At 39.4% G+C, this 53,610-nt stretch carries 53 protein-coding genes (1 of these 53 cut by a window edge); 50 read left to right on the top strand and 3 right to left on the bottom strand.

Annotated features, from left to right (window positions below; genetic code table 11):
- Positions 1 to 359 precede the first annotated feature (359 nt).
- Positions 360 to 1,010, top strand: a complete 651-nt coding sequence (locus LQ50_RS12580) for a class I SAM-dependent methyltransferase (RefSeq protein WP_034629760.1) — start codon at positions 360 to 362, stop codon at positions 1,008 to 1,010.
- 61 nt (positions 1,011 to 1,071) lie between these two features.
- Here LQ50_RS12580 and LQ50_RS12575 read toward each other — a convergent pair whose 3' ends face one another.
- A complete protein-coding gene (locus tag LQ50_RS12575; RefSeq protein WP_034629758.1) occupies positions 1,072 to 2,784 on the bottom strand; it encodes an Rqc2 family fibronectin-binding protein in 1,713 nt (570 codons plus the stop codon).
- Positions 2,785 to 2,966: 182 nt separating this feature from the next.
- Between LQ50_RS12575 and LQ50_RS12570 the strand changes: the two genes are divergently transcribed.
- The 16 genes from LQ50_RS12570 (at position 2,967) to spoVM (ending at position 20,144) form a co-directional block, all read left to right on the top strand.
- Positions 2,967 to 5,672, top strand: a complete 2,706-nt coding sequence (locus tag LQ50_RS12570; protein ID WP_034629756.1) for a calcium-translocating P-type ATPase, SERCA-type — start codon at positions 2,967 to 2,969, stop codon at positions 5,670 to 5,672.
- A 129-nt stretch (positions 5,673 to 5,801) separates the two neighbouring features.
- On the top strand, positions 5,802 to 6,683 hold the full coding sequence (locus tag LQ50_RS12565; protein WP_052144726.1) for a YicC/YloC family endoribonuclease: 882 nt from the start codon (positions 5,802 to 5,804) through the stop codon (positions 6,681 to 6,683).
- Positions 6,684 to 6,779: 96 nt separating this feature from the next.
- Complete coding sequence (gene remA, locus LQ50_RS12560) at positions 6,780 to 7,040, top strand: extracellular matrix/biofilm regulator RemA (protein WP_034629754.1); 261 nt, start codon at positions 6,780 to 6,782, stop codon at positions 7,038 to 7,040.
- A gap of 57 nt (positions 7,041 to 7,097) precedes the next feature.
- Positions 7,098 to 7,712 carry a guanylate kinase gene (gene gmk / locus LQ50_RS12555; protein ID WP_034629752.1) on the top strand — a complete coding sequence of 205 codons (615 nt, stop codon included), beginning with the start codon at positions 7,098 to 7,100 and terminating at the stop codon, positions 7,710 to 7,712.
- Positions 7,712 to 7,933, top strand: a complete 222-nt coding sequence (gene rpoZ, locus LQ50_RS12550) for a DNA-directed RNA polymerase subunit omega (protein ID WP_034629750.1) — start codon at positions 7,712 to 7,714, stop codon at positions 7,931 to 7,933. Before gmk ends, rpoZ begins: the two co-directional genes overlap by 1 nt.
- A 134-nt stretch (positions 7,934 to 8,067) precedes the next feature.
- The gene (gene coaBC, locus LQ50_RS12545; protein WP_034629778.1) at positions 8,068 to 9,279 is read left to right on the top strand and encodes a bifunctional phosphopantothenoylcysteine decarboxylase/phosphopantothenate--cysteine ligase CoaBC; all 1,212 of its coding nucleotides are present in this window, start codon (positions 8,068 to 8,070) and stop codon (positions 9,277 to 9,279) included.
- The gene (gene priA / locus LQ50_RS12540) at positions 9,276 to 11,678 is read left to right on the top strand and encodes a primosomal protein N' (protein ID WP_034629747.1); all 2,403 of its coding nucleotides are present in this window, start codon (positions 9,276 to 9,278) and stop codon (positions 11,676 to 11,678) included. The genes coaBC and priA overlap by 4 nt, the downstream gene beginning before the upstream one ends.
- 222 nt (positions 11,679 to 11,900) lie before the next feature.
- Entirely contained in the window at positions 11,901 to 12,851 is a 951-nt protein-coding gene (fmt, locus tag LQ50_RS12535; RefSeq protein WP_034629745.1) for a methionyl-tRNA formyltransferase, read from the top strand.
- The gene (rsmB, locus tag LQ50_RS12530; protein ID WP_034629743.1) at positions 12,844 to 14,181 is read left to right on the top strand and encodes a 16S rRNA (cytosine(967)-C(5))-methyltransferase RsmB; all 1,338 of its coding nucleotides are present in this window, start codon (positions 12,844 to 12,846) and stop codon (positions 14,179 to 14,181) included. Before fmt ends, rsmB begins: the two co-directional genes overlap by 8 nt.
- Positions 14,182 to 14,204: 23 nt before the next feature.
- A complete protein-coding gene (gene rlmN, locus LQ50_RS12525; protein WP_034629741.1) occupies positions 14,205 to 15,293 on the top strand; it encodes a dual-specificity RNA methyltransferase RlmN in 1,089 nt (362 codons plus the stop codon).
- A gap of 9 nt (positions 15,294 to 15,302) precedes the next feature.
- Complete coding sequence (locus tag LQ50_RS12520) at positions 15,303 to 16,061, top strand: Stp1/IreP family PP2C-type Ser/Thr phosphatase (RefSeq protein WP_034629739.1); 759 nt, start codon at positions 15,303 to 15,305, stop codon at positions 16,059 to 16,061.
- Complete coding sequence (gene pknB, locus LQ50_RS26020) at positions 16,058 to 17,164, top strand: Stk1 family PASTA domain-containing Ser/Thr kinase (protein ID WP_237563703.1); 1,107 nt, start codon at positions 16,058 to 16,060, stop codon at positions 17,162 to 17,164. Before LQ50_RS12520 ends, pknB begins: the two co-directional genes overlap by 4 nt.
- Positions 17,100 to 18,056 carry a PASTA domain-containing protein gene (locus LQ50_RS26015; protein WP_237563702.1) on the top strand — a complete coding sequence of 319 codons (957 nt, stop codon included), beginning with the start codon at positions 17,100 to 17,102 and terminating at the stop codon, positions 18,054 to 18,056. Before pknB ends, LQ50_RS26015 begins: the two co-directional genes overlap by 65 nt.
- A gap of 61 nt (positions 18,057 to 18,117) precedes the next feature.
- Complete coding sequence (gene rsgA / locus LQ50_RS12510) at positions 18,118 to 19,002, top strand: ribosome small subunit-dependent GTPase A (protein WP_034629737.1); 885 nt, start codon at positions 18,118 to 18,120, stop codon at positions 19,000 to 19,002.
- Complete coding sequence (gene rpe, locus LQ50_RS12505; protein ID WP_034629736.1) at positions 19,002 to 19,646, top strand: ribulose-phosphate 3-epimerase; 645 nt, start codon at positions 19,002 to 19,004, stop codon at positions 19,644 to 19,646. Before rsgA ends, rpe begins: the two co-directional genes overlap by 1 nt.
- A gap of 417 nt (positions 19,647 to 20,063) precedes the next feature.
- Positions 20,064 to 20,144 carry a stage V sporulation protein SpoVM gene (gene spoVM / locus LQ50_RS12500; RefSeq protein WP_034629734.1) on the top strand — a complete coding sequence of 27 codons (81 nt, stop codon included), beginning with the start codon at positions 20,064 to 20,066 and terminating at the stop codon, positions 20,142 to 20,144.
- Between the two features lie 84 nt (positions 20,145 to 20,228).
- On the opposite strand, the gene rpmB is transcribed toward spoVM, so the two are convergent.
- A complete protein-coding gene (gene rpmB, locus LQ50_RS12495; RefSeq protein ID WP_034629733.1) occupies positions 20,229 to 20,417 on the bottom strand; it encodes a 50S ribosomal protein L28 in 189 nt (62 codons plus the stop codon).
- A gap of 221 nt (positions 20,418 to 20,638) precedes the next feature.
- Between rpmB and LQ50_RS12490 the strand changes: the two genes are divergently transcribed.
- The 12 genes from LQ50_RS12490 to rnc all read left to right on the top strand — a co-directional run bounded on the left by LQ50_RS12490 (position 20,639) and on the right by rnc (position 32,205).
- The gene (locus LQ50_RS12490; protein ID WP_034629730.1) at positions 20,639 to 21,001 is read left to right on the top strand and encodes an Asp23/Gls24 family envelope stress response protein; all 363 of its coding nucleotides are present in this window, start codon (positions 20,639 to 20,641) and stop codon (positions 20,999 to 21,001) included.
- Positions 21,002 to 21,062: 61 nt separating this feature from the next.
- Positions 21,063 to 22,721 carry a DAK2 domain-containing protein gene (gene fakA / locus LQ50_RS12485; protein WP_052144728.1) on the top strand — a complete coding sequence of 553 codons (1,659 nt, stop codon included), beginning with the start codon at positions 21,063 to 21,065 and terminating at the stop codon, positions 22,719 to 22,721.
- 24 nt (positions 22,722 to 22,745) lie between these two features.
- On the top strand, positions 22,746 to 23,600 hold the full coding sequence (gene fakB, locus LQ50_RS12480) for a DegV family protein (RefSeq protein ID WP_034629727.1): 855 nt from the start codon (positions 22,746 to 22,748) through the stop codon (positions 23,598 to 23,600).
- 180 nt (positions 23,601 to 23,780) lie between these two features.
- Positions 23,781 to 24,443, top strand: coding sequence for an L-serine ammonia-lyase, iron-sulfur-dependent subunit beta (sdaAB, locus tag LQ50_RS12475; protein ID WP_034629725.1), 663 nt, complete (start codon positions 23,781 to 23,783; stop codon positions 24,441 to 24,443).
- 32 nt (positions 24,444 to 24,475) lie between these two features.
- Positions 24,476 to 25,363: an L-serine ammonia-lyase, iron-sulfur-dependent, subunit alpha gene (sdaAA, locus tag LQ50_RS12470; RefSeq protein WP_034629724.1), complete on the top strand. Its 888-nt coding sequence runs from the start codon at positions 24,476 to 24,478 to the stop codon at positions 25,361 to 25,363.
- Complete coding sequence (recG, locus tag LQ50_RS12465; RefSeq protein ID WP_034629722.1) at positions 25,360 to 27,408, top strand: ATP-dependent DNA helicase RecG; 2,049 nt, start codon at positions 25,360 to 25,362, stop codon at positions 27,406 to 27,408. The genes sdaAA and recG overlap by 4 nt, the downstream gene beginning before the upstream one ends.
- An 81-nt stretch (positions 27,409 to 27,489) precedes the next feature.
- Positions 27,490 to 28,068 carry a transcription factor FapR gene (gene fapR, locus LQ50_RS12460; RefSeq protein WP_034629720.1) on the top strand — a complete coding sequence of 193 codons (579 nt, stop codon included), beginning with the start codon at positions 27,490 to 27,492 and terminating at the stop codon, positions 28,066 to 28,068.
- A complete protein-coding gene (gene plsX / locus LQ50_RS12455; protein ID WP_034629719.1) occupies positions 28,068 to 29,063 on the top strand; it encodes a phosphate acyltransferase PlsX in 996 nt (331 codons plus the stop codon). The genes fapR and plsX overlap by 1 nt, the downstream gene beginning before the upstream one ends.
- Positions 29,064 to 29,077: 14 nt before the next feature.
- On the top strand, positions 29,078 to 30,028 hold the full coding sequence (gene fabD, locus LQ50_RS12450) for an ACP S-malonyltransferase (RefSeq protein ID WP_034629717.1): 951 nt from the start codon (positions 29,078 to 29,080) through the stop codon (positions 30,026 to 30,028).
- On the top strand, positions 30,028 to 30,768 hold the full coding sequence (gene fabG / locus LQ50_RS12445) for a 3-oxoacyl-[acyl-carrier-protein] reductase (protein ID WP_034629776.1): 741 nt from the start codon (positions 30,028 to 30,030) through the stop codon (positions 30,766 to 30,768). Before fabD ends, fabG begins: the two co-directional genes overlap by 1 nt.
- A gap of 289 nt (positions 30,769 to 31,057) precedes the next feature.
- On the top strand, positions 31,058 to 31,291 hold the full coding sequence (acpP, locus tag LQ50_RS12440; RefSeq protein ID WP_034629715.1) for an acyl carrier protein: 234 nt from the start codon (positions 31,058 to 31,060) through the stop codon (positions 31,289 to 31,291).
- A gap of 191 nt (positions 31,292 to 31,482) precedes the next feature.
- A complete protein-coding gene (gene rnc, locus LQ50_RS12435; protein WP_034629714.1) occupies positions 31,483 to 32,205 on the top strand; it encodes a ribonuclease III in 723 nt (240 codons plus the stop codon).
- A gap of 57 nt (positions 32,206 to 32,262) precedes the next feature.
- Here rnc and LQ50_RS12430 read toward each other — a convergent pair whose 3' ends face one another.
- On the bottom strand, positions 32,263 to 32,484 hold the full coding sequence (locus tag LQ50_RS12430) for a DUF1128 domain-containing protein (RefSeq protein WP_034629709.1): 222 nt from the start codon (positions 32,482 to 32,484) through the stop codon (positions 32,263 to 32,265).
- Positions 32,485 to 32,620: 136 nt separating this feature from the next.
- On the opposite strand from LQ50_RS12430, the gene smc reads away from it, so the two are divergent.
- From smc to trmFO, 21 genes are all read left to right on the top strand, one after another.
- A complete protein-coding gene (gene smc / locus LQ50_RS12425; RefSeq protein ID WP_034629707.1) occupies positions 32,621 to 36,190 on the top strand; it encodes a chromosome segregation protein SMC in 3,570 nt (1,189 codons plus the stop codon).
- Between the two features lie 60 nt (positions 36,191 to 36,250).
- On the top strand, positions 36,251 to 37,243 hold the full coding sequence (gene ftsY / locus LQ50_RS12420; RefSeq protein WP_034629705.1) for a signal recognition particle-docking protein FtsY: 993 nt from the start codon (positions 36,251 to 36,253) through the stop codon (positions 37,241 to 37,243).
- 234 nt (positions 37,244 to 37,477) lie between these two features.
- Positions 37,478 to 37,786, top strand: coding sequence for a putative DNA-binding protein (locus tag LQ50_RS12415; protein WP_373279203.1), 309 nt, complete (start codon positions 37,478 to 37,480; stop codon positions 37,784 to 37,786).
- An 11-nt stretch (positions 37,787 to 37,797) separates the two neighbouring features.
- Positions 37,798 to 39,153 carry a signal recognition particle protein gene (ffh, locus tag LQ50_RS12410; protein ID WP_034629699.1) on the top strand — a complete coding sequence of 452 codons (1,356 nt, stop codon included), beginning with the start codon at positions 37,798 to 37,800 and terminating at the stop codon, positions 39,151 to 39,153.
- 88 nt (positions 39,154 to 39,241) lie between these two features.
- Positions 39,242 to 39,514 (top strand): 30S ribosomal protein S16, encoded by a 273-nt coding sequence (rpsP, locus tag LQ50_RS12405; RefSeq protein ID WP_034629696.1) that lies wholly within the window; start codon positions 39,242 to 39,244, stop codon positions 39,512 to 39,514.
- Positions 39,515 to 39,651: 137 nt separating this feature from the next.
- On the top strand, positions 39,652 to 39,876 hold the full coding sequence (locus LQ50_RS12400) for a KH domain-containing protein (protein ID WP_034629694.1): 225 nt from the start codon (positions 39,652 to 39,654) through the stop codon (positions 39,874 to 39,876).
- Positions 39,877 to 40,007: 131 nt separating this feature from the next.
- The gene (locus LQ50_RS12395; RefSeq protein WP_034629693.1) at positions 40,008 to 40,421 is read left to right on the top strand and encodes a YlqD family protein; all 414 of its coding nucleotides are present in this window, start codon (positions 40,008 to 40,010) and stop codon (positions 40,419 to 40,421) included.
- Positions 40,414 to 40,932: a ribosome maturation factor RimM gene (rimM, locus tag LQ50_RS12390; RefSeq protein WP_034629690.1), complete on the top strand. Its 519-nt coding sequence runs from the start codon at positions 40,414 to 40,416 to the stop codon at positions 40,930 to 40,932. Before LQ50_RS12395 ends, rimM begins: the two co-directional genes overlap by 8 nt.
- Positions 40,929 to 41,663, top strand: a complete 735-nt coding sequence (trmD, locus tag LQ50_RS12385; protein ID WP_034629688.1) for a tRNA (guanosine(37)-N1)-methyltransferase TrmD — start codon at positions 40,929 to 40,931, stop codon at positions 41,661 to 41,663. The genes rimM and trmD overlap by 4 nt, the downstream gene beginning before the upstream one ends.
- Before the next feature lie 123 nt (positions 41,664 to 41,786).
- Positions 41,787 to 42,131, top strand: coding sequence for a 50S ribosomal protein L19 (gene rplS, locus LQ50_RS12380; protein WP_034629686.1), 345 nt, complete (start codon positions 41,787 to 41,789; stop codon positions 42,129 to 42,131).
- 170 nt (positions 42,132 to 42,301) lie between these two features.
- Positions 42,302 to 42,835, top strand: a complete 534-nt coding sequence (gene lepB / locus LQ50_RS12375; RefSeq protein WP_034629684.1) for a signal peptidase I — start codon at positions 42,302 to 42,304, stop codon at positions 42,833 to 42,835.
- Between the two features lie 13 nt (positions 42,836 to 42,848).
- Positions 42,849 to 43,700 carry a ribosome biogenesis GTPase YlqF gene (gene ylqF, locus LQ50_RS12370; RefSeq protein ID WP_034629682.1) on the top strand — a complete coding sequence of 284 codons (852 nt, stop codon included), beginning with the start codon at positions 42,849 to 42,851 and terminating at the stop codon, positions 43,698 to 43,700.
- 130 nt (positions 43,701 to 43,830) lie between these two features.
- Positions 43,831 to 44,604, top strand: coding sequence for a ribonuclease HII (gene rnhB / locus LQ50_RS12365; RefSeq protein ID WP_034629680.1), 774 nt, complete (start codon positions 43,831 to 43,833; stop codon positions 44,602 to 44,604).
- Between the two features lie 14 nt (positions 44,605 to 44,618).
- On the top strand, positions 44,619 to 46,301 hold the full coding sequence (locus LQ50_RS12360; protein ID WP_034629678.1) for a hypothetical protein: 1,683 nt from the start codon (positions 44,619 to 44,621) through the stop codon (positions 46,299 to 46,301).
- Complete coding sequence (locus LQ50_RS12355; protein ID WP_034629676.1) at positions 46,298 to 46,576, top strand: EscU/YscU/HrcU family type III secretion system export apparatus switch protein; 279 nt, start codon at positions 46,298 to 46,300, stop codon at positions 46,574 to 46,576. Before LQ50_RS12360 ends, LQ50_RS12355 begins: the two co-directional genes overlap by 4 nt.
- 82 nt (positions 46,577 to 46,658) lie before the next feature.
- On the top strand, positions 46,659 to 46,862 hold the full coding sequence (locus LQ50_RS12350; protein ID WP_034629674.1) for a hypothetical protein: 204 nt from the start codon (positions 46,659 to 46,661) through the stop codon (positions 46,860 to 46,862).
- A gap of 222 nt (positions 46,863 to 47,084) precedes the next feature.
- Positions 47,085 to 48,245 carry an ADP-forming succinate--CoA ligase subunit beta gene (gene sucC, locus LQ50_RS12345; RefSeq protein ID WP_034629672.1) on the top strand — a complete coding sequence of 387 codons (1,161 nt, stop codon included), beginning with the start codon at positions 47,085 to 47,087 and terminating at the stop codon, positions 48,243 to 48,245.
- Positions 48,246 to 48,261: 16 nt separating this feature from the next.
- The gene (gene sucD, locus LQ50_RS12340) at positions 48,262 to 49,176 is read left to right on the top strand and encodes a succinate--CoA ligase subunit alpha (RefSeq protein ID WP_034629669.1); all 915 of its coding nucleotides are present in this window, start codon (positions 48,262 to 48,264) and stop codon (positions 49,174 to 49,176) included.
- Between the two features lie 66 nt (positions 49,177 to 49,242).
- Positions 49,243 to 50,115, top strand: coding sequence for a DNA-processing protein DprA (gene dprA / locus LQ50_RS12335; RefSeq protein WP_034629667.1), 873 nt, complete (start codon positions 49,243 to 49,245; stop codon positions 50,113 to 50,115).
- A 143-nt stretch (positions 50,116 to 50,258) separates the two neighbouring features.
- Complete coding sequence (topA, locus tag LQ50_RS12330) at positions 50,259 to 52,334, top strand: type I DNA topoisomerase (RefSeq protein ID WP_034629666.1); 2,076 nt, start codon at positions 50,259 to 50,261, stop codon at positions 52,332 to 52,334.
- A gap of 178 nt (positions 52,335 to 52,512) precedes the next feature.
- Positions 52,513 to 53,610, top strand: partial view of an FADH(2)-oxidizing methylenetetrahydrofolate--tRNA-(uracil(54)-C(5))-methyltransferase TrmFO gene (gene trmFO, locus LQ50_RS12325; RefSeq protein ID WP_034629665.1) — the 5' portion only. It continues 210 nt past the right edge of the window; 1,098 of the gene's 1,308 nt are visible here — the first part of the coding sequence; it begins with the start codon at positions 52,513 to 52,515; its stop codon lies beyond the right edge, outside the window.

Here is a 53,610-nt window from a genome sequence, read left to right as displayed (position 1 = left end):
CAGTTCCTTCTTTGCGATGAGTGAAGCCGCCGTAATGTTTCAAGCTTTTTGAGCGAACTTCGCAGGAAAGCGCACGGCGAGTGAAGCCATCGCAACTTTGACCCAAAAAGGGCGAACTATCCCTTTTTCAGTTCCTTCTTTGCGATGAGTGAAGCCGCCGTAATGTTTCAAGCTTTTTGAGCGAACTTCGCAGGAAAGCGCACGGCGAGTGAAGCCATCGCAACTTCTATGTACACAACATCACTCATAAGGGAGAGGATCGAGCTCATTAAGTTTTATGAAGCGTTTTCTCTATAGAAGCAAACCCCTCATAATAACTTTTTTGTGTGCTAAGATAAGGAAAAGAAAGGGTGACGATAATGAGGAAAATGAGAGGAACAGAATTTGATGACCTTGTTGATTTTTTTGATAAGATGGCGCAAACGAACTGGCTTTGTACGATTCATAATCAATTAAAAGAACTTTCGGGAAGGTGGAGTAATAAAACAATACTCGATATTGGCTGTGGAACAGGAAGATTGCTAGAACGTGGGAAAGAAGAGGCAAGGGAATTAGTAGGCATTGATCTATCACAAGAGATGGTCGAGAAAAGCCGTTCGGTACTAGAGGGGGGAAAAGCCAAAACAAGATTACTTGTTGGTGATGCATATTCGCTACCTCTTAGAGAGAATCAAGTAGATGTTGCTGTCTCAACATGTGTAATGTTCCTTCTCCCTGAGCCACAAAAAGGCCTAAGTGAAATGGTACGTGTCATAAAACCAGCCGGCGTTGTTGCGATGTTAAACCCCTCACCGAAGATGTCACCAAATGAAGCGGCTAGTTATGCTAATCTTGTAAAAATGAGCGGGTTTGAACGGGAGTCTCTTCTTGCGTGGTCTAACGTTTCGACGAAAAGACATCGTTACTCTGATGAAGAGCTTAATGGACTAATGTTGGAGCTTGGTTTGAAAAACATCCGTCATACTCATGTTTTAGATGGTTTAGCAACAATTACAGTTGCCGAAAAATAGATTTAAAAATTAAAAGAGTATGGGGAAAAGCGAGGGTGCTCGGGCAACCTCGCTTACTTTTTTATTTTCTTAATGAACGAACTTTATCCTCATTAGGAGTAACATAAATGGTTGTTTGATTATCGTAAATAACGTAGCCTGGCTTAGATCCATTTGGTTTTTTTACATGACGAATTTTTGTGTAATCTACCGGAACAGAGCTCGATTGTTTAGCCTTGCTATAAAAAGCGGCGACCGTAGCAGCTTCAAGCAGTGTGGCATCATCAGGGTCAGTACTTCTAATAACAACATGGGACCCAGGTATGTCTTTTGTATGCAGCCAAACTTCATCTTGCCGTGCAAATTTATTCGTAACATAGTCGTTTTGTTTATTATTCTTACCAACAAAGAATTCAATTCCACTTGTCGAAATGTACTGCTCAAGTTGTGGCTTCGTGTCTTTCTTTTTCTTTTGCTGCTTCACTCGTCTTCTAATATAGCCTTCTTCCACTAATTCCTCGCGAATTTCTTCAAGGTCTCTCGGAGCTGCACTTTCCATTTGTTGAATAAGCTGATCAAAATATTGAACTTCTTCTTTCGCTTTTTGGATTTGTTCTTCTACAACTGCGACTGAGTTTTTTGCTTTGTTGTACTTTTTGAAATAGGCTTGTGCATTATCAGATGGGTGTTTTTGTGGATCAAGTTTAATAAGGGCTGTGCCACCTTCTTCATCATAATAATCAATGACTTCTACTTGTGTATCTCCACGTTTTACCATATGTAGATTGGCTGTTAAAAGCTCGCCAAGTTTCTGGTATTCCTTAGCTCGCTCGGCTTGAAGTAACGTCTGTTCTAATTTCTTAATTTTCTTTTTGTTCTTTTGCCATTCGTTTCTTAAAAATCGCTCTAAATCATGTGCTTGTTGCTTAACTCGATCTCGTTCAGCTTTACCATAATAAAAGCGATCAAGCAATTCACTGATAGAGTCAAAAGATTTTCGTTCACCTTTTAGATGTTCTAGTGGAATAATTGAGAACGTTTCTTTTCCATCAGCAGAAAAAAGCATTTCAGGCTGATAATTGTGTTCTTTTAAACGATTTATTATTCCTAAATAAGCAGGTGGTAATGTGTTTCTATTAACAAAAGAGCCTGATTGAAACGTCATCTCATTCGCTAGTTGCGGAGAGAGACCTGCAATTTGGCTAACTAATTGTCGGTCAATCTTCCCTGCATTGAAATCAATCAATTTTAATAATCCATCAGCATCTAATTCAAACGGATTTGCTTTATTTTGTTCGGGTGGTAGTTTGTAAACTTGTCCAGGCATAACCGTGCGATAACTGCTTTGAGCTGGGCTAATATGCTTAATGCTATCGAGGATTATTCCTGTTTTTTTGTCAACCAAACTAATATTACTATGACGTCCCATGATCTCAACATAAAGCTTTTTGAATGTTTCATCACCAAGTTCGTCTTTATTTTTAATATGAAAGATAATCACGCGTTCCATATCAAGTTGTTCAATTTTTTCAATAATACTTCCTTCTAAATGCTTTCTGAGTAGCATACAGAACATCGGGGGTGTAGAAGGATTATCGTATTTTTCTTTTGTGATATGAATTCGAGCAAAACTAGCATTTGCCGAGAGAAGCAACTGGTGATTCTTTCCTTTTGCGCGAATGGTAAATACTAGTTCTGTTTTATATGGTTGATAAATTTTTGAGATCCTTCCCGTTGTTAACAACTGTTCAAGCTCGTGCGTCATCGCTCTTGTCATAAATCCATCAAATGACATGGCTCGCTCATTCCTTTCTTTCATACCGTACTTGCAGTATATAGCAGTCATTTATTTTTTTGAATGCTCTTATGAGTATAGCATGTTTTCCGACTTCACTGAATAAGATGGCTTGTATAAACAATTGGATAAGCCTTAAGCCAATCTAGATGAAAAGAGAATATCATGTGGGGTGTGTCGAGATGAAATGGTACAAGTTAGAGGAGCAGGAAGTAACCTCATCTGTAGGAACGGATCTAAAGACGGGATTAACGGAAAAAGAAGTAGAAAAACGTTTGAAAAAATATGGACCGAATAAACTTGATGAGGGTAAAAGGCCATCTGCATTATTTGTATTTCTAGGACAATTTAAAGATTTTATGGTTCTCGTCCTTTTAGCGGCTACTTTTATTTCTGGAGTTCTTGGAGAATACATTGATGCAATAACCATTATGATCATTGTTTTATTAAATGGAATATTAGGGTTTGTTCAAGAGCGGAAGGCTGAGAAATCACTTGATGCATTAAAAGAGTTGTCAGCGCCACAAATGCAGGTGCTTAGAAAGGGGACCTGGAAAAAGGTCTTATCTGCGCAAGTTGTCCCAGGTGATATTGTTAAGATTTCAAGTGGTGATCGTATCGGTGCTGATCTACGTTTATTACAGTCAAATGGATTACGAATTGAAGAGTCCTCTTTAACAGGGGAGTCCGTTCCGGTTTTGAAGCAGCATCATTCAATAGCAGGTGCCGATATTGAAATTGGTGATCAGTCTAATATGGCTTTCATGGGAACACTCGTTACGCAAGGGAGTGGCATCGGGGTTGTCGTTGGGACAGGAATGAAGACCGAAATGGGGAAAATTGCCCATTTACTGCAATCAACAACAACATTGATTACACCTCTTCAACGTCGACTAGAGCAACTAGGGAAAATATTAATTGCAGTGGCCCTTGTGTTAACAGCTCTTGTGGTGATTATCGGTGTTCTGCAAGGGCATGACGTTTATACAATGATCTTATCAGGAGTCTCCTTGGCTGTAGCTGCTATACCAGAAGGTCTCCCTGCGATCGTTACAGTCGCATTAGCACTTGGAGTTCAACGAATGATCAAGAGAAAAGCCATTGTCAGAAAGCTTCCAGCTGTGGAAACATTGGGATGTGCGTCGGTTATTTGTTCAGATAAGACAGGAACACTTACTCAAAATAAAATGACGGTTACTCATGCATGGAGTGAAGGGAAACTTTGGCAAATTTCAGGTGGAGGGTATGACCCGAATGGAACGTTTAGTCAAAATGGGAAGAAAATTGATCCAAGCAAAGAAAGGAAGCTGCAACAACTATTAAGCTATGGATGGTTATGCAATAATGCTAATTTATTAGAGAAAACGACGAAGCAAGGGATGCTTAGAAAACAAGTAACAGAGTATGTAATGGATGGGGATCCAACTGAAGGGGCCCTTGTCGTTGCTGCTATGAAAGCGGGTTATACAAAAGGTGGATTAGAAAAGCATTTTTCAAGAGTTCTAGAATTTCCGTTTGATTCAGCAAGAAAAATGATGTCTGTCGTTGTCAAGGATGCCAAAGGTCGATCTTTTGTGATAACAAAGGGTGCCCCAGATGTTGTCCTTGGGCAATGTACAAAAATCGCTTATGGGTCTAATGAGGAAGCTCTTACTTCAAAGAGAAGAAAAGAGGTAGAAGTTGCTGTTGAACAACTGGCTGGAAATGCGCTTCGAACGATTGCGATTGCTTATCGTCCATTAGGAACAAAGGAATCGTGTAAGCAGCCATTTGAAGCGGAACGAGGACTAACATTTATTGGTTTACAAGGGATGATTGATCCCCCAAGGCCAGAGGTAAAAGACTCCATCTCAGAATGTCGTCAAGCGGGAATTAAAACCGTTATGATTACCGGCGATCATAAAGTAACGGCATCAGCAATCGCAGCTCAATTAGGGATCTTAACACAAAAAGGAAAAGTTCTAGATGGTCAAATGCTTTCAAAACTTAGTGTGGCTGAACTAGAAGAGATCGTTGATGATGTTGATGTGTACGCACGGGTTTCGCCTGAACATAAATTGAAAATTGTGAAAGCACTGCAAGCAAAAGGGCATATTGTTGCGATGACGGGAGATGGTGTAAATGATGCACCGGCTATTAAAGCGGCTAATATTGGAATAGCTATGGGAATTACCGGAACGGATGTCGCAAAAGAGGCTTCTTCGTTAATATTAAGTGACGATAACTTTGCGACAATTAAAGCAGCCATTAAAGAAGGACGTAATATTTATGAAAACATTCGAAAATTTATTCGTTATATGATGGCCTCAAATGTCGGGGAAATTTTAGTGATGTTGTTTGCCATGATGTTAGGCATGCCGCTTCCGCTTGTGGCGATTCAAATTCTTTGGATTAACCTTGTTACAGATGGCCTTCCAGCTATGGCCTTAGGGATGGATCAAGCGGAAGGGGATGTCATGAAACGGGCTCCTAGAAATCCAAATGAAGGTGTATTTGCACGAGGATTGACATGGAAGATTTTAAGTCGTGGTTTTATGATTGGTGTCGTAACACTTGTTGCATTTTGGGTTACGTTACAAGCTGACCCTAGCGATTTAACGAGAGCGCAAACTGTTGCATTTGTTACATTAGTTATGGCACAACTGATTCACGTATTCGATTGTCGTAGCGAGTACTCGGTTTACCACCGTAACCCATTTGAAAATCGTTACTTAGTTGGTGCGGTTATTATCTCTACTTTATTGATGCTAGCAGTTATTTATTATCCGCCACTACAAACGGTCTTTCATACTGTCGCCTTATCAGGGCATGAGTGGTTATTAATTCTTGGTATGGCATCGATTCCGACGGTTGTACTTGGAGGATTTCAACTAGTGAAACGAAAATAAAGATGTGTGGGGTTGACGAAAGTAAGAGAGTTGGACTAGATCCAATTTGCTTCTTCGTTAACCTCTCTTTTTGGTTTTACTTGTTGCACCTAGCGTTTTTCTGTAAAATATAAAATGGATGTGATAATAATGCGAAGTATGACTGGATATGGTTCATCGATTGTAAAATGTGGCAATGGTGAAGTGACGATTGAAGTGAAAGCTGTTAATCACCGATTTTTAGAGTTGCAAGTAAAGTTGCCTCATGCTCTTTTATTTGTCGAGAATGCCATTCGAAAGCAAGTAAGAGATATCGTACAACGTGGGAAAATGGATGTTTCTCTCTATTTAGAAGAAGCAACGACTACAAAGCGAGTATTAACTTTAGATGAGCAGCTGTTAGACCAATATAAACAAGCTGCAGATGTCATAAAAGAAAAGCTCGGAAATGATTCACCACTTGATATAAATGCGATTTTATTAGATGGTCACATTACTCAAGTGGAAGAAGTCAGCAGTGTGAATTGGACTGACGAAGAGGAATCCATTCAACAAGGTATAAAAGAAGCGCTTTCATCGTTTGATTCGATGAGAGAAACAGAGGGTCAATATTTACAGAAAGATATGAGAATATGGCTGCAAAAAATATTGGAATGTTGTAATGATATTGAAAAGGTAGCACCGAAATTAATTGATCGTTACCGAGAAAAAATAGAAGGGAGAATGAGGACGTATACAAAAGGGCAATTAGATATGGATGAATCAAGGATCCTAACAGAAATTGCTATACTTACTGAGAAAATGGATATTGGCGAAGAGCTTGTGCGAATGAGGGCACATGTTAGTCAGTATGAACATTATTTAAAACAGGATGAAGCTATTGGACGAAGGCTTGACTTTCTGTTACAGGAAATGAATCGCGAGGTAAATACAATAGGGTCAAAGGCAGCGGATTCATTCATTAGGCAACATGTAGTGGAGATGAAAGGATTCTTAGAAAAATTAAAAGAACAAGTACAAAATGTTGAATAGGAGCTAGAATTCACAAAGAGTTTCGTATATAGTTAGATTAGTTTGGATAACAATGTTGAGAGTGGATGCGGCTCTCCTAAAGTGGGGGTAAAAGAAATGAACATTAAATTAATTAACATCGGTTTTGGAAATATTGTTTCAGCTAATCGAATTATTTCCATCGTAAGTCCAGAGTCAGCACCAATAAAACGAATTATTCAAGACGCAAGAGATCGTAATATGTTAATTGATGCAACATATGGTCGCAGAACGCGAGCTGTTATTATTGCTGATAGTGATCACGTGATCTTAAGTGCGGTTCAACCTGAGACAGTTGCACAAAGGTTGACTAGCAAAGACGATACAGGTGAAGACTAAGCAAGAATATGTTAGGATACATAAGCATGAAATGCATGAAGCGTGTAGGAGGTTTCCATGAAGAAAGAGAAAGGTCTATTACTTGTATTATCGGGGCCAGCCGGTGTTGGTAAAGGGACAGTTTGTTCGGCATTACGTCAAGAAAATACGTCCGTACAGTACTCAGTCTCTGCTACAACTCGTTCTCCGAGAGAGGGAGAGCAAGATGGAGTCAATTATTTTTTTAAAACAAGAGAGCAATTTGAAAATATGATTGAACAAGATCAATTGTTAGAATGGGCAGAATACGTAGGGAATTATTACGGAACCCCGATTGAATATGTGAGAGAAACGATAAATAATGGGCAAGATATTATTCTTGAAATTGAAGTACAAGGTGCTCTTAAGGTGAGAGAACGTTTTCCAGAAGGTGTATTCATTTTCTTAATGCCACCAAGCTTAGCAGAGCTCAGAAGTCGTATTGTTGGACGCGGTACGGAAACAGAGGATATTATTAACAAACGGATGACCGTTGCAAAAGAAGAGATTGACATGATGAAAAAATATGATTATGTTGTAGAAAATGATCAAGTTCACTTAGCAGTTGATCGTATCAAATCAATTGTAACTGCCGAGCATTGTAAACGTGAACGCTTAATAGAAAAATATAAAGAACTTGTGGAGGTTGACTAATGCTATATCCTTCGATTGATTCGCTTTTAACAAAACTAGATTCAAAGTACACACTCGTTACGGTATCGGCGAAACGAGCACGTGAAATTCGTGAAGATCTATCACGTGGTCCTATGGTGGGTCGACCTGTTTCTCACAAACCGGTTGGGGTTGCACTCGAAGAAATTATCGATGATCACTTGCATTTTAAACGTATTAATCCGTTAGACGATGAGGAATAAAAAAAGCTAGAGGCTGACTCAATTCATTAGCTTCAAACCCCAACGAAGCATGTAGGATTCTTTTTTTGGGTTTGAACTTTTGAGTCAGCCTTTTTTCTATGAATGGATAATTAGAAGAGGTAGTGGGTGAAAACATGTTAAAAGGTAAAAATATCATCCTTGGAGTATGCGGAGGAATTGCAGCATTTAAAGCTGCAGCTCTAACAAGCAAACTAGTACAAGCAGGAGCCAATGTGAAAGTAATCATGACAGAATCAGCAAAGGAGTTTGTCACTCCTTTAACATTCCAAGCGCTTTCACGTCAAGTGGTTTATGATCAAACATTTATTGAACCTGATCCAACAAAAATCGCTCATATTGATGTGGCTGATTGGGCAGACGTTGTTTTGGTTGCCCCTACAACAGCGAATGTGCTAGCTAAGCTCGCTAATGGATTAGCCGATGATATGTTGACAACAACATTGCTTGCTACAACTGCTCCTGTTTATCTTGCACCTGCAATGAATGTCAATATGTATAACAAAGCTTCTGTCAAACGTAATGTATCGACGTTATCACAAGATGGATACCATTTCATAGATGGATCACAAGGTTATCTTGCTTGTGGATGGACTGGAAAGGGGAGGATGGCTGAACCAGAAGACCTTCTTGCCGTTCTTGAACGTCACTTTGTAACCGGTGCTGGACAACTTAAGGGGAAGACGGTTGTCATAACAGCTGGACCAACTCAAGAGAGGATTGATCCGGTACGTTATTTCACTAATCACTCGTCAGGAAAAATGGGCTATGCGATTGCTGAGGCAGCTTATGGACAAGGAGCTAGAGTCGTCTTAATTTCGGGGCCAACACATATTGATCCGCCAAAAGGGGTAGAGATCATTAATGTGGTTTCGGCGAAAGAAATGTTTGAGGCAGCGATGAGCTATTATGAAAAAGCAGATATTGTTGTTAAGTCTGCAGCCGTGGCAGATTACCGACCGAAAGATACATTTGAACAAAAACGAAAAAAACAGCCAGGTAAGTGGTCTATTGAAATGGAGAGAACGACGGATATATTACAGACTATGGGTGATCAAAAAGTGGAGCAGATTCTTGTAGGGTTTGCTGCAGAGTCTGAACATGTTGAAGAATACGCTATGAAAAAACTACATTCTAAAAATCTGGATTTAATCGTAGCAAATAATATTTTACAAGAAGGGGCTGGCTTTAAAGGAGATACGAATATTATTACTACCTTTACAAAGGACGGGGAGAAAAAAGAATATCCAGTCCTTGCGAAAAAAGAGGCTGCTCAATTCATTATCTCAGATATCATTTCCTATATGGAAAGGCATCTTCGTTTATGATAGCGAAAGTGATTGTCGATGTTCCAACATCCCAAACCGATCGCCTGTTTGATTATGCAGTTCCAAAAGAATGGGAAAATGTTATACAGCCAGGAATTAGGGTAGTTGTCCCGTTTGGACCAAGAAAGATTCAAGGGTTTGTGATCGACTTAGAGAAAGAATCGACCCTAAACAAAATTAAGCCAATTGAGGATGTTCTTGATGTTGTTCCTGTTTTAACGCAGGAGTTACTTGAGTTAGGTGAATGGTTATCTGAACAAACGCTGAGCTTTAAGTTATCGGCCTATCAACTCATGATTCCTGCTGCTATGCGGACTAAGGTAAAAAAAGAAATCGTCTTGCTTACAGAACGTCAAAACTTACCTGCTTCTTTGCAAAATTACTTTGAACCTGGGAAGAAAACGTTATGGTCTGATGTGATTTTAGATCAAAAAGCAAATTTGAAATTGGTACAGGAGTTAGTTAGAGAAGGGCTCCTTGAAGTACGTTATCAAGTGGAAGAAAAAGGGCATAAGAAAACAGCACGTTATATCAAACTAGCGGATCCTAACGTACAACTGGAAGAAATTCCGACGCGCGCTGCGAAGCAAAGAGAAATTGTGGACTTCTTAAAAGAGAGTATTGAACCTATCTCTGTACAAGACTTATTAAAAAAGTTGCAAACTACTAGGCAAGTTATCACGGCATTAGTGAAAAAAGGTTACATTCATGAGTTTGAAAAAGAGGTTTATCGAGACCCGTTAGCTGGAGTTCAGTTTGAACAAACAACCCCACTCCCCCTTACTGAGCAGCAACAACAAGTGATTGAACCGATCTTGGACTCCCTTGTGACAAAACAACATGATACGTTTTTGCTACACGGCGTAACCGGGAGTGGGAAAACGGAAGTTTATTTACAAGCCATTGATAAGGCTCTTCAATTGGGCAGAGAAGCGATTGTTCTTGTTCCTGAAATTTCATTAACCCCACAAATGGTTCAACGATTTAAAGGAAGATTTGGTTCGAAAGTAGCTGTGCTTCATTCAGGCCTATCCATGGGTGAGAAGTACGATGAATGGAGAAAGATCTTAAGAAAAGAAGTTGAGGTTGTTGTAGGTGCTCGGTCAGCGATTTTCGCCCCTTTTACAAATGTAGGCATCATTATTATTGATGAAGAGCATGAAACAAGTTACAAGCAAGAAGAAAACCCAAAGTACCATGCAAGAGATGTCGCCATTTTTCGAGGAAGCTATCATCAGTGCCCGGTTATCTTAGGGAGTGCTACGCCTTCACTTGAATCTTATGCACGGGCGAAGAAACAAGTCTATCAATTGCTGCCATTAACGACTAGAGTAAATCAGCGGGCAATGCCAGCAGTAGAAGTAGTTGATATGCGTGAAGAATTACGAAATGGGAATCGTTCTATGTTTTCCTATACACTATTGGAAATGTTAAAAGATAGGATAGAAAAAGGGGAACAGTCTGTCCTTTTTTTAAACCGAAGAGGGTATTCAACATTTGTAATGTGTCGAGACTGCGGATATGTAGCTACCTGTGAACATTGTGACATCTCGCTTACCTATCACCGTACGCAACATTCTTTAAAATGTCATTATTGTGGTCATGAAGAAAAGATGCCAAACACATGTGAATCTTGTGGGAGTGATCATATTCGCTTTTTCGGTTCGGGAACGCAAAAGGTAGAAGAAGAACTGACTCGTGTGTTACCGACAGCAAGAGTGATTCGTATGGATATTGATACAACTAGAAGAAAAGGATCTCATGAAAGGCTATTGTCTGCATTTGGACGTGGGGAAGCAGATATTTTACTTGGAACACAAATGATTGCAAAAGGTCTTGATTTCCCTAAAATTACGCTTGTTGGTGTGCTAGCAGCTGACTCGATGCTCCATATCCCAGACTTTAGATCCGCAGAGCGTACGTTTCAGTTAATGGAACAAGTAAGTGGGCGAGCAGGTAGACACGACCTTGAGGGCAAGGTGATTATCCAATCGTATACACCAGATCATTATAGTATCGAGCTTGTAAAAAGTCATGATTATGAACATTTCTTTAAAATGGAAATGTCGCAGCGCAAGGTTGCATTATATCCACCCTATGTGTTTATGGTATTAATTAATATTTCTCATCCTGAATTAACGAAAGTGATCACAGTTTCTGAAAAAATTGCTTCATTCCTTAAGAGAGAGATGCAAGAATCAACAACAACGATATTAGGACCAGTCGCATCTCCACTAGCGCGTATAAAAGATAGATATCGATATCAATGCATGATAAAATACAGAAACGAACCGAGACTACTCGAAACATTACGTGAAATACAACAACATTTCATCCGTGATATGAACCAAGGACAATTACAAGTTTCAATAGACATGCATCCTTATATGTTTACATAAGAGTATACACCAAAAGGGCGCTTTCCCCTTTTGGTGTATACTCGAAGCGATGAGCGGAGCCGCCGTAATCTTTTAAGCCTATAGGAGTTTGAACGAAATCTTGTATGCGAAAACAGACTTATAATAAAAACCTATAAGGGCACTGCCCACTTTAATACATAACTACGCAAGCAGGTACTATCAATGTCTAGTATAGTGACTGCATGAAAGGCGGTCGAATAAATGAAAATTGTTTTTATGGGAACACCGGATTTTTCCGTTCCTGTGTTGAGTAGCTTAATAACGGAAGGGTATGAGATTGCTGCGGTTGTGACACAACCAGATCGTCCAGTTGGGAGAAAGCGTATCTTAACCCCGCCTCCAGTAAAGGTAGAAGCAAAGAAGCACGGGATCGAAGTGTTGCAACCAGAAAAAATCCGTGAAAAAAGTGAGTTAGAGAAATTATTTTCATATGAACCGGATTTAATCGTTACAGCAGCTTTTGGACAGATCTTGCCAAAAGAGTTGTTAGATTATCCAAAACATGGGTGTATTAATGTTCATGCTTCACTTCTTCCAAAATACCGTGGTGGTGCTCCGATTCATCAAGCAATTATCGATGGTCAAAAAGAATCCGGTATAACGATAATGTATATGGTTGAGAAATTAGACGCGGGTGATATGATTTCACAAGTGAGCGTCCCTATCGAAGAAACAGATCATGTCGGTACTATGCATGATAAGTTAAGTGTTGCAGGTGCAAAGCTATTAATTAGTACCATTCCACAATTAATAAATGGCAATTTGAAGGCCCAAACACAAAATGAGGAAAAAGTCTCTTTTGCTAGAAATATTTCTCGAGAGATGGAGTTGCTTAATTGGAGTCGTTCAGGGGAAGACTTGTATAATCAAATTAGAGGCCTACACCCTTGGCCAGTAGCCTATACAACTTTAGAAGGCAAGCCATTAAAAGTATGGTGGGGAGAGAAGGTCGAGTCGGGTCAATCAGTTGCACCTGGTGTGATTGAGCGTATTGATCAAGACGGAATCATTGTTGCAACAGGGTCAAGCACGGCCATCAAAATTACAGAACTTCAACCTTCAGGTAAAAAGAAAATGGATGCGACCTCGTTTATTCGAGGTGCAGGTGCCCATTTAGAGACAGGAATGAAGCTAGGAGAATCAAATGAGTAAACCAGTTCGTGAAGTAGCATTAGAAATTTTGCTTCAAATTGAGAAGAATCAAGCATATAGCAACCTCCTTTTAAATCAAACGGTAAATCGAACAAAATTGGATCCAAGAGATGTCGGTTTATTAACAGAAATTGTTTATGGGACCATTCAGCGCAGAGATACGCTAGACTATTATTTACAGTCGTTTGTAAAAAAAGGAGTTTCTTCCCTGCAAGATTGGGTAAAGGTTTTATTGCGTTTATCCGTGTACCAAATAGCTTATCTAGATCGTGTCCCGGAGAGAGCTGTCATTCATGAGGCTGTGGCCATTGCCAAAAAACGTGGGCATAAAGGAATAAGCGGAATGGTAAACGGTGTCCTTCGCTCCATCCAAAGAGAAGGTTTACCTTCGCATACTAATATAAAAGACGAAGTAGAAAAGGTTGCCCTAGAGTATAGTTACCCAGTTTGGTTAGTAAAGCGTTGGGCTGATCAATACGGACTAGATGAAACAAAGGCAATGTGTCAAGCTAGCTTAGAGCCACCAAATGTTACGGTTCGTGTAAATCAGGTGAAAGCATCGCTGGGAGAAGCATTGTCTCTTCTAGAGGAAGAAGGTTTGCAAGTGAAACGTGGTGACTTATCACCTGATGCAATCATTGTGGAGAAAGGAAACGTCTTTCAAACGAATACGTATAAACAAGGTTATGTGACAGTACAAGATGAAAGCTCGATGTTAGTAGGACGAGCTGTAGGGGCTAAACCTGGTATGGCGGTGGCAGATACGTGTGCTGCCCCTGGAGGGAAGTCGACTCACATCGCTGAACAAATGGATGATATGGGAACCGTATTATCATTTGACTTACATGATCATAAGGTGAAGCTGATCCACGATCAAACGAGAAGACTTGGGCTATCATGTATTAAAGCTGAAGCAATGGATGCAAGAAAAATCCATGAAAAGGTGAAAGAACCATTTGACCGTGTCTTAGTCGATGCCCCTTGTAGTGGCTTTGGAGTAATTAGAAGAAAGCCGGATATTAAATGGTCGAAAAGCGAACAAGATATAAAGGCAATAAAAAATATTCAACAAGAGATTTTAGATGCTGTAGCACCGTTTGTTAAGCAAGGTGGAACACTTATTTATAGTACATGTACGGTGGATAAAGATGAGAATGAAGAAAGTGTCGCGAATTTTTTAGCGAGGCACCAAGACTTTCAACTAGATAAAACGTTAAAAGATAGGCTGCCTGAAAAAGCGCTTGGTCGGTATGAGGAAGGAATGGTTACTATCCTTCCACAAGATTTCCAAACAGACGGCTTTTTTATTGCAAGTCTTATCAAACAATAAAGGAACGCGAAAGGTGTGCGACGATGGAAGAATTAAAAAAGACAGTGAAAGTACCTGAAAGCGAGCAGCTTCAGTCGGTGTATTCACTTAAATTTGAAGATTTACAAGACTGGCTAAAAGAACAAGGTGAACCAAAATTTCGTGCTACACAAATTTTTGAGTGGTTATATCAAAAGCGTGTGACGAGTTTTGAGCAAATGTCGAACTTGTCAAAGGATTTACGTGAGAAATTAGCGAATTCTTTTACGATTACGACGTTGAAAATTGTAACTAGACAAGTATCATCAGATGGAACAGTAAAGTTCTTATTTGAATTGCACGATGGCTATTCCATTGAAACAGTTGTTATGAGACATGACTATGGAAATAGTGTTTGTGTAACTACTCAAGTGGGATGTAGACTAGGTTGTACATTCTGTGCATCGACTCTTGGTGGGTTAAAGAGGAATTTGGAAGCAGGAGAAATCGTTGCGCAAGTGCTAGAATCTCAAAGAGCAATGGACGAAGTGGAAGAGAGAGTAAGTTCAGTTGTTGTTATGGGTATAGGGGAACCATTTGATAACTACGATGAACTTGTTCCGTTTTTAAAAACGATTAACCATGAAAAAGGGTTGAATATTGGTGCACGCCACATCACCGTGTCAACAAGTGGTGTTGTTCCAAAAATCTATAAATTTGCTGATGAGAAAATGCAAATAAACTTTGCGATTTCATTACATGCACCAACAACAGAAATTCGTAGCAAACTTATGCCGGTTAATCGAGCTTGGCCACTTGAAAAGCTAATGGATTCCATTCGGTACTATATAGAAACAACAGGTAGACGTGTCACGTTTGAGTATGGTTTATTTGGAGGCGTAAATGACCAAGAAGAGCATGCAGAACTTTTAGCGGATTTAATAAAAGGGGTTAAATGTCATGTGAATTTGATTCCTGTAAACTACGTACTAGAACGCGATTATGTTCGTACACCAAGAGAACAAATCTTTGCGTTTGAAAAAGTATTGAAAAATCGCGGTGTCAATGTAACAATCAGACGAGAGCAAGGGCATGATATCGATGCAGCCTGTGGTCAGCTTCGAGCAAAGGAGCGAAAAGAGGAGACGAGGTGAATCTAGGAGATGGAGTTTACTTTTCGAACAGATGTAGGTAAAGTACGTGCGCATAATGAGGATAGCGGTGGAGTGTTTAAAAACGAACTAGGTATCCTTGCTGTAGTGGCTGATGGAATGGGAGGACATCGTGCAGGAGATGTAGCTAGCACGATGACTACAAGTTATTTGCGTGATGTTTGGGGCGAAGTAAAGGAAATAGCTACGGTTGTAGATGCAGAAAAATGGCTATTAGAACAGTTTGAACGCATTAATGAGCAACTATATGTCCACGCAGAGCAACACCCAGAATGTCGCGGGATGGGGACAACTCTTGTTGTGGCGTTATGTACAGAAGAGTTTATTTCAATCGCTCATATAGGTGATAGTCGTGCCTATGTATATAATGAATTTGGATTTCAATTAAAAACGTCAGACCACTCTCTTGTTCAAGAGCTTGTTCGAAATGGACAAATTTCAGAAGAAGAAGCAGAACATCACCCACGAAGAAATGTCCTGCTCCGGGCACTTGGAACTGAAAGTGAGATAAAAATTGATGTAACAACTTTGCAAGTAGAGGAAGAACAACAGCTATTATTATGTTCAGATGGGTTAACGAATAAAGTGAGTAATGATGAATTGAAGGCGTCCCTTGAAGGATCCGAGGAATTGCCATTAAAAGCAGACAAGTTAATAAACCTTGCAAACGAGCGCGGTGGGGAAGATAACATTACAGTGGCAATGATCAATTATACTAACCAAACGAACGAGCGGAGTAAAGAGCAATGATCGGACAGCGCATAAGTGGTCGCTATCAAATTCTCGAGACTATTGGTGGCGGAGGGATGGCAAATGTTTATAAAGCGCTCGATGTCATTCTTGACCGCCATGTTGCTGTAAAGGTATTGCAACCTCAATTTTCTGATGATGAGCAGTTCATTCAGCGCTTTAGACGTGAGGCGCAATCGGCTACCAGTCTAGCACATCCTAATATTGTAAATATTTATGATGTTGGAGAGGAAGGCAATACGTATTACATAGTTATGGAATATGTGGAAGGTCAAACGTTAAAGGAATTAATTCAAACAGGCGGACCGATACCTGTGGAAGAAGCAGTTGATTATATGGAACAAATGCTCTCAGCCCTTGAGCATTCCCATGCAAATCATCTTATTCACCGTGACATCAAACCACATAATATTTTAATTAGTCATGACGGTGTTTTAAAAGTAACTGATTTTGGTATTGCTCGTGCCATTTCAGCTGCAACCATCACCCATACGAATTCAGTTATGGGATCTGTACATTATCTTTCACCAGAACAAGCTCGTGGAGGACATGTCACATATAAGTCAGATATTTATTCACTTGGAATTGTTTTATATGAGATGATAACAGGAGAGCTCCCCTTCCAAGGAGATACTGCCGTTTCTGTTGCCATTAAACATTTACAAAATGATGTTCCTTCGGCAAAGGAAAAAGTTCCGTCGCTTCCACAAAGCATTGAAAATGTCATTCGTAAAGCAACAGTTAAAGATCCTCTAAAGAGGTATGCGACGGTTCAAGAAATGGAAGAAGATGTCCTGACCGCATTAACCCCTGAACGAGTGAATGAATCAGTTTTCGTCGTTAAAGATGAAGATGAGGAAGCCACAAAAGCTATACCAGTTATTCGTGATCATGAAGTCACGGATCTTGATAAAACGGTTGAGGTACCTTCAGCGAAAGCGCAAAGCAAGCCTGTCGAAAAAGTTGATACGAAACCTGAAACGGAACCGAAAAAAAGAAAAAGGAAAAAAATGGTTAGTTATTTTAGTGATTATCGCCTTGCTTATACTTGGTGGAGCAATTGCGGCCTTTGCAGTCTTTCCAACTATTTTTCAAGTCGGTGAAGTTGAGGTGCCAAGTGTGGTAGATCGTTCTTTTGAAGAAGCGGAAGAAGAGTTAACTTCCTTAAAACTTGTTGTCGTTCGTGAGGAAATAGAAGATAGTGAGATTTCTGAAAATCATGTCGTTAGACAAAATCCTCGGCCAGGCTCTATGGTGAAGGAAGGCTCTACTGTACGGCTTTTTGTTAGTCAGGGCAAGGAAGAGGTTGAACTAGATGATGTCGTCGGTATGCATATTGATCGTGCAGCGAGTCATTTAAGAGGACAAGGGTATAAGGTTGAAACAACCGAGCAAGAAACAGACGAAGAGTCTCCAGACTATGTTATTTTACAAGAGCCTGAACCAGGGACAATGGTGATTGTTGATGAAACAACGATTCATCTAACATATAGTGTTGCCCCGTCTATTCGCTTACGTGATCTTGAAAATGTAAGAGAGTCTGAAGCAATTAGCTATTTAGATGACATTGAGCTTACTCATAACCTTAGCTATGAACATTCAGATACGATTGAATCTGGAAGAGTTCTTAGACAATCCCCCTCTCCCAATACTGAGGTCGAAAAAGGTCAATCAGTTAGCCTGACGATTTCAAGAGGACCAGAGCCTGAACCAGAACCTGAGCCTGAGCCTGTTTATAATTATGAAGTAAGGCAAGAGATTCAAATGTCTACAGAGGAACGCGAAGCTGGGCAGTCATTTGATATCCGAATTGTTTATCGAGATCATACAACTGGAGGACAAGAAGAGGTATATGAAGATGAAACGATTACTGATACCAAACTTTACTCCATTCCATTAGTAACGTCTCCTTCACAGAATGGTTATATTAAGATCTTTATTGATGGAGAACTTGAAAAGGATTTAGGTCCGTATGAGTTTAGACAGCGAAATTAACAAGTGACAAAAGGCAGTAATATTCCTGCCTTTTGTCATTGTATTACATTAGGAGGTTTGCATGGCAACTGGAATGATAGTTAAAGCGTTAAGTGGTTTTTATTATGTTCAATCTGAAGACGGTGTTATTCAATGTCGCGGAAGGGGAAATTTTCGTAAACGTCAGATTAAACCTTTAGTCGGAGATCAAGTGGAATTTGAAGCAGAGAATGTTACAGATGGGTACATTCTTCATGTATTCGAGCGAAAAAATGAACTTATTCGCCCTCCTATTGCCAATGTGGATCAAGCGTTGCTTGTTTTTTCTGCATTAGAACCAGACTTTAGTCCGTTACTACTTGACCGTTTTCTTGTACATATCGAAGCAAACAATTTAATTCCAGTTATCATTATTAGTAAGGTAGATCTCCTTGATGATACATCATTATTAAAAATTGAATCATACAAAAAAGAGTATGAGACAATTGGCTATACCGTATTATTGACATCTACATTGCAGAACAATGGAATTGACAAAATTCTGCCATATCTTGATGGTCGGGTAAGTGTGGTTGCAGGTCAATCAGGTGTGGGGAAATCCTCGCTATTAAACAGTTTAAAACCAGGATTAAATATTGAGACGAATGAAATTTCTTCCCATCTAGGTAGAGGAAAGCATACGACAAGACATGTTGAGTTGCTCTCAATAGGTACTGGACTTGTTGCTGATACGCCGGGATTTAGTTCGCTTGATTTTATCGATCTAGAAGCGGAGGATTTATCAGGTTGCTTCCCGGAAATGGATGAACTCTCAGCAAATTGTAAATTCAGAGGCTGTACTCATACATCTGAACCGAAATGTGCTGTCAAAGAGGCATACGACCTAGGGGAGATCAGTTCAACGAGAATGAAACATTATTTGCAATTTTTAGATGAAATTAAAAGCCAAAAAAGGAGATATGACTGATGATTAAGATTGCGCCTTCAATCTTATCAGCTAATTTTGCTAACTTAGCTGAAGATATAAAGGATGTCGAACAAGCAGGGGCTGATTATATTCATGTTGATGTTATGGATGGACATTTTGTTCCTAACATCACAATTGGTCCACTTGTAGTTGAGGCGATACGTCCTATTACTAATTTGCCGTTAGATGTTCACTTAATGATAGAAAACCCAGATGCCTATATCCCGCAGTTTGTACAAGCGGGTGCAGATATAATTTCTGTTCATGTTGAGGTAACCCCACATTTGCATAGAACGATTCATTTAATAAAAGAACAGGGTGTGAAAGCCGGGGTGGTTTTAAACCCTGCCACCCCTGTAGAATTAATTGAGCCAATATTGGAGGAAGTTGATTTAGTTTTATTGATGACGGTTAACCCAGGTTTTGGTGGGCAAAAATTTATCGACTCAGTTTTAAAAAAGATTGAAAAAGTCTCACAAATGGTTCAAAGCCGTGGGTTACCTATTGAAATTGAAGTTGACGGAGGAGTCAATCCAGAAACAGCTAGAAAATGTGTGGAAGCAGGGGCTAATGTGTTAGTTGCGGGTTCAGCTATTTATAATCAAGAAAACCGTCAACTAGCTATTTCTGAAATTAGAGGGTAAGAACAACAAGCATGCTCAGTAAATAGGGGCATGTTTTTTGCTGTCAAAAAAGCTAAATAAAGGATTTGACAGTGAAATCGGACATTTCTAACGCATTGTGTTTATTTGTTAGGAAGATGAACATTCTTTTTCAACAGACATATATTGGGGTATAGGGCATATGCATAATGATAAAGAGACAAGGATAATTTGCTCAAGAATGGTATCACGGAGATATGACAATAAAAAAATAGGAATAGTTTGTCGTATCTAGATATATAAGTTTAAAAGGAGCAATTATTTTAATCCTTATCATTGATTCTTGTCTAAACAAAATGGCTTGATGGATAGGGGCACTTTGCTTCACGTCCTAGGTCGTGAGTCAAGTTTCTTAAACATTATCCCCGTGGTGGCTATTCACGTTGAGGAGGAGGAGCTATGAAATTCTACACGATCAAGCTACCTAAATTTTTAGGTGGGTTTGTCAAGGCAGTATTGAACTCATTAAAAAAAGGGTAAAACAACAAAAAAGCACCGGATACCGGTGCTTTTTTGTTACAGTTGCAAATATAATTTGCATCTTAAGTGAATGGAATTCACAAATTATACGCGTTCTACTTTACCAGACTTAAGTGCGCGAGTAGAAACGTACACACGTTTTGGTTTACCGTCTACTAAAATACGAACCTTTTGAACGTTTGCACCCCAACGGCGCTTCGTTTTATTAAGTGCGTGAGAGCGTTTGTTTCCCGTGCGAGCTTGTTTACCTGTAATATAACATTTACGTGCCATGATATGCACCTCCTTATTCCCAATACAGACACTTGAAATCATACTTGAATATAGTAGCACAGCCCTTGGTATAATGCAATAGCTTACTAAAAACTTTATCAAGTAATCTTGCTTGACACACACAAAAAGCGGTTCCATCCGAATACGCTTTTAAATTGTGGTATATTATAGTAAAATGACTGTAGTGAATCAAGTTTTGTCTTCGAGAGGGAGGAATGGGAATGTCAATTGAAATGAAAACTCAACTAGGTGTTGTAGATGTTTCAAAGGATGTTGTTGCAACAATTGCTGGTGGAGCAGCTATTGATTGTTATGGAATCGTCGGAATGGCTTCTCAAAAGCAACTGAAAGATGGCCTTACCGATTTATTAGGGAAAGAAAACTTTCGTCGGGGAGTCGTCATTCGTGAAGACGAAGAACAAATTCATATTGATATGTACATCATTGTCAGCTATGGAACAAAAATTTCTGAGGTGGCTTATAACGTACAAACAAAAGTAAAATATCAACTAGAACAAATGTTAGGGCTTGATGTTGATTCCGTGAACATCTTTGTTCAAGGTGTCCGCGTCACGAACCCGTAAGCGCTTAGTTAGGAGGAATAAGTTCGTGGCAAAACAAATTGAAGGTACGAAGCTTGCCTACATGTATATTGAAGGTGCAGCTAATTTATCGAGGCATGTGAAAGTGGTAGATGCATTAAATGTATTTCCTGTCCCAGATGGAGATACAGGAACCAATATGAATCTATCCATAACCTCTGGGGTTAAAGAGGTAAAGCAAAATATTCAAAGTGACTCGAGTAAAGTAGCAGCTGCCTTTGCCAAAGGATTATTAATGGGGGCAAGAGGAAATTCTGGTGTTATCCTTTCACAATTATTCAGGGGATTTTCTAAACAGGTAGAAGGAAAAGCAGAGATTTCAGCAAACGATTTAGCAGTGGCGTTTGAGCGTGGAGTTGAAACGGCTTATAAAGCTGTAATGAAACCTGTTGAAGGAACGATCTTGACGGTTGCGAAGGATGCTGCAAAACAAGCAGTAAAGACTGCAAAAAAACATGACGACGTCGTTTTTGTCATGGAAGAAACACTTAAAGAAGCGAAAGCCTCTTTAAAACGGACACCTGATTTATTACCTGTACTAAAAGAAGTGGGTGTTGTCGATTCAGGTGGGCAAGGTTTGGTTTATATCTATGAGGGCTTCTTAGCGGTTTTAAAAGGTGAAGAGCTTTCTGAAGCATCAACAACAGAAGAGCTTTCGATGGATAATCTGGTGAAAATTGAACATCACAATGCTCAAAGTCATATGGCGACTGAAGATATTGAGTTTGGGTTTTGTACGGAAGTGATGGTTCGAATTCAGGCAGAAAAAACAAGGAAGAATCCTTTTGTTGAAACAGAATTTAGAGAAGAATTAAACGAAATAGGTGATTCGCTTTTAGTTGTTTCAGATGACGATTTAATTAAAGTACATATCCACGCCGAACAACCAGGTGAAGTATTAACAAAGGCTCAAAGGTACGGAGAATTAATCAACATTAAAATTGAAAATATGCGTGAGCAACATACCCACCTTCTTGACGAAACAAAAGAAGCTTATGGGCAAGGGCATAACAACACTGAATCTACTAACAAGAAAAAGGAAAAAAGTGAATTTGGAATTGTAACGGTCGCAATGGGGGATGGTATTGCGAACTTGTTTAAAGGCTTAGGTGCAGGTGTTGTCATTGAGGGTGGACAAACAATGAATCCTAGTACAGAGGATATCGTTAATGCCATCGAAGAAGTTCATGCAGAGAAAGTCATTATCTTACCTAACAATGGGAATATCATTATGGCTGCTGAACAAGCGGCTGAAGTCGTTGGTGAGAAAGCTGTTGTGGTTCCATCAAAAACAGTTCCGCAAGGACTGGCAGCTTTATTATCGTTTAACCCTACCCAAGGCTTAGATGTGAATGCAGGTGTGATGAAAGATGCATTGTCGACAGTGAAGTCAGGTCAAGTGACATTTGCGGTACGCGATACGAACATCGACGGGATTGATATTAAGAAAGATGATTTTATGGGGATTTCCGAGAAGAAAATCGTAAGTTCTGGGCCTGATATCCTTGAGGTTACAAATCAATTGTTTAAACAAATGATTGATGATGAAAGTGAAATAGTTACAATTTTGCAAGGAGAAGATGCATCGGATGAGCAAACAAAGACACTTGTTCAATTCATAGAAGAAGAGTTTTCCGATGTTGAAGTAGATGTGCACTTAGGTAATCAGCCCCTTTACTCATATATCATTTCTGTTGAGTAAAGGTAGAGTAAAGGAGGGTTTCGTGTGCCAAATATTAAGATTGTAACAGACAGTACAGCTGATATACCGGCTGAATTAGCTGAACAGCTAGGCATTACAGTTGTGCCATTGAATGTAATATTTTCTGAGGCGGAATCGTATGAAGATGGAGTGACACTCACAGCTGATGACTTTTACAAAAAAGTAAAAGCCTCTAACACGATTCCATCAACATCCCAACCTACGCCTTATCAATTTGAGGAAGTGTACCGTTCTCTTCTGAATGAAGGGGAAGGCCAAATAATTTCGATTCACTTATCATCCAAAATGAGTGGAACGTATCAAGCAGCAACAATCGCTAAGCAATCAATGGATGAAGATGAGGCTATTTTGGTGATTGACTCTAAACGTGCTTCTTATGCCATTGGGATTATGGTTGTTGAAATAACCAAATTAGTGAATAATGGTCATTCATTAGAGCAATGTCAGGAAAGGCTAGATGCATTATTGCATGATACGAATGTGTTTTTTATGGTAGATACCCTCGAATATTTACAAAAAAATGGGCGAATCGGGAAAGCGTCTGCTGTATTTGGTTCTATGCTTAAGATTAAGCCGATTTTATCTTTAACAGAAGATGGGGAAGTGTACCCATTTGAAAAAGCGCGTGGACAAAAGAAGGCGATGAATCGAATTGTTGAGATCTTAAAAGAAAAGTATGGATCTAATCCTGTTCATGTAGGGATATCTCATGCGGTAAACGAACCTCTCGCTAAAGAAATGATTGAAAGAATTAAAGCAGAGTTTGATGTGAAAAGCGATATTATTACATCAATTGGAGCCGTGATAGGATCACATGTTGGACCAGGAACGGTTTCAATAGCTATGACAAAAGCGTGATACATTGATAATATATGGGTGACTCATGTAAGGATGTCTGACCTCTAGTGCGCAATAGATGACGAAATGCGACGTATTTTTGTTGTTTTTATTGTTTTCGCTAGTCGTGGAAATCTTACCAGGGGTCACCTTTTATTTTTAATGATAAAATAGTGAATGGGAATTTAAGGAGGTTATCGGATGAAGTATCGTACGGTCTTTGATATTATCGGTCCAGTGATGATTGGGCCATCGAGTTCTCATACAGCGGGAGCAGCTAAGATTGGCAGAGTAGCAAGAACATTATTTGGTCAAAAGCCTGACCAGGCTGATATTTATTTTTATGGATCGTTTGCTAAGACGTATAGAGGCCACGGTACTGATGTTGCCATCATAGGTGGGGTTTTGGATTTTGATACATTTGACTCAAGGATTACAGAAGCATTAACGATTGCCAAAAAAGAAAACATTCATGTGAATTTTCATGAAGAAGAGGCAATCACTGATCACCCTAATACCGCAAGAGTTGTATTGACAAAAGGCGAAGAGAAGATGGAACTTGTTGGAGTTTCGATTGGTGGGGGCAAAATTGAGATTATTGAATTAAACGGTTTTGTTCTACGGTTATCAGGGAACCACCCAGCTATTCTCGTTGTTCACAATGATCGGTACGGTGTTATTGCTAGTGTTTCAAATGTACTTGCAAAATATGAAATAAATATTGGACATATGGAAGTCTCACGAAAAGAACGTGGAAAAGAAGCATTAATGGTGATTGAAGTAGACCAAAACGTTGAAGAATCACTACTTATAGAACTAGAAAAATTACCGAACATCATGAAGGTAACGAAAATTCATGATTAATATGATTACAATGAAATTGGAGGTGGCTTTTCATGTTTAGAAATGTAGCTGAACTAGTCGAACTTGCAGAATCAACTAGCAAATCAATTTCCGAAATAATGATTGAACAGGAGATGGAGGTAACAGGACGAACACGTACAGAAATCAAAGAGCAAATGCTGAAAAATTTAAACGTTATGAAAGCAGCGGTAGAGCGTGGCATTACCGAAAAGGTCCGTTCTGTCTCGGGGTTAACAGGGGGAGATGCTGTTCTTCTTCAGGAATACATTAAAAAGGGAAACTATTTATCAAGTGAAACAGTATTAGATGCGGTTAGCAAGGCGGTAGCAACAAATGAAGTGAATGCTGCAATGGGCACGATTTGTGCAACTCCTACGGCCGGATCAGCGGGAGTAGTACCAGGTGTTTTATTTGGGATGACAAAGAAACTAGAACCGACCGACGAACAAATGGTTAACTACTTATTTGTAGCTGGAGCATTTGGTTTTGTCGTTGCAAATAATGCATCGATCTCAGGTGCAGCTGGAGGGTGTCAGGCTGAAGTTGGATCAGCTACAGGGATGGCAGCTGCTGCATTAGTAGAGTTGGCAGGTGGAACTCCGAGTCAGTCTGCAGAAGCAATGGCTATTGCACTTAAGAATATGTTGGGTTTGGTCTGCGATCCGGTGGCGGGACTCGTTGAAGTTCCTTGTGTGAAACGAAATGCAATTGGGGCTTCTATTGCGGTTGTTGCAGCAGATATGGCCCTAGCTGGAATAACTAGCCGAATTCCTTGTGATGAAGTCATTGATGCGATGTACAAAATAGGTCAGACGATGCCTGAAGCATTACGAGAAACGGCACAAGGAGGGTTAGCGGCGACACCGACTGGACGTGAACTAGAGGCAAAAATTTACGGGGTGTCGCTTGATAAAAAATGAACGAAGCAATGAAAAAACCTGTTATAGAAGTAAATGGAATTGGTGAAGAGACGGCAAAGCAATTAAATGGGTTACGGATTTTTACGGTTGGGGATTTGTTAGAACATTTCCCATTTCGCTATGAGGATTATCAATTAAAAGACCTTCATGATGTGAAGCATGAAGAGCGTGTGACGGTAAGTGGGATTGTTCAAAGCGAGCCATCAGTCAGGTATTTTGGAAAAAAGAAAAATCGCTTATCCTTTCGATTTCTTGTTAATCAAGTTCTCATCACGGTCACGTTCTTTAACCGAGCCTTTTTAAAAAGTCAGATTGCAGTTGGTTCAGAACTAACAATTACAGGTAAGTGGGATCAGCACCGGATGACAATCACTGGAAGTGAACTGAATAGAGGAGGAGAACAAAAAGAGCAGACCATTGCTCCAATCTATTCAGTTTCTGGTAAATTAACAACAAAAGCAATTCGAAAGTTTATTTACCAAGCGATGAATCAATTTGGTAATGAAATTAATGAGATTCTGCCACAGGAACTGTTGCAAACCTATAAGATACCAACTAAAAAAGAAGCGTTGTCTAGGTTGCATTTCCCTCCTAATGCTGAGTCAATGAAACATGCAAGAAGAAGAATGGTGTATGAGGAATTTCTATTATTTCAGCTGAAAATGCAAGCGTTCCGTAAGGCGAACAGAGACCGAACGAATGGACGTGCCCTTCCCATATCTAGGGAGGAAATTGAACATTTTATTAAGCAGCTTCCATTTCCTCTGACAGCTGCTCAAAAACGTGTGGTTGATGAAATCATGCAAGACATTCAGTCAAGCTATCGGATGAATCGTTTGTTGCAAGGGGATGTTGGTTCGGGAAAAACAGTTGTTGCAGCAGTTTGTATGTATGCAGTGATTTGTGCTGGTTATCAAGCTGCATTAATGGTGCCAACGGAAATCCTCGCAGAGCAGCATGTGCAATCATTAAAAAGTTTGTTAGAGCCGTTTGAAATTCGTGTAGAGTTGCTTTCTGGATCAGTAAAAGGTAAAAAGCGAGCTGAGCGCCTGGCGATGTTAGAAAGTGGGGAGTTATCACTAGTTGTTGGAACACATGCGTTAATTCAGGACGATGTTTTGTTTCATAATTTAGGTTTGGTCATTACCGATGAACAACACCGGTTTGGAGTGGAGCAGCGGCGGGTTTTGCGTGATAAAGGAGAGAATCCGGATGTGTTATTTATGACAGCGACGCCAATTCCACGTACTTTGGCCATTTCAGTCTTTGGGGATATGGACGTGTCTATCATTGATGAGATGCCGGCTGGAAGGAAGCAAATTGAAACTTATTGGGCTAAACCAGATATACTTGAACGCGTGCTTGACTTTATTGAAAAAGAACTTCTGGCTGGAAGGCAAGCTTACGTCATCTGTCCCTTAATTGAGGAGTCTGAAAAGCTTGACGTACAAAATGCGATAGATGTTCATATGATTCTGGATCAGCATTTCAAAGGGAAGTGGAAGGTTGGATTAATGCATGGACGTCTTCACCCGTCCGAAAAAGATGCAGTCATGGAATCGTTCAGTCAAAATGAAACACAAATATTAGTATCAACGACGGTTGTTGAAGTTGGCGTTAATGTTCCAAATGCAACGGTGATGGTCATTTACGACGCAGAGAGGTTCGGGTTAGCGCAACTACATCAATTAAGAGGTCGAGTTGGGCGTGGAGAGGCACAATCGTACTGTATCTTATTAGCGGACCCTAAATCAGAAGTAGGAAAAGAGAGAATGAAAATTATGACTGAAACGAATGATGGATTTGTTCTTTCTGAACGTGATTTGGAGCTTAGAGGACCTGGTGATTTTTTTGGGGCAAAGCAAAGTGGATTGCCCGATTTCAAAATTGCAGACGTTGTCCATGATTATAGGGCTTTAGAGGTGGCAAGGCAGGATGCCGTAAATTTAATTCATTCAAAAGAATTTTGGGAAGACAAAAGCTATGAAGGCTTACGTCGTTATATCGAAGAGCAAGGTGTGTTAAATGGTCAAAAAATTGATTGACTATTGAAATCAGCGAGAAGCAATTATATACTACTCTTAGGACCTAGTCATATATTCAATGCAAAGTGGGCGGTGTAGGCCATGAAACGAAAGAAAAAGGAAAGACAGGAACTCTTGAAAGAGGCATTAGCAGAGAATCCCTTTATGACTGATGAAGATCTTGCTGATCAATTTTCTGTTAGTATTCAAACAATCCGCCTTGATCGATTAGAATTAGCCATTCCTGAATTGCGTGAAAGAATAAAAGGTGTTGCCAAGAAACAACTTGATGATGTTAAAGCACTCTCTCCTGAAGAAGTCATTGGAGAGATTGTCGACCTTCAGCTTGATGAGCGCGCCATTTCGATCCTAGATGTTGGTAAAGAGCATGTTTTTGAGAGGTCAGGTATTGCCAGGGGGCACCACTTATTTGCCCAGGCCAATTCACTAGCTGTTGCGATTATAAATGATGAAATGGCACTTACTCGAAAAGCTACAATTCGTTTTACGAGACAAGTACAGGCTGGAGAAAGAGTGATTGCTAAGGCAAGGGTAACAGCCACTGAAAAAGAAAGAACGACTGTTGATGTGCAAAGTTACGTAGAGCAGGAGCTCGTTTTTTCTGGTGAGTTTGTTATGTATCGGACAAATGAAAGAGAGTCGAGAAGGAGAGAGTCCTAATGAATATATCTATTGATGCAATGGGAGGAGATCATGCACCCAAAGCGCAAGTCGAAGCAGCTCAAAAGGCAATTCAATCGTTTCCTGAACTGAAAATTACGTTAGTAGGAAATGAAGAAGAGATCAAAAAACATATGACAAATGATAAGAGAATGACTATTTTACATACTACGGAAAAAATTGAAGATACAGATCAACCAACGACAGCCGTTCGGAGAAAAAAAGACTCCTCAATGGTGCTAGCCGTAAGAGAAGTAAAAGAAGGACGTGCAGATGCGTGTATTTCGGCTGGAAATACCGGAGCGTTAATGACAGCAGGTTTGCTGCATGTTGGTCGGATCAAAGGAATAGACCGTCCGGCATTATCTCCGATGCTACCAACACTCGACGGGAAAGGCTTCTTATTGTTGGACGTCGGAGCGAACATGGATGCAAAGCCAGAACACCTTCAACAATATGCGATTATTGGTAAGACTTACATGGAAATGGTACGAAATGTGGCAAATCCACGTGTAGGTTTACTAAATGTCGGAACTGAGGATGGGAAAGGGAACGAACTTACAAAGGCAGCCTTTCCATTGCTAAAATCAAGTGACATAAATTTTGTAGGTAACGTTGAAGCGCGCGATTTATTGTCTGGTGTAGCAGATGTTGTCGTTTGCGACGGTTTTTCTGGGAATCTTGTCCTAAAGTCAGTTGAAGGAACAGCAGGAACTTTGTTTTCTTTGTTGAAGAAAGAATTAACGAGTTCGTTTGTTAACAAGCTTGCTGCTGGTGTCTTAAAGTCGAGCTTTAAAGAGATTAAAAGTCAATTAAGTTATTCGGAATATGGTGGGGCTGGATTATATGGACTTAAAGCACCTGTTATTAAAGCTCACGGTTCCTCTGATGCAACAGCCGTCTTTCATGCAATTAGGCAGGCTAAAGAGATGGTTGATCATCAAGTTGTAACAATTATTAAAAATGAAGTCGCAAAAGTCGAAGAAAAAGTATAGAGGAGGGATGACCTATGCCAAAAATAGCTTTTTTATTTCCAGGTCAAGGGTCTCAAGCTGTTGGAATGGGGCAAGAATTAATTAATGAGGAAGAAATAAGTCGTGCAGTATTTCAGCGAGCAGACCAAAAATTAGGATATTCTTTATCTGAAATTATGCTTCAAGGGCCTGAGGAAACATTAAAGCGCACGGAACATACGCAACCGGCATTAGTGACCATGAGTACAGCGGTACTAGAGCTCTTACATAATGAAAACATTAAACCTGATTACGTAGCGGGTCATAGTTTAGGTGAATATAGTGCGTTAGTCGCAGCAGGTGCGATGTCATTTGAGGATGCTGTATTTGCGGTGAGGAATCGTGGTTTATTTATGGAAGAAGCTGTACCTTTTGGGGAAGGAGCCATGGCAGCGGTTCTTGGATTGGAAAGTAGTATACTTGATGAAGTATGTAAAAGTGTGAGTGCTGAAACATCGGAACCGGCAGAATTAGCAAATCTAAACTGTCCAGGCCAAATTGTCATTTCAGGTTCAGCAAAAGGAGTCGAGCTTGCGTCTGAAAAAGCAAAAGAGGCTGGGGCAAAAAGAGTGATTCCTCTTCAAGTAAGTGGGCCTTTTCATTCGAGCTTAATGAAGCCAGCTGCTGAAAAATTACAATCAACTCTTAACCAGCTTACTGTGACCGATGCGTCGGTTCCTGTCATTGCAAATGTGTCAGCTAAAGGTGTACAAGATGCTGTGAAAATTAGAGAAAATCTAATTGAACAAGTGTATTCACCAGTCCTTTGGGAGGATACGATTCGAACGCTTCTAGCAAATGGGGTAGATTTGTTTATTGAAGTTGGCCCTGGAAACGTCTTATCAGGACTAGTACGTAAAGTTGAAAGACGAGCAAAGGTAGTTGCCGTAAGTAACCGAGAAGGTGTGTTAAAAGTGAAAGAAATGGTAGAAGGAGTGACAGAATGATGTTACAAGGAAAAATAGCTATTGTTACAGGAGCTTCTCGTGGAATCGGACGGGCTACTGCTATTGAATTAGGACGAAATGGAGCCAATGTAGTTGTTAATTATGCAGGTAGCCAGGAACGAGCAGAACAAGTGGTTGCTGAAATAAAAGCATTGGGAGTAGACGCTTTAGCTATTCAAGCAGATGTTGCTAATGCTGAACAAGTGCAAGCAATGGTGAAAGAGACGATTGACGCTTTTGGCCGTGTTGACATCCTCGTTAACAATGCAGGTATTACAAAAGATAACCTAATCATGAGAATGAAAGAAGACGAATGGGATGCGGTAATTAATACGAACTTAAAAGGCGTCTTTAATTGTGGGAAGGCAGTTACAAGACAAATGATGAAACAGCGCTATGGTCGTATTATTAATGTAGCATCTGTTGTAGGGGTTCTTGGAAATGCAGGCCAAGCCAATTATGTTGCGGCTAAAGCAGGGGTTATTGGTTTGACTAAAACCATGGCAAGAGAACTTGCAAATCGTAATATTCATGTGAATGCAGTTGCGCCTGGCTTCATTGAAACAGATATGACAGACGAGCTTGGTGATGATATGAAAGGTCAACTCCTTTCTCAAATTCCACTGGCAACATTAGGGAAACCAGAAAACATCGCTAACGTCATTCGCTTCCTAGCAAGCCCAGACGCCGACTACATGACAGGCCAAACCCTCCACGTTGATGGAGGAATGGTGATGTAGAGTTTACATAAAAAGGGCGATCTTCCCTTTTTATGTAAACTCGAAGCGATGAGCGGAGCTGCCGTAATCTTTTAAGCCTTTAGGAGTGGTCTTCTCCTAAAGGCGCACGGCGAGAGAAGCCATCGCAACCATGTACGCACGCATGTTGCTGGTGTTTCTCACTTTTTAAAGTAACTAATAAAATTCAGGTTGACAGAAAGGGAGTTCATCGGTAAACTTTTCCTAGCCTTCAACACTAGCTTGAGCATTTAAGTTAGGTAAGTTAATTTTGAGAGGGGGTGAACGAAACATGGCAGATACATTATCACGTGTTACAAAAATCGTTGTTGATCGTCTAGGTGTGGAAGAAGCAGAAGTGAAACTAGAAGCTTCTTTTAAAGATGATTTAGGAGCTGATTCATTAGATGTTGTTGAACTAGTTATGGAACTTGAAGATGAGTTTGATCTAGAAATCTCTGATGAGGAAGCTGAGAAAATTTCAACTGTAGCTGATGTAGTTGATTACATAAACAGCCGTCAGTAAGAAGGAAAGTCCCATATGCTTTTGCCATGTGGGACTTGCTTTACAAATTATTACAAGACCAATGAGTTGTCCAAAGGCAAAGCGTTGGGTGCAAATTTTTGATGTTGGAGGTAGCTATGCCACAATCTTCGAAATATCACCGGAAATCGAAGTCCCATTATTCGAACGAGCGAAGACGGGGAAATCGCAAGATGATTCTTACTGAAGAACAGAAAAAAAAGTTTGATGATTTAATGCAACGAACTGAGTTGACTTTTGAAAACAAAAAGCTATTAATTCAAGCTTTCACCCATTCATCCTATGTGAATGAGCACCGAATCTATTCTTTTCAAGATAATGAACGATTAGAATTTCTTGGGGATGCTGTCCTTGAACTTTCTGTGTCGCAGTTTTTATTTAAGAAATTTAAGACGATGAGTGAAGGGGATATGACCAAATTGCGTGCGTCGATTGTTTGCGAGCCTTCCCTAGCGCGATTTGCTCAAGAATTAAACTTTGGAGAAATTGTCTTGCTTGGCAAGGGCGAAGAGATGACAGGTGGACGCGCTAGACCTGCATTGTTAGCAGACGTCTTTGAAGCGTTTATAGGTGCTCTTTATCTAGATCAAGGGTTGGATTCCGTTTTTAAATTTTTGAATGATACGATGTATCCAAAAATAAATGATGGTGCTTTTTCTCATATGATGGATTTCAAAAGTCAGCTTCAAGAGTTCATTCAACGAGATAACCTGGGACAAATCCAATATATCATCGTACAGGAACGGGGGCCTGCACATAATCGAGAGTTTGTCTCAGAAGTGCAATTGAATGAATCTGCTCTTGGGATTGGAACAGGACGTTCAAAGAAGGAAGCAGAACAACATGCTGCTCAACAGGCTTTGATGAAGTTAAGTGAGCAAGACAAGCTAAAATAAAAAAATGTCCTCTCATGCATCATAATCGAGAGGACATTTTTTTGTTTGGTAGTAACTCTATTTACGGAGTTTGCCCAATTCTGTGACAATAGCATCAAGCTCACTGACAGAAAAAGATGATTTCTTTTGGATCATTTCATAAATATCACGAAGTTCTTCATACTGTTCTGTATCGAAGCTTTTTGAATTTAAGGCAGCTGCGTTAACAATTTGTAATTTGTTTTTAATTTCTTCAATCATAAATTCAATATTATCACGTGTGTTTACATCTAAATTCATTAACTCATTTCACCCCTATGGTTGGTTTATGTATGTATCGTATCATAGACTTATCCGTTTGTCCTGTCCATCTGTGATAAAGGTGCAGGCTGTGGTAAAATAGGTTAGTTGTTAATTAAAGTAAGGGGGAAGGAATATGTTCCTCAAGCGGCTTGAAGTCGTTGGGTTCAAATCTTTTGCTGAACAAATCAATATAGATTTTGTACCAGGGGTTACAGCGGTGGTTGGACCAAATGGAAGTGGGAAAAGTAACATTTCAGATAGCATCAGGTGGGTGCTAGGTGAACAATCTGCAAAGTCATTACGCGGATCAAAAATGGAAGATATTATTTTTGCTGGTAGCGATAGCAGGAAGCCATTAAATTACGCAGAAGTTAGTCTAATTTTAGATAATGAGGATCAACACCTTTCGATAGATTATAGTGAAGTGAGTGTAACGAGACGGGTTTACCGCTCAGGTGAAAGTGAATACTTGATAAATAAGCAAGCCTGCCGACTGAAAGATATCGTAGATTTATTTCTAGACTCAGGGTTAGGAAGAGAAGCTTACTCGATAATTGGTCAAGGAAAAGTAGAAGAGATATTAAGCAATAAAGCGGAAGATCGCCGAGTGATTTTTGAAGAAGCAGCAGGGGTATTAAAATATAAAACAAGAAAAGTGAAAGCTGAAAAACGCTTGCGAGAAACACAGGAAAATCTGTATCGTGTAGAAGATATCTTGCATGAATTAGAAGGTCAAGTAGAACCATTAGAAATTCAAGCTTCTATTGCTAAAGATTATTTACATAAACGCGATGAATTAAAAGAAGTGGATATCGCTTTATTAGTACATGAAATAGATGAACTGCATGAAACATGGACATGTGAGAAAGAAAAACTTCAGAATCTATTACTAACTTATGAAGAGCGTCAAAAAAAGCTTGAAGAAATGGAGCAGTTACGTATCTCTTTACGTGAGAAAACGAGTTGGTTATCATCTCAATTCACAAAGTTACAAGAGGAATTACTTTACGCAAGTGAAGAGCTTGAAAAGAGTGAAGGGAAACGAGAAGTGTTAAAAGAGCGGAAAAAGAATGCTTCTCAAAATAAAGACCAGCTTGCACGCTCGATCGATGACAAAACATTGCAGTTAGAGAAGGTCTTTGTTGAGTGGGAAACGGAGCAAGTTGCTCTAAAGGGTGCACGTCAGAAATTAACTTCATTAAAAGAGGCGGTTGAAAAAAAACAACATGTGGTTGACCGTTCAGTTACTGATGTGGAAGAAGAAATTGATCAGCTCAAGGCAGATTATATTGAGGTATTAAATGAACAGGCGAGCATTCGAAATGAAAAACGTTACTTAGAAGAACAATTACAGAAGCAAGAAATGAGACAAGAACGTTTATTAGTTGAAAATGAAGATTTGCTTTCCACGCGAGAGGAACTAATGACAAAGCTTGAAGCAGCTAAGCAAAAGGCTTTGTCAGAAGAACAAACTCTTGAAAAAGTGGGTGAAGATTATCGTCATTTACAACGAACCTACGAACAAGAGAAGGAACGTTATCAGAAAAAAGAAACACAGTTATATGAAACATATCAAATGACACAGAAAATCCAATCTCGTGCCGATGTATTGGAAGAAATGCAAGCTGACTTCTCAGGCTTCTTTCATGGTGTTAAAGAAATATTAAAAGCAAGAAATGGTCAATTAAAAGGTGTAATGGGGGCTGTAGCAGAACTGATTCAAGTTCCAAAAGAGTATGAGACAGCTATTGAAATTGCTTTAGGGGGATCGTCTCAGCACATTGTAATGGAATCTGAAGCAGATGCAAGGCTGGCGATTCAATTTTTAAAACAAAATCGAATTGGCAGGGCTACGTTCCTTCCTTTACCTGTCATTAAACCTAAGGAGATATCTGGCTTTCAACGAGACCAACTGGAAAAGCATCAAGCTTTTGTAGGCGTTGCTGCCAAATTGGTTACTTATGAGAAAACGTATGCATCCGTCATTTCAAATTTACTTGGAAACGTAATTATTGCGAAATCTCTTCAAGGGGCGAATGAATTGGCGAAGATTTCCGGTCACCGATTGAGAATCGTTACACTTGAAGGAGATGTTGTTAACCCAGGTGGTTCAATGACAGGAGGTTCTGTGAAGCAAAAACAAACCCCGTTACTTGGTCGAAAAAGAGAACTTGACGATTTAAAAGGAAAGTTACAAAAGCTCGCTACTGTAACAAGCCAGCTTGAAGCAGAAGTTCGAGACTTAAAACAAATGCGAATCCAAAAAGAGCAAGCTTTGGAAGAGCTTCGAACAAAGGGGGAACAAGCGAGACATACTGTTCAAGAAGCGAAGTCATCTGTTCGTGAACTTGAACGCGAGGTCGAAAGATCTCAAGATCAATTTTCTCGCTTTGATCGAGATAAAATCGGGTACTTAGACGAAATTAAGCGGCTAACTACACGTTTGTCAGAACTTGAGGAGGCAGCTAAAGCGGCAGCCAAACAAGGAACCGAATTAGAAAAGCAAGTAAAAGAACTTGAGCAGCAGCAGCTAGAACAGCGAAAATCAAGAGACAAACTTCAAGAAGAGTTAATTCAAGAGAAAATTGATTTAGCTACTGCAAAAGAACGGTTTTATTCAGTTGAAGCGCGTGCGAAACAACTTACGATTACAAAATCAAGATTAGAAGAAGAACTAGTAGAACTTAAGGACCATTTTGAATTACTTATTGGAGAAATGTCCGATCGTTCAAATGGGGAGACTAGCCTTGATACAAGAATCGAAGAAGGACGGAAACAGAAGGAAAAACTAACGAAGGTTATTACTCAAATGAAAGATGAGCGCGAGGAAGTAGAACAGGCTTACGCGGATCTTGAACAGACGTTAAAAATCCAGCAAACGGAGCATGTGACGTTAGCTGACGAGTGTCGTAAAATAGAGGTGAAAGTAAACCGGATGGATGTTGAGCTAGACAATCGGTTAACACATCTACGTGAAGAGTACGAGCTTTCTTTTCAAGCTGCAAAAGAAACCTATGAGTTAGCCATGCCTCCTGAAGAAGCGCGAACGAAAGTGAAGTTAATTAAGCTTGCAATTGAAGAATTAGGGAATGTCAATTTAGGTGCGATTGAAGAATATGAGCGGGTTCGTGAGAGGTTTGAATTTTTGACAGAACAACAAAAGGACTTACTAACGGCTAAAGCAACATTACACGATGTCATCGCAGAAATGGATGAAGAAATGACGAAGAGATTCCGTGATTCTTACGTACAAATTCGTTCTCATTTCCAATCCGTTTTTAGAGAGTTATTTGGCGGAGGACAAGCTGATTTAGTATTAACAGAGCCGGATAATTTATTGGAGACAGGGGTTGAAATTCTTGCAAAGCCGCCGGGCAAAAAAATGCAAAACTTAGCCTTGTTGTCAGGTGGAGAACGTTCCTTAACTGCAATTGGTTTGCTTTTTGCTATTTTAAAAGTCCGTCCGGTGCCGTTTTGTGTGTTGGATGAAGTGGAAGCTGCTCTTGATGAGGCAAACGTTAGTCGATTTGCGAATTTCTTAAAAGATTTCAGTGAAGCGACGCAGTTTATCGTAATCACTCATCGAAAAGGGACGATGGAAGAAGCAGATGTATTGTATGGTGTCACGATGCAAGAATCGGGTGTATCCCGTCTTGTTTCAGTCAGATTAGAAGAAACTAAAGAATTGTTAACACAGGAATAAAAAAGGCACGTTCCTTAAACAGGCAGTAAGGAATCAATTAAAAAAAGGTAAGGTGAAAATATGAGCTTTTTTAAAAAATTAAAAGAAAAAATTACAAACCAGACTACTGAAGTTACGGACAAATTTAAAGAAGGGCTTGAAAAAACGCGTGATTCTTTTGTTGGGCGTATGAACGAGCTTGTTTATAAGTATCGGAAAGTTGATGAAGATTTTTTTGAGGAATTGGAAGAGTTACTAATCAGTTCCGATGTTGGTGTGACAACAGTAATGGAGTTAATAGACCAACTAAAAGATGAAGTGCGTTTACGTAACATTAAAGACACAAAAGAAGTTCAGCCTGTAATTTCAGAGAAACTAGCCGAATTGTTGGAAAAAGAAGGCGATGATACTCATTTAAACATTCAAGAAAACGAGATGACGGTTATTTTAGTAGTAGGTGTAAATGGTGTAGGAAAAACGACGTCGATTGGAAAACTAGCGCATCATTTAAAGCAGCAAGGTAAATCCGTTATGTTGGCAGCTGGAGATACATTCCGTGCAGGTGCAATTGAACAGCTTGAAGTGTGGGGAGATCGTGTTGGAGTGGATGTGATTAAGCAGCAAGAAGGATCGGATCCGGCTGCTGTTATGTATGATGCCGTGCAGGCTGCAAAATCACGCAATATCGATGTTTTATTATGCGATACGGCAGGACGACTTCAAAACAAAGTCAATTTGATGAATGAATTAGAGAAGGTGAAGCGTGTTATTGAACGTGAAGTCCCAGGAGCACCACATGAAGTGTTACTTGTTTTAGATGCAACAACAGGACAAAATGCCATGTCACAAGCGAAGACATTCGGACAAGCTACTAACGTTTCAGGGATTGTTTTGACGAAGCTTGACGGAACAGCTAAGGGAGGGATTGTACTAGCGATTCGACATGAACTTGATATCCCTGTTAAGTTTGTTGGCTTAGGTGAACAAATGGATGACCTTCAAGCGTTTGATGCAGAACAGTTTGTGTACGGGTTATTCCGTGAATTAGTGGAAGCAGAGGAAGTAGAAGAATAACCAGCTAGATATGCTTGAGACCGTACAATGATAAGTGCGGTTTCTCGTTTTATAACATAAAATGATCTATGATTTTTTTAGGGAACTGGGGCTACGGCTTATAGAAGCTTTTGTTATTGGAATGTAATGTTAAGAAAAAAACTTGACACGTAAACCTAGATGTTGTAACATGATATCTCGTAAAGGGAAATCACTTAACAAGGAGTTGGTTGTGTGTTAGATAAGACGTTTAGAATGAATTATCTTTTTGACTTCTACCAGTCATTGCTAACACAGAAACAACGAAAATATATGTCATTGTATTATCTTGATGATTTCTCGTTAGGTGAGATTGCTGAGGAATTTGAAGTTAGCCGCCAAGCCGTATATGATAACATTAAGCGCACAGAAGCAATGTTAGAAGATTACGAAAAGAAGTTGATGCTTTTATCGAAATTCGAGAAGCGTACGGAGCTCTTAACTCAAATGAAATCAGCAGTTGAGAAAAACGCGACTCCTGAAGAGATCATGTCACTGCTTGACTCTCTTGAGAAATTAGACTAGGAGGCGACAACATGGCATTTGAAGGTTTAGCGGAACGACTGCAAGGGACGTTAACCAAAATCCGCGGAAAAGGGAAAGTAAGCGAAACGGACGTAAAAGAAATGATGCGTGAAGTTCGGCTAGCTTTGCTTGAAGCGGATGTTAACTTTAAAGTTGTCAAACAATTCATTGCGAGTGTCAAAGAAAAAGCACTCGGGCAAGAAGTGATGAAAAGCTTAACGCCAGGACAACAAGTCATTAAAGTTGTTAATGAAGAGTTAACAGCATTAATGGGAGGAGAACAAAGCAAGATTGCTGTTGCACCGAAGTCACCAACAGTCGTTATGATGGTCGGTCTTCAAGGTGCTGGTAAGACAACAACTACTGCTAAGCTTGCTAATCACTTACGTAAGAAGCATAATAGACAGCCAATGCTCGTTGCTGCTGATATCTATCGACCTGCTGCAATCAAGCAGTTAGAGACGTTAGGAAAGCAATTAAATATGCCTGTCTTCTCACTTGGTGATCAAGTAAGTCCGGTCGAGATTGCAAAGCAAGCAATTGAAAAGGCAAAGGAAGATCATCATGATTATGTTTTAATTGATACAGCGGGTCGTTTGCATATCGATGAAACTCTAATGGATGAGTTAAAGCAAGTAAAAGAAATAGCTAAACCTGATGAGATTTTACTTGTTGTTGATGCAATGACAGGACAAGATGCTGTAAATGTTGCAGAAAGCTTCAATGAACAGCTTGATGTAACGGGTGTTGTTCTAACGAAACTCGATGGTGATACTCGTGGTGGTGCTGCCATCTCAGTTAAAGCAGTAACGAATACACCAATTAAGTTCGCGGGGATGGGAGAGAAAATCGACCAACTCGAACCATTCCATCCAGATCGCATGGCGTCAAGGATTCTTGGGATGGGTGATGTACTTTCGTTAATTGAAAAGGCACAAACAAGTGTCGATGAAGAAAAAGCACGCGAGCTTGAAAAGAAAATGCGGACAATGGATTTCTCATTTGACGATTTTCTAGAGCAGTTAGATCAAGTTCGTAATATGGGTCCGCTTGATGAGTTACTTAATATGATGCCTGGAATGAATAAAAAAGGCATGAAAGATTTAAAGGTTGACGACAAGCAAATTGGAAAAGTCGAAGCGATTGTTCGTTCAATGACTAAAAAAGAAAAACAAGACCCAAGTATTATGAATGCAAGCAGACGTCGTCGAATTGCTAAAGGAAGCGGGACAACGATTCAAGATGTTAACCGACTATTGAAGCAATTTGAGGATATGAAGAAAATGATGAAGCAAATGACCGGTATGACCTCTGGAAAAGGTAAGAAGAGAGGGAAAGGTCTTGGAGGTTTTAAACTTCCATTTTAACTTGGAAATCCATTTTTTTAGTTGAAAGCTAGAAAAATTGATGATATTATAAACTATTGTGTTGAATATTTTTGGAGGTGTCCCACGAATGGCAGTAAAAATTCGTTTAAAGCGTATGGGTTCTAAGAAGGCCCCATTTTATCGTGTAGTAGTAGCAGATTCTCGCGCACCGCGTGATGGTCGTTTCATCGAAGAGATCGGAACGTACAACCCATTAACTCAACCAGCTAAGGTTGACATTGCTGAAGAGAAAGCACTTGACTGGATGTTAAAAGGTGCAAAGCCTTCTGATACAGTTCGTAACCTTTTCTCTAAAGAAGGATTAATGGAAAAGTTACACAACGCAAAGAACCAGAAGTAATAGAATAAGAACCCAAAAGTAACTCACTTTTGGGTTCTTATTTTAAGATGGTAAACTACTACTTAGTTTTAAGTAAACGTTTAGTGAGTAGAGCCATTGCCTCTCCCTTTTTGATGACATATTAAAAGGAGAATCAGATGAAAGCGTTAGTTGAACACATGGTAAGAGCACTTGTTGACCAGCCTGATTTTGTTCAAGTTGAAGAAGTAGAAGAGGGGCAAACCCTTAACTTACGATTAACTGTTCATCCGGACGATATGGGGAAAGTCATTGGAAAGCAAGGTCGAACCGTTAAAGCGATTCGTTCGGTAGTATATGCCGCAGCCCCATCGCAACGGATACGATTAGACATCGTGGATTAGTAACGCAAGTGAAAGGGTGAGGGATAACCTCTCCCTTTTTGTATTATAGAGAATGCTTCATTATTCAAAAGAATATTATGAGATTTCTTTTTGTCACCTGCAATATCATCCATTATTTCAGGGGGGGCTATATGAAACTACTGCGTAAAGTTCAGATCAAACAAGTGTTAACTGAAACGAAGAAGAGGTCAATGCTAAATCAATTTGAGGAAGAATTAAGACAATGCAATCGAGAAATTGAACAGATGAAATTTCTTTTACATAAAGCAATAAGAGAAACAATGAACAAGAATGAACAAGAAGAAATACGTACACGATATATGAGAGAAATAAAGAAGCGAGAAGAATTGGTTAAGACGATAACTTTTAAAATAGAGCAATTGGATAAATTAATACTTGGAGTAGAAATTCCTGATGGAACAAAAGAGGGAATTATTGAAATAAAAGTGGGAGATCCTTGGCCCAATTGGGAACAAGCCCCGGAGGTTATTGTTAAAGATGGCATTATCCAAGAAATTCGAGAAGGTAGGAATGGCGATGGCTGAATGGTTTAAAGTTGGAAAAATTGTCAATACACATGGTGTAAGAGGAGAAGTGCGTGTTATTTCGTCAACTGACTTTGTAGAGGAGCGATACACAGTCGGAACCGAGTTAATGATTAAAGATGAAAGTGGCAATCAGGAAGTGGTTGTTGTCAGACATCATCGTCCACATAAAAATTTTGATCTGCTTCAGTTTGAAGGGTACCATTCTATTAATGATGTAGAACGTTACAAGGGGTCAACACTTTATGTGTCAGAAGAATATTTAGAAGAACTAGAAGAAAATGAGTTTTACTATCACGAAATTATTGGATGTACGGTTGTTACAGAATCCGGGGATGAGCTTGGCAAAGTAAAAGAAATTTTTGCAACTGGTGCAAATGACGTTTGGGTAATACAACGCTTAGGTGGAGGGAAAGACGTATTGCTTCCATATATTGAAGATGTTGTTAAAGTTATAGATGTAGAGAATAAAATGATCCAGGTTCATGTCTTAGAAGGGTTACTAGAATGAGAATAGATGTTTTATCACTTTTCCCAGAAATGTTTACACATGTCTTTGGTTCCTCCATATTAAAGCATGCACAGCAGTCAGGTCTTGTTACGTATCAAGTGGTTGATTTTAGAGACTATGCTAATAATAAGCATCGAAAAGTCGATGATTACCCTTATGGTGGCGGAGCAGGAATGGTCTTACGTGCCCAGCCTTTTTTTGATGCTGTCGATGATTTAGTAAAAGAAGGGCAAAAGAGACCTCGAGTTGTGATGCTATGCCCTCAGGGAGAACGTTATTCTCAAAAGAAGGCAGAAGAATTTAGCAAGGAGGAACACCTTATACTTCTTTGTGGGCACTATGAAGGCTATGATGAACGAGTAAGGGAATATCTAGTCACTGATGAAGTGTCTATTGGAGATTATGTATTAACTGGAGGAGAACTCGGGGCAATGGTAATTGCTGATAGTGTAACAAGGTTATTACCGGGCGTTCTTGGAAATGAGGAATCGGCGGTAACAGATTCATTTTCTACAGGTTTATTGGAGCATCCTCATTATACTAGACCTGCTGAATATCGTGGAATGAGAGTTCCTGATATCTTATTATCGGGGCATCACAAGAATATTGAGGAGTGGCGTTCTCGTGAGTCTCTTAAAAGAACATGGGAGAGACGACCTGATCTATTAGAAAGGAAAAACTTAAGCGAGAAAGAACAAAAGTGGATAGATGAATTTACTAGAAAACAGTAAAAAGCACTTGTGAATAGAGATTATATATGGTAATATAGATCTTGTGGCTTAAGGCCTGTTATTACGATGTTCCGCTGTAGTATTAAGCTTTCAAGAGCATCTGTATGGAAGGAGTGGAATAATATGAACAACATTATCCGTGAAATTACTAGTGAGCAACTACGTAGTGATCTTCCAGCGTTTCGTCCTGGTGACACTTTAGTTATCCACGTTAAAGTTGTTGAGGGAACTCGTGAGCGTATTCAGTTATTCGAAGGCGTTGTTATTAAGCGTCGCGGTACTGGTATCAGCGAAACTTTCACAGCGCGTAAGATTTCGTACGGTGTAGGAGTTGAGCGTACATTCCCATTACATTCACCTAAGATCGCTAAGATCGAAGTGAAGCGTCGCGGTAAAGTACGTCGTGCTAAACTTTACTACCTACGTAGCCTACGTGGTAAAAAAGCTCGTATTAAAGAAATTCGATAAAGAGCGTGGAAAAGAGCTTAGGAGACTAAGCTCTTTTTTAAATGAAACAGCTTTTGTTTCTTTACAATTCTTATTCACTCTAATTAAATAAGTGGATAAAACGACATCTAATCGTAGATGTGGTAAACTAATGCTTATGATTGTGATTTGTTACATATGGGGGCGTTAGCATGAGTAAGGAGAAGAAAGAATCATGGGAGTGGCTGAAAGCGGTCGTTATAGCACTTGTCCTTGCATTTGTTATTCGCCATTTTTTATTTGCTCCAGTTATCGTTGACGGAGAATCCATGATGCCAACTCTTGAACATAATGATCGAATGATTGTCAATAAAATAAGTTACTCTTTTGGTTCTCCAGAACGTTTTGATATTATCGTCTTCCATGCACCTGCTGGAAAAGACTATATAAAACGTGTGATAGGCTTACCAGGAGATGTAATTGAGTATAGGAATGATATCCTCTATGTAAATGGAGAATCTATCGATGAGCCTCATCTAGAGGAAATGAAGCTAATATCAAATGGAGAACGTGTTACAAGGGATTTCCAACCGATTACGGTACCTGAGGACGAACTATTCGTACTCGGTGATAACCGGGGTCGAAGTAAAGACAGCCGCGATATTGGAACGATTCATATTGATGAGGTAATTGGGAAAGCTAATGTAGTGTTCTGGCCTGTTTCTAATATTCGCATTGCAAAATAGGAAGGTGAAAGTTGTGACGATTCAATGGTTTCCTGGTCATATGGCCAAAGCAAGAAGAGAAGTCACCGAAAAGTTAAAATTTATAGATGTAGTCATAGAACTACTTGATGCAAGAGTTCCATTAGCTTCACGTAATCCAATGATTGATGAGATCGTTGCACACAAACCAAGGTTAATTTTATTAAATAAGGCTGACTTAGCAGACCAGTCGGTGACTGAAATGTGGAAAGCACACTTCGAGGGAAAAGGTGCAATGGTTCTTGCTGTTAATGCACAAACAGGAAAAGGAACGGAAAAAATACCGACTGCGTGTAAACAGTTAGCAAAACCAATCCTCGATAAAATGATCTCCAAAGGGATGAAGCCTAGAGCTGTTCGGGCAATGATTTTAGGTATCCCGAATGTGGGGAAATCAACACTTATTAATCGATTAGCTTCCAAACGAACTGCGCAAGTGGGGGATCGTCCTGGTGTAACCAAGAAGCAACAATGGATTAAAGTAGGAAAAGAACTAGAACTACTTGATACACCAGGTATTTTGTGGCCGAAATTTGAAGATCAAATCATTGGGTATCGCTTAGCAGCGACAGGGGCAATTAAAGATGAACTTTTAGATTTTCAGGATATTGCTTTATTTATATTGAATTACTTAAAGGATCATTATCCGACATCGGTTCAACAACGTTATAAGTTGGATCATGTCCCAGATGATGGTTTGGCGCTCTTTGACGAAATAGGAAAAAAACGTGGGTGCTTGTTAAGTGGTGGTTATGTAGATTATGACAAGGCTGCTGAAATTATATTACGTGAGATGCGTTCGGGTACGTTAGGAAGGATCTCGTTGGAAAAACCAGAGAAATACTAAAGAGCCGGTGATCAAGCCATATGTGCTTTGTGATCGGCTTTTTCATTTACCTAAAAGTAAGAAAAATAGCTAAATATACCTGTATAGGTTAATGTATTTGACCCGATATAGATAGTAGAGGTGAGAGTCAGTGAATGTTTCCATAAAAGTATTAGAAGAAAAGATATTCCACAGTAATGAAATCGATGATGAAATGGTTGAATTGCTAAAAAAAGATGAGCGCAAAGGTGTTCAAAAGTTACTAAAACGCTATGAAACAATGAAACAGAAAGAAACGGCATTGGAACATATGCATATAAAAATGACCGAATATGAATCGGCTTTACGAAAAGATGGGTTTTTACATATTGCAGGACTAGACGAGGTGGGACGCGGCCCATTAGCAGGACCAGTTGTAGCTGCTGCTGTCATTTTACCGCCGGATTTTAAGTTATTAGGTTTAACGGACTCAAAAAAATTAACGAAAGAAAAACGAGAAATGTTTTTTGACGTTATTAAAGATAAAGCCATTGCTTATTCTATACAGATGGTACACGCAGCCGAAATTGATGAGATTAATATTTATGAGTCTACCAAACTAGCTATGTCAAGGGCAGTAAAAGAACTGAACTGTCAACCGGATCATTTATTACTTGATGCGATAAAACTTGATTTACCGATCCAACAAACGTCATTAATAAAAGGGGATCAAAAAAGTATTACCATCGCGGCGAGTTCCGTTTTAGCTAAAGTAACACGTGATCGTTATATGGATGAAATAGCACTTGATTTTCCTGGCTATGGATTTAGTAATCATGTGGGATACGGAACAAAGGAGCACCTAGATGCAATATCAAAATTTGGAATAACGAAAGAACACCGTAAATCTTTTAAGCCGATAGCAGAAGTACTTCAAATATCATAGGAGGAACGTATATAATGTTTCAGCCTTCCATTCAAAATCATTTAATTGGTGAAGTTCAGCAGCCTAAAGCTATAACTTTTAAAACGGGGCAACTGTTTCAAGGCAGAATCACAAAGATCTTTCCCAATCATATAGCGACTCTTACGTTAGGTAAGATGCAACTAACAGCTCGTCTTGAAGCTGCATTAACGGTTGGACAACGTTATTGGTTTGAAGTGAAGGATGGAACAGGATTACCTCAATTAAAAGTAGTTGCTAACAGTCAGTCACAATCTAGCGAGCAAATACTTGAACAACTTAACTTGCCGCAAAAGAAAGAAATAGAACTTTTGTTGCAACATATGGCAAAGAAACAAATTCCGTTTACCCGAGAGATGATTTCAAATGCCGTGCAATTACTTTCTCATGTCAAACAGGTTGACCATAAAAGTATGGATACAATTGCCGCAATGTTTGAAAAAGGTATTCCAATATCTTATGAGACATTCCGAGTATTAGAATCTACTAAAATCCCCAAATCTCTTAGTGAATTAATCTTTCAACTCTCTGAAAAATTGCAAGGCTTAGAAAATAAGGTGGCAAGAAAGATAACCGAGCTAAGTACACAACTATTGCAATCAGGTCCTGTTAAAATAACAACGTCACCTATCATTCAGCTATTAACGATGTATGCAAGGGAAGAAAATCAGGTGGTAGAAAAACTATTAACTCGACTTGGTCTAATTCAAGTAGGGATATCAAGAGATGAGGTACTAACAAATTTTCAACAAGCTGTTCAACATCCGAGAAATCAACATGTTATTACAAGTCTTTGGCCAACGTTCGATATAAAGAGCGAAGAAGGTGTTTTGGGGAAAAGATTACTTTTCGAATCGTTGATGAGAGAGTTATCGGTTCCTGCTGGAAAAGAAGGTCTTCCTGAACTCAAACAATTATTTCGATTGTTTCAAACGCCGATCGAAGCTGAAGAAATCTATTCACGCTGGAGTTCTCTGCCAAACCAGTCCTTGCTCAAGTCTGAAGAAAGGTTGGTTCAGACTCTTATTGAAAATAGTGTTGCTATCACAAGAAACCCAGGATCAATTTTAAAGGCTGTATTATCAATGGTTGGTTATCAATATGAGCACGACCTTATGCGTCTTTTTCAAGAGGAGTATATGAAGGACTCGAATTATACATCAAAACTAAAAGCCTTATTGATTCAGTTGCAAGAAGAGAAAATCCCCCCAATCTTAAAAGAACAAGCAAAGGAAGTAGTAGCGAGAATAACTGCAAATCAACTTTATTCTCAAGAACAAACGACTCCGCTTCATCAAATATTGTTGAATATTCCTTTAACGTTAGGCTCTCGTCAAACGGACCTAACTATAAAATGGGAAGGGAAAAAGATGGAAAATGGTCAATTGGATCCTTCTTACTGCCGAATCTTGTTTTACTTAACACTTGAAAGATTGGAAGAAACAATGGTTGATGTACACGTGCAAAATCGGATTGTGACAATTTCAATATATAACGAACAAGACAAGCCCTTGACTTTGTTAAAATTGCTTGAACCATCATTGAAAGAACGTCTATCAGAGCTTCATTATCATCTTTTTACGGTTTCTTGGAAAAAAATAGGGAGTTTCGATGGAGATCCAACTGTTCAGACTTACACTAAAGTGCCTTTATACAAAGGAGTTGATTTAAGAATATGAATGAAATTGAGAAGAAAGAGAGGAAAAGAAAAGCTTTTGCACTACGCTATCAGCCTGAAATAGACCAATCACCAAAAGTTGTTGGAACAGGTCAAGGATTTGTCGCTGAAGAAATAATAGCAAAAGCCAAAGAGCATGACATTCCTATACAGGAAGATCCATCTTTAGTTGAAATGTTAGCTACACTTGAAGTAAATCGATCGATTCCTAGTGAATTATATGAAGTAGTTGCAGAGGTCTTTTCTTTTATTTACAAAATTGATCAGAATGGATAACCAGCTAGCATTGGTAGTATGAAAAATCTTGGACATACTACCAATGCTAGTTTTTTAATTGTACTTAACAAGGAGGAGCGCAATGAAAGATCAAAAGTCAACATCAGGAAAACATAGAGAAGAATATGCACATGAATTTGGAATTCACCATTCAATTCAGGAATCAGATGCTATGAGTAAAATGATAAAAAAATTATCAAATGAAAAGAAGAAAAAGAAACAAGGGAAAAATGACTCAAAAAATCGACAATCTAACACTGCAGACCAAGCTTCGTCAGAGGACTAGGAGAAGGTAGTTGGAACAATATATGTATTCAATTACTTACGATTTTTAATTCGTGAAAGCAGGCAAATGTCGCATTTTTTTAACTAATTTGAATTGGAGAGGGATTTACCCCTCCCCAATTTGTGAAAACAATGGTAGAATAAAGATGGATTCAGCCATTAAACCTCAAAAGTTTTAGAATGGCATGAAAATACATGCAATTGATAGGAGGATGGAGAGAGAATGAATATCCACGAGTATCAAGGAAAAGAGTTGCTTCGCCAGTACGGTGTTGCTGTTCCCAATGGCAAGGTAGCGTTCTCGGTTGAAGAAGCAGTAGAAGCAGCAAAGGAATTAGGTTCAAAGATTAATGTTGTTAAAGCACAAATCCATGCAGGTGGACGCGGGAAAGCCGGTGGAGTAAAAGTTGCTAAAGATTTAGATGAAGTTCGTACATATGCAGATGAGATTTTAGGTAAGACACTAGTAACTCATCAGACTGGACCTGAAGGCAAAGAAGTAAAGCGCTTACTTATCGAAGAAGGATGCGATATTCAAAAAGAGTATTACATCGGTTTAGTATTAGATCGTGCCACTTCAAAAGTTGTCTTAATGGCGTCTGAAGAAGGTGGAACAGAAATTGAAGAAGTAGCGGAAGCGACTCCTGAGAAAATTTTTAAGGAGATAATAGACCCAGCAGTCGGTTTGCAAGGGTTCCAAGCTCGCCGCCTTGCATTCAACATTAACACCCCTAAAGAGTTAGTAGGGCAGGCAGTGAAATTTATGTTAGGTCTTTATAAAGTGTTTGTTGAGAAGGATTGCTCAATTGCCGAAATCAATCCACTTGTTACAACTGGTGATGGCAAAGTTATGGCTTTGGATGCGAAGCTAAACTTTGATTCTAATGCTTTATACCGTCAAAAAGATATTTTAGCATATCGTGATCTTGAAGAAGAAGATGTAAAAGAAATTGAAGCATCAAAATACGACTTAAGTTACATCTCTTTAGATGGAAATATTGGTTGTATGGTTAATGGTGCGGGTCTTGCGATGGCAACAATGGACATCATTAAACATTATAATGGTGACCCGGCTAACTTCCTTGATGTAGGTGGCGGTGCAACTGCAGAAAAGGTAACAGAAGCGTTCAAGATCATTCTTTCAGATGAAAGTGTAAAAGGAATTTTTGTTAACATCTTTGGTGGTATTATGAAGTGTGACATTATTGCTGAAGGAGTCGTTGAAGCAACGAAGCAAGTTGGACTTGAGATTCCTCTAGTAGTACGTTTGGAAGGTACGAACGTTGAACTTGGTAAGAAGATTCTTAAGGAATCAGGTTTAAACATTACAGCTGCAGATTCAATGGCTGATGGCGCACAAAAAATCGTTTCATTAGTGAAATAGAAAGGCGGGACGAAAGATGAGTATCCTCATTAATAAAGATACAAAAGTTATTGTACAAGGGATTACAGGTGCTACAGGATTATTCCACACTCAACAAGCTGTCGAGTACGGTACAAACATTGTTGGTGGTGTTACACCTGGTAAAGGTGGAACAGAGGTTGAAGGTATTCCAGTATTTAACACAGTTGAAGAAGCGGTGAAAGCAACTGGTGCTAATGCTTCCGTTATTTACGTACCACCTGCTTTTGCAGCTGACGCTATCATGGAGGCAACAGATGCTGAGCTTGATTTAGCCATTTGTATTACAGAGGGAATTCCAGTAATGGATATGGTTAGTGTGAAGCGTTACATGGAAGGAAAGAAAACACGTCTAGTTGGACCAAACTGCCCAGGTGTGATTACACCGGAAGAATGTAAAATTGGTATTATGCCAGGATACATTCATAAAAAAGGTCATGTTGGCGTTGTCTCTCGCTCTGGTACTCTTACGTATGAGGCTGTACATCAATTATCTACAAATGGGATCGGTCAATCATCAGCTGTTGGGATCGGAGGAGATCCGGTTAATGGAACAGACTTCATCGATGTATTAAATTTATTCAATGAAGACCCAGATACGTATGCTGTCATTATGATTGGTGAAATTGGTGGAACAGCAGAAGAGGAAGCAGCTGAATGGGTGAAAGCAAATATGACAAAACCTGTTGTTGGCTTCATCGGTGGTCAAACAGCACCTCCTGGAAAGCGTATGGGCCATGCTGGTGCGATTATCTCAGGCGGGAAAGGTACAGCTGCTGAGAAGATCAAAACAATGGAAAGTTGCGGCATTAAAGTAGCTGAGACACCATCCGTAATGGGCGAAACATTAATCTCTGTTCTAAAAGAAAAGGGATTGCTAGAAAAATGTACCACACATAAAGTAACAAACTAATTAAATAAGAAGAAAGCCCTCGGCTTGTGGGGGCTTTCTTCCTATTGAAAAGGGGATGGTCTCTTCGTGTCGGAGTTTCGAAAACGGCTAATTCATATTCACAGTTGTTCGGATATCTCTAGAAATATGATTCGAACTATGCTTAAGATTGACCCTCAATTACTGCAAATCTATGATTCCACTAATACCCTTTTACAAAAACAGTTAAAATTATCCACAGAAAAAACACAAAGAATTTCGACTTATTTAAAGCGCTCCTCCCCTGAACAATACCTAACTTTTCTTGCACAAAATAATATATTTACTTACACCATTCTAGATTCAGATTATCCTGCCTTATTAGAGCAAATTTACGATCCACCTCTTGTTTTATATGGAATGGGTGTAAAGAATTTGATGTCATCAGAAAAACGCTTGGCCGTCATTGGTACAAGAACACCCACACCCATAGGGAGCAAAACTGTATCTTCGATTATTCCACCTTTGTCAAAAGAAGGTTGGACCATAGTTAGTGGGTTTGCTCGTGGAATCGATTCTTTAGCTCACTGGCAAGCCGTCCAATCAACGGGTCAGACGATCGCTGTTTTAGGTTCGGGCCATTTACATTTATATCCGAAAGAAAATTTTCAATTATTTTCACAAATGTCGAAAAAACAACTAATAGTTTCTGAATATCCCCCTAACACCCCTCCACAACGGTGGCACTTTCCTGCTCGTAATCGAATTATTAGCGGTTTATCAAAAGCAGTCCTAGTTATTGAGGCAAAAGAAAAGAGTGGCTCGTTAATTACAGCAGATCAAGCTTTAGAGCAAGGTCGAGATGTCTTTGCCATTCCAGGATCCATTCTTTCTCCGCAATCAAAAGGTACAAATTTTCTTATTCAACAAGGGGCAAAACTAGTTATGAATGCTGATGATATTTTACACGAATTACAATAAGTCCTTTGTGATTTTCCTACATTTCGACAAAAAACACCATCGTCTTTTTGCCTTATTTTCCAACTCCTGTTTGACAAATAGCAAAAGTCTGTTTAATAATAGGGAAGATTTTAATTATATCTTCGAGAGAGGGAGTTACTTACATGGCCGATTATTTAGTAATCGTTGAATCTCCCGCCAAAGCAAAGACCATTGGAAAATATTTAGGAAAGAAATTTATTGTAAAAGCTTCAATGGGACATGTTAGAGACTTACCAAAAAGTCAAATGGGAGTAGATGTTGAAAAAAGTTATGAACCCAAGTACATTACAATACGTGGAAAAGGTCCCGTTTTAAAAGAATTAAAAACAGCTGCAAAAAAAGTAAAACGAATCTATCTCGCGGCTGACCCCGATAGAGAAGGTGAAGCAATTGCTTGGCATCTTGCTCACAGTCTCGACATTGATGAAAATTCTGATTGTAGAGTCGTTTTTAATGAAATTACAAAACAAGCAATTAAAGACGCTTTCAAAACCCCTCGACCAATTAATATGGATTTGGTAGACGCTCAGCAAGCAAGAAGAATTCTTGATCGTTTAGTGGGTTATAACATTAGCCCATTATTATGGAAGAAAGTGAAAAAAGGGTTAAGTGCTGGTCGAGTTCAATCAGTAGCAGTAAAGATGATTATTGAAAGAGAAAAAGAAATTCAGAGCTTTGTTCCTGAGGAATATTGGAGTATACCAGCCCAGTTTTCACTAGAAGGAGAACCGTTTGATGCGAAGTTTTACGGGATTGAAGGGAAAAAGCAAGAGTTAAAATCTGAAGACGAAGTAAAAGCTGTTCTTTCCAAACTTAGTAACAATCAATTCGATGTTACCTCGGTTAAAAAGAGAGAAAGAAAGCGAAATCCAGTTTCCCCTTTCACTACATCATCACTGCAACAAGAAGCCGCTCGAAAATTAAATTTCCGAGCTAAAAAGACCATGATGATTGCTCAACAATTATATGAAGGAATTGAGCTGGATAAAAAAGAAGGTGCAGTTGGATTAATTACATACATGCGTACCGACTCTACTCGAATTTCCGAAACGGCTCAACAAGAAACAAAGCAGTATATTGTTGAAAACTATGGTGAAGAGTTTACCCGGAAAGAACAACGTGCTGTTAAAAAAGATAAAAAAGCACAAGACGCCCACGAGGCTGTTCGACCAACGTCCGTATTCAAAGACCCGAAAACGGTAAAGAGTTATTTGTCTAGAGATCAGTTGAGACTTTATAAGTTGATTTGGGAACGAATGGTAGCTAGTGAAATGGCTCCAGCAGTTATGGATACGATGACGGTGGATATTGAGCAAAATGGCGTACAATTTAGAGCAACAGGTTCCAAAGTTAAATTTGCGGGTTTTATGAAAGTGTATATAGAAGGTAACGACGACGGGAAAAAGGAAGAAGATCGTCTGCTACCCAATTTAGAGGAAGGTCAAATAGTTGAAAAGGTAGATATTGAACCAAATCAACATTTTACACAGCCTCCTCCGAGGTATACCGAAGCTAGGCTCGTTAAAACAATGGAAGAGCTCGGGATAGGTCGCCCGTCCACATATGCGCCTACGCTAGATACGATTCAAAGACGTGGGTATGTTGCCCTTGAGGATAAACGATTTGTTCCAACTGAATTAGGACAAATTGTCTTAGAGTTGATCGTTGAATTCTTCCCAGAAATTCTAGATGTTGAATTCACTGCGAAGATGGAAAATGACCTTGACTCGATTGAAGATGGGCAGCAGGAATGGATTCGTATTATCGATGAATTTTATCACGGGTTTGAAAAGCGTCTAACAGTCGCTGAAGAAGAAATGAAAGAAGTCGAGATAAAGGATGAACCAGCTGGTGAAGACTGTGAAAAATGCGGCCATGAGATGGTTTATAAGATGGGCAGATACGGAAAGTTTATGGCGTGCTCCAATTTCCCGGATTGTCGAAACACAAAAGCAATTGTAAAAGATATTGGTGTGAAATGTCCGACTTGCAAGGAAGGCAACATAGTTGAAAGAAAGAGTAAGAAACGTCGGATCTTCTATGGTTGTGATCGGTATCCGGAATGTGAATTTATTTCTTGGGATAAGCCAATTGCCCGTCCTTGTCCAAAGTGTGGGAAAATGCTTGTTGAGAAGAAGACGAAAAAAGGTGTGCACGTAGAATGTTCAGCCTGTGATTACAAGGAAGATTCCAATTAACTCGTATGTAAGATGAAAATCTTGAAGTTGTTTCATGTATTATGATAATATAGTTTAGTGATAAAGAGAGAGGGTGGCTCAGAGTCAACGTTTGACCTCTAGTAGGCATGATATGCTTACTAGACGGATAGACTTTTGTGAGCCACCCTCATTTCTACTGTATGATGGAGGGATTATTTTGTCAGAACAACATGTTAACGTAATCGGTGCAGGGCTGGCTGGTAGTGAAGCTGCTTGGCAGCTTGCAAAGAGAGGCGTTACTGTCCATTTATATGAAATGCGTCCGGTTAAACAAACTCCGGCTCACCATACGGATAAATTTGCTGAATTGGTTTGCAGCAATTCGCTTAGAGGCAACAGTTTAACAAATGCTGTTGGAGTATTAAAAGAAGAAATGCGGAATTTAGATTCGGTTATTATACGTTCAGCCGATGATGCATCAGTTCCAGCTGGGGGCGCACTAGCTGTTGACCGCCATGAATTTGCAGGTGCTGTGACAGAACGTGTGAAAAATCATCCGAATGTGAAGGTTTTCAATGAAGAAATTACTTCAATACCAGAAGGGCCGACAATTATCGCAACAGGGCCTTTAACATCAGAACACCTTTCAAAACATTTGAGGGAATTGACGGGCGAAGAGTATTTATACTTTTATGATGCGGCCGCACCTATTATTGAAACTGAATCTATTGATATGAATAAAGTTTATAAAAAATCAAGGTATGATAAAGGAGAAGCTGCCTATTTAAATTGTCCAATGACTGAAGAAGAGTTCGATCGTTTTTATGAGGCTCTGATTGCAGCTGAAACAGTACCATTAAAAGAATTCGAGAAAGAAATCTTTTTTGAAGGATGTATGCCAATTGAAGTAATGGCTAAACGTGGTCGTAAGACGATGCTCTTTGGGCCAATGAAGCCGGTTGGGCTAGAGCATCCTGAAACAGGAAAAAGACCATTTGCTGTCGTTCAATTAAGACAAGACAATACGTCGGGAACTCTTTATAATATTGTTGGTTTCCAAACGCATCTCAAATGGGGGCCACAAAAAGAAGTATTGCAGTTAATTCCAGGCCTAGAGAATGCTGAAATTGTGCGTTATGGTGTTATGCATCGAAATACATTCATTAATTCACCAAATCTTCTAAAACCAACTTATCAGTATAAAGACCGTGACGATTTGTTTTTCGCTGGTCAAATTACAGGTGTAGAAGGATATGTTGAATCAGCTGCCGCTGGACTAGTAGCTGGAATTAATGCCGCAAATTATGTTCAAGAA

It is taken from the genome of Halalkalibacter okhensis (assembly GCF_000787375.1).
GTDB classification, from domain to species: domain Bacteria; phylum Bacillota; class Bacilli; order Bacillales; family Bacillaceae_D; genus Halalkalibacter; species Halalkalibacter okhensis.
Note: the sequence above shows the minus strand (reverse complement) of the source record. Positions and strands in the feature narration are given on the sequence as shown.

Excerpts from the sequence above, each read along its gene's own strand:
- LQ50_RS12580 (WP_034629760.1), top strand. The coding sequence starts at position 360 with ATGAGGAAAATGAGAGGAACAGAATTTGATGACCTTGTTGATTTTTTT.
- LQ50_RS12575 (WP_034629758.1), bottom strand. The coding sequence starts at position 2,784 with ATGTCATTTGATGGATTTATGACAAGAGCGATGACGCACGAGCTTGAA.
- LQ50_RS12570 (WP_034629756.1), top strand. The coding sequence starts at position 2,967 with ATGAAATGGTACAAGTTAGAGGAGCAGGAAGTAACCTCATCTGTAGGA.
- LQ50_RS12565 (WP_052144726.1), top strand. The coding sequence starts at position 5,802 with ATGCGAAGTATGACTGGATATGGTTCATCGATTGTAAAATGTGGCAAT.
- remA (WP_034629754.1), top strand. The coding sequence starts at position 6,780 with ATGAACATTAAATTAATTAACATCGGTTTTGGAAATATTGTTTCAGCT.
- gmk (WP_034629752.1), top strand. The coding sequence starts at position 7,098 with ATGAAGAAAGAGAAAGGTCTATTACTTGTATTATCGGGGCCAGCCGGT.
- rpoZ (WP_034629750.1), top strand. The coding sequence starts at position 7,712 with ATGCTATATCCTTCGATTGATTCGCTTTTAACAAAACTAGATTCAAAG.
- coaBC (WP_034629778.1), top strand. The coding sequence starts at position 8,068 with ATGTTAAAAGGTAAAAATATCATCCTTGGAGTATGCGGAGGAATTGCA.
- priA (WP_034629747.1), top strand. The coding sequence starts at position 9,276 with ATGATAGCGAAAGTGATTGTCGATGTTCCAACATCCCAAACCGATCGC.
- fmt (WP_034629745.1), top strand. The coding sequence starts at position 11,901 with ATGAAAATTGTTTTTATGGGAACACCGGATTTTTCCGTTCCTGTGTTG.
- rsmB (WP_034629743.1), top strand. The coding sequence starts at position 12,844 with ATGAGTAAACCAGTTCGTGAAGTAGCATTAGAAATTTTGCTTCAAATT.
- rlmN (WP_034629741.1), top strand. The coding sequence starts at position 14,205 with ATGGAAGAATTAAAAAAGACAGTGAAAGTACCTGAAAGCGAGCAGCTT.
- LQ50_RS12520 (WP_034629739.1), top strand. The coding sequence starts at position 15,303 with ATGGAGTTTACTTTTCGAACAGATGTAGGTAAAGTACGTGCGCATAAT.
- pknB (WP_237563703.1), top strand. The coding sequence starts at position 16,058 with ATGATCGGACAGCGCATAAGTGGTCGCTATCAAATTCTCGAGACTATT.
- rsgA (WP_034629737.1), top strand. The coding sequence starts at position 18,118 with ATGGCAACTGGAATGATAGTTAAAGCGTTAAGTGGTTTTTATTATGTT.
- rpe (WP_034629736.1), top strand. The coding sequence starts at position 19,002 with ATGATTAAGATTGCGCCTTCAATCTTATCAGCTAATTTTGCTAACTTA.
- spoVM (WP_034629734.1), top strand. The coding sequence starts at position 20,064 with ATGAAATTCTACACGATCAAGCTACCTAAATTTTTAGGTGGGTTTGTC.
- rpmB (WP_034629733.1), bottom strand. The coding sequence starts at position 20,417 with ATGGCACGTAAATGTTATATTACAGGTAAACAAGCTCGCACGGGAAAC.
- LQ50_RS12490 (WP_034629730.1), top strand. The coding sequence starts at position 20,639 with ATGTCAATTGAAATGAAAACTCAACTAGGTGTTGTAGATGTTTCAAAG.
- fakA (WP_052144728.1), top strand. The coding sequence starts at position 21,063 with ATGTATATTGAAGGTGCAGCTAATTTATCGAGGCATGTGAAAGTGGTA.
- sdaAB (WP_034629725.1), top strand. The coding sequence starts at position 23,781 with ATGAAGTATCGTACGGTCTTTGATATTATCGGTCCAGTGATGATTGGG.
- sdaAA (WP_034629724.1), top strand. The coding sequence starts at position 24,476 with ATGTTTAGAAATGTAGCTGAACTAGTCGAACTTGCAGAATCAACTAGC.
- recG (WP_034629722.1), top strand. The coding sequence starts at position 25,360 with ATGAACGAAGCAATGAAAAAACCTGTTATAGAAGTAAATGGAATTGGT.
- fapR (WP_034629720.1), top strand. The coding sequence starts at position 27,490 with ATGAAACGAAAGAAAAAGGAAAGACAGGAACTCTTGAAAGAGGCATTA.
- plsX (WP_034629719.1), top strand. The coding sequence starts at position 28,068 with ATGAATATATCTATTGATGCAATGGGAGGAGATCATGCACCCAAAGCG.
- fabD (WP_034629717.1), top strand. The coding sequence starts at position 29,078 with ATGCCAAAAATAGCTTTTTTATTTCCAGGTCAAGGGTCTCAAGCTGTT.
- fabG (WP_034629776.1), top strand. The coding sequence starts at position 30,028 with ATGTTACAAGGAAAAATAGCTATTGTTACAGGAGCTTCTCGTGGAATC.
- acpP (WP_034629715.1), top strand. The coding sequence starts at position 31,058 with ATGGCAGATACATTATCACGTGTTACAAAAATCGTTGTTGATCGTCTA.
- rnc (WP_034629714.1), top strand. The coding sequence starts at position 31,483 with ATGATTCTTACTGAAGAACAGAAAAAAAAGTTTGATGATTTAATGCAA.
- LQ50_RS12430 (WP_034629709.1), bottom strand. The coding sequence starts at position 32,484 with ATGAATTTAGATGTAAACACACGTGATAATATTGAATTTATGATTGAA.
- smc (WP_034629707.1), top strand. The coding sequence starts at position 32,621 with ATGTTCCTCAAGCGGCTTGAAGTCGTTGGGTTCAAATCTTTTGCTGAA.
- ftsY (WP_034629705.1), top strand. The coding sequence starts at position 36,251 with ATGAGCTTTTTTAAAAAATTAAAAGAAAAAATTACAAACCAGACTACT.
- LQ50_RS12415 (WP_373279203.1), top strand. The coding sequence starts at position 37,478 with ATGAATTATCTTTTTGACTTCTACCAGTCATTGCTAACACAGAAACAA.
- ffh (WP_034629699.1), top strand. The coding sequence starts at position 37,798 with ATGGCATTTGAAGGTTTAGCGGAACGACTGCAAGGGACGTTAACCAAA.
- rpsP (WP_034629696.1), top strand. The coding sequence starts at position 39,242 with ATGGCAGTAAAAATTCGTTTAAAGCGTATGGGTTCTAAGAAGGCCCCA.
- LQ50_RS12400 (WP_034629694.1), top strand. The coding sequence starts at position 39,652 with ATGAAAGCGTTAGTTGAACACATGGTAAGAGCACTTGTTGACCAGCCT.
- LQ50_RS12395 (WP_034629693.1), top strand. The coding sequence starts at position 40,008 with ATGAAACTACTGCGTAAAGTTCAGATCAAACAAGTGTTAACTGAAACG.
- rimM (WP_034629690.1), top strand. The coding sequence starts at position 40,414 with ATGGCTGAATGGTTTAAAGTTGGAAAAATTGTCAATACACATGGTGTA.
- trmD (WP_034629688.1), top strand. The coding sequence starts at position 40,929 with ATGAGAATAGATGTTTTATCACTTTTCCCAGAAATGTTTACACATGTC.
- rplS (WP_034629686.1), top strand. The coding sequence starts at position 41,787 with ATGAACAACATTATCCGTGAAATTACTAGTGAGCAACTACGTAGTGAT.
- lepB (WP_034629684.1), top strand. The coding sequence starts at position 42,302 with ATGAGTAAGGAGAAGAAAGAATCATGGGAGTGGCTGAAAGCGGTCGTT.
- LQ50_RS12360 (WP_034629678.1), top strand. The coding sequence starts at position 44,619 with ATGTTTCAGCCTTCCATTCAAAATCATTTAATTGGTGAAGTTCAGCAG.
- LQ50_RS12355 (WP_034629676.1), top strand. The coding sequence starts at position 46,298 with ATGAATGAAATTGAGAAGAAAGAGAGGAAAAGAAAAGCTTTTGCACTA.
- LQ50_RS12350 (WP_034629674.1), top strand. The coding sequence starts at position 46,659 with ATGAAAGATCAAAAGTCAACATCAGGAAAACATAGAGAAGAATATGCA.
- sucC (WP_034629672.1), top strand. The coding sequence starts at position 47,085 with ATGAATATCCACGAGTATCAAGGAAAAGAGTTGCTTCGCCAGTACGGT.
- sucD (WP_034629669.1), top strand. The coding sequence starts at position 48,262 with ATGAGTATCCTCATTAATAAAGATACAAAAGTTATTGTACAAGGGATT.
- topA (WP_034629666.1), top strand. The coding sequence starts at position 50,259 with ATGGCCGATTATTTAGTAATCGTTGAATCTCCCGCCAAAGCAAAGACC.